Origin of the sequence: Mycolicibacterium llatzerense, from assembly GCF_000878195.1 — a bacterium.
GTDB lineage: Bacteria > Actinomycetota > Actinomycetes > Mycobacteriales > Mycobacteriaceae > Mycobacterium > Mycobacterium llatzerense.
In genome coordinates this window covers 56594-109692 of the sequence record NZ_JXST01000023.1, presented here as the reverse complement: position 1 = coordinate 109692, position 53099 = coordinate 56594, and the positions used below count along the sequence as shown (strand labels likewise).

Genomic DNA, 53099 nt, shown 5'->3' with positions numbered 1-53099 from the left:
CGCCGGTGATCTCGTAGGTGACGACCTTGGGCTTGAACGGTTTGGCGTCGTCGGCGAAGTTGCGTGGGGTGACGATGACGGGGTTTTGGCCGAAGTAGCCGCGGACGCGTTGCACGGTGAAACCGGCAACGAGGGCCACGGCGAGGATGAGCAGCGGGATCCACGCCTTCTTGAGCGCAGTGCCGATCACGCTGCGAACACCATGGTCGACTGCACTTGCTGCTCCCCGCTTCCTGACCCTGACCGAGACAGATTAGGTCATTTAAGTGTTAGATTAGACCAGTTAAGTTAATCATGGGAAACCTCCCGCTGTGGGTGGCTCGTATCACCGTAGCCGGTAGAGCGCAGCGGATCGAACCAAATACGCAGCAGTTCAATGGGATTGAACATGCGGCGACGACTGTTCAGGGAGCAGGGGCAGATGGCAACCAGCACGAATAGACTCCGTCACATGAAGGCACGCACTCTGGTCGCAGTTGCGGGCGCCGCGGCGGCAGCAATCACGATGGCCGTCCCTGCTCAGGCCGACCCCGACACCGATTTCGCCAACCAGTTGCACACCTATGGGATCTACGGTCCCAAGGACTACAACGCCTGGATCGGCAAGATCACCTGCCAGCGGCTCGACAACAACGTCGACCACAGCGCCACCGACTCGGCGGCGTTCCTGAAGAAGAACCTGCCGCGCAACAGCAGCTCGGAGCAGCAGGTCTACCAGTTCCTCAACGCCGCGTTCGACACGTATTGCCCGGAGAAGCACGACCTGCTGGTCGCGCTCGCGCACTAGCCGCCAGGGTTGCCCGGCGCCTGACGCAAGGTCAGGCCGGGCCCTTGCCGTTGTCGACGCGGTACACCGAACCGTGAATCGCGGCGGCGTCGTCGCTGGCCAGGAACGCGATGACGTTCGCCACGTCCCGCGGCTCCATGAAGCCACGCGGAGCGGCGATCCGCATGATCAGGTCCCAGTCGGCGTTCTCGGGTGCCGCGAACTCGGTGACCTGCGCGGTCAGCATGCCACCCGGACACACCGCGTTGACCCGCAGTTTTTCCTTGGTGTATTCCACGGCCAGCGCCCGCGTGAGCCCGATCAGCCCATGCTTGGCGGCGCAGTAACCGGCCGAGTAGATCTCGCCTTCGACGCCCGCGATCGAGGAGACGTTGACGATGTTGCCGCCGTTCTCCAGCAGCTGCGGCAGCGCCGCCCGGGTCAGATAGAACGGGCCGTTCAGGTTCACTGCGAGGTCGCGGTCCCAGTCGTCGTCGGTCATCGACAGGGTGTGCCGCATCACGTGGAATCCCGCGACGTTCACCAGCACGTCCAGTCGGCCGAACTTCGCGATGCAGTCCTCGACGGCCTGCCGGCAGGCGTCGGCCGTGCTGATGTCCACCGCGGAGAACGCGCCGCCGGGCTCGTCGCCGTAGGCGTCGGCGAACACCGTTGCCATCCGCTCGGCATCGCGCGCGATACCGAAGACCGAGGCGCCGCGTTCGGCGAAAACCTTGACCGTGGCGGCGCCCAAGCCGGCCGAGGCGCCCGTGATCAATGCAACTTTCCCGCTGAGTGAACTCATACGGTGACTTTCTCACGCCGCGGCCGAGTCGCCTGCGATACTCAGGCGGTGAAAATGAAACGTGTTCTAGCTATCGTTTCGAGTTTTGGTTTCGCCGCAGCGGGCGCACTCCTCTCGGCAGCTGCGCCGGCGCATGCCGACATCCGGCTGCCCGAGGGGATCTACACCTTCATCCAGGAGGGCACGCCGATCAGCGTGTGGACCATCTATCCGGTCTGTGCCCCGACCGTTGGCGATCTGCGCAACAACATGGAACTGCCAGTGGGTTGCCTCGTGCACATCGGGTCCGACCAGTACGGCGCAACCTACGGCGGCGACGCCCGGCAGACCGGCGGCGAGGGGCACTGGGCGTTCACCCAGACCGACCTCCAGGGCTTCACGTGCCCGGACGGATCCAAGTCCAAGGTCGTCGAGAACTACGAGTTCGAGGACACCAACTGGACCGGCACCCGGACCATCATGAACGCCGAACAGTGCGGCGTGCAGGCGGCCATGGTCAAGAAGTCCTTCCGATTGGAATTCCAGAAGCCGCTGCCGATTCCGGTGCAGCAGTACCCGCTGTTCTGTGACCCCAACGACGGTCTGAAGCGCTGCCGCTGACGGACGTCAGTCCGAACCCGACTCCTCGGCGACGGCGGCGGCCGCTTCGTCGATGATGGCGCGCATCGCGCGTTCGGCGCCGGCCGGGTCGCGCAGCCGCACGGCGCGGGCCACCTCGTCGTGCAGCGCGATGGCGGCCGGGTTGGGGGAGTCGGGCATCATGCCGTGATGGGTGCGTCCGGCGAGGATCTCGGAGACCACCGCGTTCAGGGCGCGGAACATCTCGTTGCCGCTGGCCTCCAGCAGGGTCTGATGAAAGATCTTGTCCGCCTGCAGATATGCGGCGAGGTCGCCGTCGCGACCGTGCACAGCCATGTCCGACACGGCGGCGGCCATGATGCGGCACTGGTGTGGATTCGCGCGCTCGGCGGCCAATGCGGCCGCCACCGGTTCGAACCCGCGGCGTAGCTCCGACAACGACACCAGTTGCGCGGCTCGATCGCCCGAATCGAGTCGCCAGCGAATCAGTCTGGGGTCGAACACATTCCAATTCGCCGCGGGCTGAATGGTGATCCCGACCCGGCGGCGCGAGGCGACCATCCCCATCGATTCGAGGACCCGGATCGCTTCCCGCACGACACTGCGGGAGACCCCGTGTTGTGCGCTCACGCCTTCGAGGGTGATGACCTCGCCGGCGGCGTAGGTACCGGATACCACCGCGGTCCCCAGCGCGCTCAGCACGTTGTCGTGCAGAGCGCTGACGTTTGAGGGCGTAGCCACGCATAACATCCTGTCATACCTATGCCCGGCTGGCTTTAAACTTATCTATTTCGATTGGGTCTTGAAATAGTCTGACTTTTGAGCCACGCTGTGTGAGTCAAACCACAGCAAGGGCGGGTGTAGTAGATGCCATCACCGATCGTCGTCATGGGCGTTTCCGGATCCGGCAAGTCGACCGTCGGCGCGGCGCTCGCGCAGCGGTTACGCGTGCCGTTCGCCGATGCGGACGACTTCCACCCCGCCGCCAACATCGAGAAGATGGCGGCCGGTCACCCGCTGAACGACGACGACCGCCGGCCCTGGCTCGAAACCATCGGGCGGTGGCTCGGGGAGCGCTGCGGCGACGGCGGCGTGATGAGCTGTTCGGCCCTCAAGTACCAGTACCGTGTCCAGCTGCGCAGCCACTGCCCGGGCACGCAGTTCCTGCACCTGTTCGGCACCCCCGAGGTCATCGGCGCCCGGCAGGCCAGCCGGCCAGGCCACTTCATGCCGGCGTCGCTGCTGGCCTCACAGTTCGAAACCCTGGAACCACTGCGAGCCGACGAGGCCGGCGTCGTCATCGACGTGGGACAGAGCATCGATTCGATTGTCGACGAATACATTTCACGCACCGGAGGCGACCACCGGGGCGAGCGCAGCGACGGGGAGAACGTCTGATGGGCACCTCATTCCTGGCTGACGCGCCCAAACTCGTCGAGCCCGTCGGCTCGGCCACCCAGCTGATCCTGGCGTTCGTCGTCGGCATCAGCGTCATCGTCGTACTCATCACGCTGGTCAAACTGCACCCGTTCCTGGCACTGATCTTCGGCGGCCTGATGGTGGGACTGACGGCCGGAGAGAACCTCACCGCTGTCCTCAAATCGTTCTCCGACGGCTTCGGCGCCACCGCGGCCGGCGTGGGCATCCTGATCGCCCTCGGCGCGATGTTCGCCAAACTGCTCGCCGACTCGGGTGGCGCCGACGAGATCGTCGACACCATCGTCGGAGCCGCCTCGCCCCGCGCCCTGCCCTGGGCGATGGCGCTGGTGGGCGCGATCATCGGGCTGCCGATGTTCTTCGAGATCGGTCTGGTGCTGCTGATGCCGGTCATCTATCTGGTGGCCCGACGCTCGCAGCAGTCGCTGATCACCATCGGCATCCCGGCGCTGGCGGGCCTGTCGGCCATGCACGGTTTCGTGCCGCCGCATCCCGGGCCGCTGACCGCTGTCGGGCTGCTGGGCGCGGACCTCGGCGTCACGCTCGGGCTCGGGGTGCTCGTCGCCGTCCCGACGATCATCGTCGCGGGCCCGCTGTTCGGCCGGCTGGCCGGCAAATGGGTCGTCGTCGCGGCGCCGGACACCTTCGACACCGATCCCGAAGCCCTTCGGGCACACGGCAAACGACCACGCTTCAGCGTCACGCTGGGCTCGGTGCTGCTGCCGGTCGCGCTGATGCTGGGCAAGGCCCTCGTCGACATCTTCATCGACGACAAGACGCAGTGGTTCCGCCGGATCTTCGACGCGGTGGGCACCCCGCTGGTCGCGCTGCTCATCGCCGTCGTGGTCGGCACCGTCACCCTCGGCCGCGGCGCGGGGATGGATCGCGCTGCGGTCACCAAGTGCATCGAGTCGAGCCTGCCCCCGGTCGCGGGCATCTTCCTGATCGTCGCCGCCGGCGGCGGATTCAAACAGGTTCTGGTGGACACCGGCATCGGCACGATGCTGGCGCGCTGGGCCGAAGGCGTGCACATCTCCGTGCTCGTGCTGGCGTGGCTGCTCGCGGTCCTGATCCGGCTGGCCACCGGGTCGGCCACCGTCGCCACCATCACGGCGTCGTCGCTGATTCTTGGCCTGGTCCAGGGGATGGATTCCGGCGAGCTGTCGTTGGTGGTGCTGGCCGTCGGTGCCGGCTCGCTGTTCTTCTCGCACGTGAACGACGCGGGCTTCTGGTTGGTCAAGGAGTACTTCAGGCTCAGCGTCGGCCAGACGATCAAGACCTGGTCGATCATGGAGACCGTGCTCTCGGTATCGGGTCTGGCCATGGTCCTGATCCTGGATATCTTCGTCTAGCTCAGCGCAGCTGTTTCTGAACGACGATGTGCGCCACGGGAATCGGCATCGGGCGCGGTGCGGCGGACAGCAGGTCGACCAGCGCGGCCTCCAGGGCATCGGAGAGCTGACATCGCCTCGCCGGGTCGGCCGGGTCCAACGCGTCCAGGAGCGTGTCGAACACCGCCGCTCTGGTGAACCCGACCCAGCTCTTCGCGAAAGCCGTTGCGTCACGGTCATTCTGGTACTGAAGCCAGAAGCGGTCCGGCTCGTCGGCAACCGTCAAATGGGTGATCTGCAGCCGCTCGAAGCGCCCCGACGGGGCGAACGGTGACCGGAAGTCGGCTTCACTGCGGCCCACGATCGGCAGCTGCATGCGCCGCAGTTCATCGTCGGTGACCAGCCGTTGCACCCGCAGCTCGGCCAGCGCATGCATGATCCCGCCGAAAAGCGGCTCGAGACCGGGGCGTCCGTCGTCGTGCTGACCCATCGTCATGATGACCAGGCGCCCGCCCGGACTCAACTCGCGGCCGCGGAACGCGATGAATTCGTGCCAGTCGTGCGCCGCCTGCCGGGCGTACGCGGCGCGCACCTGGGCGTCGGCGCTGAAGGACGCCTGGACGTGATCGGGGATGTCGGCCGGCATGCGGCTGAGCCAGTGGATGGCCCACGCCGACCATCCCACGTGCACGCCGTCCGACGGCAGAATCTGGCTGAGATACGAACGCCCCACCGCCGAGGCGTACGTGGCCCGGTCGGTGCGCAGGTAGCTGAACGGGTCGTCGCGCAGGGTCCGGAACAGGGCGCTGAAATCGTTGTCGGGGACATCGGTGTGCGTCACCACGATGGGATGCTCGGGCCGGATACGTTTGCGCAAGGCGGCGATGCCCGCGCCGATCGGCAGCAGGCCGTTGTGCGCGTTGCCCGAGCCATACTCGGCGATCACCACCGGATGCGGCGCCGCCGGGAGCGGCACCTCGGCGGCAGCCTGTTCGAAAAGCTTTGTGGCCGTGCGGAGTCCGACGGTCTGCAGGCGCGAGCTCCCGAGCGGGTCGGGCTGCACCACCACGCTGGACTCGGGCATGTCTCACGGTAGCGCCTCAACCGCGTGAGCGCGTGACAGACTGCGGGCATGAGTCGCTGGACTGCGCCGAGGGTGCTCACTGTGGCCGCCGTTACGACGATGGTCATGGCGGCCGTCGCATTCATCGTCGCGCTCATCCTCAACGCGTTCGTCTTCGACGATTTCGATGCCTACGGCGAGGTTCCGATCCCCGGTTCGGGCACGGTGCACCTGCCGGCCGGCACCGCGACCATCAGCTTGCACACGATGGTGATCGGCAGTGGCGGGGGGCTTCCCGTCCCGAAGATGTCGATCGGCATCGTGCCGCCGACCGGCGTGCCGGACCCGGCGCTGACCGAGGACATCAGCGGCAGCACGACCATCAACAACGACGCCCACGTCCGGGTCTGGTTTGCGCAGGTCGCGGCAGAGGGCGACTATGCCATCACCACCGACGGCAACGTGACCGCCTACGTCAACCCGACGCTCGCGTTCGGACACGACACCCCGTATGTGCACCTGCCGCTGGTGTTCGGCGTGACCTTCGGTGGGGCGACCGTCGTGCTGGTCCTCGCGCGGGTGTGGGCGTCGCGGACCCGACGCCCGATTCAGCGCAGCGCCTTCGAGATAGACCTCGGCTAGTGGCCGCGGGCCACCCATTCGTCGTAGTTGACCAGCTCGCCGCCGATGGTGGTGGTGTCACCGTGCCCGGTGTAGACGACGGTGTCGTCGGGCAGCTTGCCGAGCTTGTCTGAGATCGACGCCAGGATGGTCGGGAAATCCGAGTACGAGCGGCCGGTCGCGCCGGGGCCGCCATGGAACAGGGTGTCGCCGGAGATCACCGCCCCCAGTTCCGGGATGTACCAGCACACCGAGCCGGGGGAGTGCCCGGGAGTGTGGATGGCCTTGATCTCGAGGCCGCCGACGGTGAGCACCTGGTCGTCGCCCACGGTGTGAAAAGGGTTGTCCGGGTGGACGACCCGCCACAGCATCTCGTCGGCCGGATGCAGCAGCACCGGGGCGTCGAGCGCCGCCGACAGCTCCGGGGCGACGGTGATGTGGTCGTTGTGTCCGTGGGTGCAGACCACGGCCACGACGTTGCGGCCGCCGACGGCCTCGATGATCGGTTCGGCGGTGTGGGCGGCGTCGAACACCACGACGTCCGTGTCGTCGCCCACGAGCCAGATGTTGTTGTCGACGTCCCAGGTGCCGCCGTCCAGGCTGAAGGTGCCGCTGGTGACTACCCGCTGGATATTGCTCACTTCAGGACCACCACCGACCGCAGCACCTCACCGCTGTGCATCTTGTGGAAGGCATCTTCGATCTGGTCGAGCCCGATGCGCTCGCTGACGAACTTGTCCAGCGGCAGCCGGCCCTGCAGGTACAGGCTGATGAGGGTGGGGAAGTCGCGCTCGGGCAGGCAGTCGCCGTACCAGGACGACTTGAGGGCGCCGCCGTGGGAGAAGAAGTCCACCAGCGGCATCTCGAGCTTCATGTCGGGCGTCGGAACACCAACGAGCACAACGGTTCCCGCGAGGTCGCGGGCGTAGAACGCCTGCTTCCAGGTCTCGGGCCGGCCGACGGCGTCGATCACCACGTCGGCGCCGTTGCCGTCGGTCAGGTCCTTGATGGTCTCCACGGGGTCGAGGTCGCGGGCGTTGATGGTGTGCGTGGCGCCGAATTCGCGTGCCCAGTGCAGCTTCTTGTTGTCGGTGTCGACGGCGATGATCCGCTTGGCGCCGACCAGCGCCGCACCGGCGATGGCGGCGTCACCGACGCCGCCGCAGCCGATGACCGCGACGGTGTCGTCGCGGGACACGTTGCCGGTGTTGATGGCGGCGCCGATGCCGGCCATCACGCCGCAGCCCAGCAGGCCGGCGACGGCCGGATCGGCTTCGGAATCGACCTTGGTGCACTGGCGCTCATGCACGAGGGTCTTGTCGGCGAAGGCGCCGATGCCCAGGGCGGGGGTGAGCTCGGTGCCGTCGGTCAGCGTCATCTTCTGGGTGGCGTTGAACGTGTCGAAGCACAGGTGCGGGCGGCCGCGCTTGCAGGCCCGGCACTCGCCGCAGACGGCCCGCCAGTTGAGGATGACGAAGTCGCCCGGCTCGACGTGCGTGACGCCCGCGCCGACCGACTCGACGGTGCCCGCGGCCTCGTGGCCGAGCAGGAACGGGTATTCGTCGTTGATGCCGCCCTCACGGTAGGTGAGGTCGGTGTGGCACACGCCGCAAGCGATGATGTCGACGACGACCTCGCCGGGTCCGGGATCGGGGATGACGATGTCGACCAGTTCGATGGGCTGCTTCTTGGCCCGGGAAATCACACCACGCACTGTCTGACTCATGGCTATAACCTAATGCCTCGCGCAATTATTGGAATAGTGTCCAGACAAATGTCTGGTTAACGGTGCGTTGACCCTCGCCCGTGGACATTTTGTCCTATGACAGGGTCGTGATGTGACCGCACTCGAGCTACTTGATTCCTGGCCGGTACCGAGTGCCGCGGCCGCGGTCGTGTCGCCGGCGGGCGTGCTCGCCGCGCACGGACCCGTCGACCGGGCGTTCCGGCTTGCGTCGGTGACCAAGCCGCTGGTGGCCCGCGCCGCGCAGATCGCGGTCGAAGAGGGCGTCGTCGACTTGGACACCCCGGCCGGCCCACCGGGGTCGACGGTGCGGCACCTGCTCGCGCACACCTCGGGGCTGGCGATGCTGACGCCCGACGCCATTGCCACGCCCGGCTCCCGGCGCATCTACTCCAACGCCGGGTTCGCGGTCCTGGCTCACGTGCTGCAACACGAGTCGGGCATCGAATTCGGGCAGTACCTGCGTGAAGCGGTATTCGAGCCGCTAGGCATGAGTGATTCCGACCTGCCGGGCGGATCCGACACCGCGGGCTACGGCGCCTGGTCGACCGTGACCGATCTCGCGGCGTTCGCTGGTGACCTGCTGCGTCCGGCTCTGGTGTCGGCACCGATGCATGCCGACGCGATCTCGGTGCAGTTCCCCGGTCTGGACGGGGTGCTGCCGGGATTCGGATCGCAGCGGCCCAACGACTGGGGTCTGGGCTTCGAGATCCGGGACGGCAAGAGCCCGCACTGGACGGCCGCGGGCAACTCGGCGAGGACGTTCGGCCACTTCGGCCAGTCCGGCACGTTCCTCTGGGTCGATCCGGAAGTAGACCTGGCGCTGATCGTGCTGACCGACCGCGATTTCGGGGACTGGACGCACGCGGTGTGGCCCGAGGTGTCCGCCGCTGTCCTGCGCGAGTTCGCCGGCTAGGGGAGTTCGCTTAGCGGACGACGCCGATCATGCTGTCGATCCAGCCGCGCGCGAAGAACAGCAGGAACCCGGCGGCGACGATCCACAGCAGCGGGCTGATCTCCTTGATGCGGCCCGACGCCGCGCGCAGCACGGCCCAGGCGATGAAGCCGACGCCGATGCCGTTGGCGATCGAGTAGGACAGCGGCATCACGGCCACGGTCAGCACCACCGGCAGCGCCACCGAGAAGTCGGAGAAGTCGATCTCGCGCAGCACCGAGACCATCAGGGTGCCGACGATCACCAGCGCGGCGGCCGCGACCTCGGTGGGCACGATCTCCGTCAGCGGGGTCAAGAACATTGCGGCCAAGAACAATCCGCCGGTCACCAGGCTGGCCAGGCCGGTGCGGGCGCCTTCGCCGATGCCGGTGCCGGATTCGACGAACACCGTGTTGGACGACGCCGACACCGCGCCGCCGACGACCGCACCGGTGCCCTCGATCACCAGTGCCGACTGCAGGCGCGGGAAGTTGCCGTGTTCATCGGCCAGACCGGCCTGCCGCGACAGGCCCGTCATGGTGCCCATGGCGTCGAAGAAGTTGGTGAACAGCAGCGTGAACACCAGCATGAGTGCGGCGATCGCGCCGATCCGGCCGAAGCTGCCGAAGTCCACGTGACCGATCAGCGACAGGTTGGGCACCGCGAACGGGGAACCGGACAGCGTCGGCACCGACAGGCTCCAGCCGCCGGGCTTTTCGGTGGCCGAGCCAAGGTGCCAGATCGCCTCGATGACGGCGGCCAGTGCGGTACCCGAGATCAGGCCGATCAGGATGCCGCCGCGCACCTTGCGCGCCACCAGGACACCTGAGGTCAGCAGGGTGAACACGAAGACGAGGGTGGGGATCGCGCGGACCGATCCGGTGCCGCCGGCGCCCAGTCCCAGCGGCGGCGACGGATGGCCCGTCGACGCGACGAAACCGGCGTTGACCAGTCCGATGAACATGATGAACAGCCCGATGCCTGCGGTGATGGCCAGTTTCAGCGGCATGGGCACCGCGTCGAAGATCATGCGCCGCAGGCCCGTGACCGCCATCGCGACGATGATGAGGCCTTCGATCACCACCAGCCCCATGGCTTCCGGCCAGGTCAGGACGCCCACCACGGAGCTGGCCAGGAACGAGTTGATGCCCAGCCCGGCGGCGAACGCGAAGGGGAGGCGGGCGACGACGCCGAACAGGATCGTCATGGCGCCGGCCGCGAGCGACGTCACCGCGGAGACCTGGCCGAACGCGAGCTTGTGCCCGGCGATATCTGCCGTGCTCGACAGGATGATGGGGTTCAGCACGATGATGTACGCCATCGCGATGAAGGTCACCGCGCCGCCGCGCAGTTCAGCAGCGACGGTCGAGCCGCGTGCGGAGATCTCGAAGAACCGGTCCAGGGCAGTCACGGTTAGAAGATAGATGGGAGCCTGACACTCCGCTCGAGTGTTGGCTTGTGTTGAGGCCCGCCCGATTCTCCGACCACAAGTCGACACTGGGCGTCTGATTCCTGAGGCCGCGCTGAGAGATTGCGCGACAGACTAGCGCAACAGGGGTCTCACACGGCACAATAGACACGCACTAAACAACTGCAACATTTCGGCAACACCAGGTCGTTGGGGAAGACGTCCCTCGTGTAGCTGAAGGAGCAGATGATGCGTGCGTCGAACCAACTCGCCGACGCGACGACTGGCGTGGTGTACATCCACGCCTCTCCCGCGGCGGTATGCCCGCACGTTGAGTGGGCGCTGTCGTCGACCCTGTCGGCGCGGGCGAACCTGAAATGGACGCCCCAACCCGCCATGCCCGGTCAACTGCGCGCCATCACCAACTGGATGGGGCCCGTCGGCACCGGAGCCCAGCTCGCCAGCGCCCTGCGCTCGTGGACAGTGCTGCGCTTCGAGGTGACCGAGGACCCGAGCGCAGGCGTCGATGGACATCGCTGGTGCCACACCCCGACCCTGGGCCTGTGGAGCGGTTCCATGAGCGCCAACGGTGACACCATGGTCGGCGAGCAGCGCCTGCGCACGCTCATGTCGTCGGGCGCCGACACGCTCGCCGCCGAACTCGACACCGTGCTCGGCACCGCCTGGGACGAGGCCCTGGAGCCTTACCGCGGCGGCGGCGCCGAGGTCGGCGAAGTCAGCTGGCTGAACCGCGGCGTCGGCTAGCTCACGCGATAGTGCTCCGGCTGCGGCTCGGTCAGCATCTGGGTCAGCGTCCCGCGGTCGAACGGCCACAGGTCGATGGTGCCGCCCTCGCTGAAGTACCAGGAATTGCAGCCGGTGTTCCACACCGTCGGCTCCATGGCTTCGACTGCCGCGGCGTTGAATTCGTCGGTGGCCTCGTCGGTCACCTCGACCTCGTTGATCTCGCCGCGCTCGAAACGCTTGAGCCACTTCACGATGTAGCGCGCCGTCAGTTCGGCGGTGTACTGCAGTGAGATGGACCCCGTCGGCGAGTTCGGGCCGAGCACGGTGAACAGATTCGGGAAGCCCGGGATGGCGGTCATCCGGTAGGCGCGAGGGCCTTTCACCCAGGCGTCGTCCAGGGTGAGACCGTCACGGCCCACCACCTGCATCGGGCGCATGTAGTTGTGTGCCTGAAAACCGGTGGCCAGCACGGCGATATCGATCCGGTGGTGTTCGCCGTCGGTGGTGCGAATGCCGGTGGGGGTGAATTCGGCGATGCGATCGGTGACCAATTGGGCGTTGGGGGCGGTGATCGCCTGGTAGTACGTGCCCGACAGCACCTGGCGCTTGCACAGCGGCTGGTAGTCGGGGGTGAGTTTGGCACGCAGCTTCGGATCGCGGATCTGGGCCCGCAGGCTGAGGCGGGCGTACTGCTGTACCAGCTTGCGCCGCCAGGTCGGTTTGGTCACGATGTCGACGAGAACGCTGGATCCCCAGAGCGGAATGCGTTCGGCAACAGCCTGATACAGCTGAGGCATGGCGCGCAGCAGTGCGGTGACGACACCCAGCTGAGGCAGTTTCATCGGTGCCCACAGCATCCACTGCGGCGACCGGGCGAAGTGCAGCAGCTTGCCGGCCTTCGGCTGCAGTGCCGAAACCACCTGCACTCCGGTCGATCCGGTGCCGATCACGGCGATGCGCTTACCGGCGGTCTCCAGTTCGGGGTCCCACCGCGCGGTGTGCACAACAGCGCCCTCGAAGGTGTCCATGCCGGGGATGTCCGGGGTGAAGGGGTGGTGCAGCACGCCGGTGGCGCAGATGACGAAATCGGCTGTGAGCGTTTCGTTCTCGGTGGTGACGGTCCAGGTGTGCTCGTCCTGGTCGTAGTGCAAGGCCGTGACTTCGGTGTTGAGCCGCAGGTGCTCGTCGAGGCCGAACCGCGTCACGACGTCCCGGTGATACTCCTGAATCTCCTCGCCGCCGGCCCAGACGTGGCTCCAGTCGGGTTTGGGGGCGAAGGCGAACTGGTAGATGTGCGACGGCACATCACACGTCAGTCCGGGGTAGCGGTTCCAGTGCCAGACCCCGCCGACGTCGGAACCCTTCTCCAGGATGGTGAAGTTGGTGAACCCGGCTTGCTGGAAGGTGTACGCGGAGGCGATCCCGGCTACGCCGGCGCCGATGATGACGATGCGCGGATCACGTTTGCTCATCAGGACTCCCAGGCTCGACGCACCGTGTTCGGTGCGGTGGTCATGGCGGACTCGAAGGCTGCGCGCCGCCGGCTGCGCAGCATGAAGTTGGCACCCAGGCCGGCCAGATCAGTGGCGTCGGGCTGGATCAGGACGACCTCGATGCCACGGGCGCGCGCGGCGGCGATCTCGGCGTCCAGCACCGTGGACATCGGGCGGCGCAGCAATCGATGTTCGAGGATGCCGCCGAATCCCGGTGCCCGAACGCCGCTTTCGGAGGCCATCGGGGTGATGACGTAGATCAGGTCGGCTTCCTCATGGCTGATGAGGTCGACCGACGCGGTGGACGCAGCGCCGCCGTCGACGAACCTGCGGTCGCCGATGCTGACCGGGGGCATCCAGCCGGGAACTCCCCAGGACGCCCGGAGTGCTTCGCCGGCAGTTGCTTTCGGTGCGCCGGGCGCGCCGAACGCCACCCGCTCGCCGCGCTGGTAGTCGAAGGCCACCATGCGGGCCCCCGGGTGATCCACCCAACCGGAGGCATTGGCGAATCCAGCTGCCAAGCGCTGCAGCCATGTTGAGTCGCCGCGCCCGGTGGGAGCGATACCGGTCACCGCGGCCAGGCCCGATTGGCTGCGCAACAGCGCCGGGTTCAGCAGGCGAAGTGCCGGCAGGGGAGGCAGGCTCGGCGGCGTGGCGTCGATGTGCCGACTCAGGCGTTCGTCGGTGCTGGTACCTCGGTGCATCGCCACCAGGTCGTCGACGGATGCTCCGCCGCCGAGCATCGTGACGATCTCGGCACCCGCCGACGTGCCTTGCAATACGGAGGCATCGCGGGGATCCCAGCCCGTCTGCTCCTGCAGCGCGTGCAGTGCCGCGACAATCCACGCGCCGCCGATGGTTCCACCGCAGCCGATGACGAGTGCCCGTTTCACGCGTGGGCTTCCGAATCCGATGCTGAATCCGTCTCGGAGGCATGCTCTTTCGACTGCCGCTCGATCCGGTCCAGGTAGGCCGACCGGCCGACGGGATCCATTGCGGTCAAGGCCCGTCGGTCGTCCATGAGGGAGCGCGCCGCGCGTTGGACGAACTCCGGGACCAGTGCGTCGACCAACGCCCAGCCGGGTGCCACCCACTCGGGCACCGACGTGCGGGCGGCTTTGGTGCGCAACGTCTTCAGGACCGCCTGCGCCACATCCTCGGGGTCGACTGTCGGCATGCCGGCGCCGAGCTGGACGCCCGATGAGAGTTCGGTGCGCACCGCGGAGGGCAGTACCGCGCACACGGTGACGCCGGTACCGGCGTACTCGCTGCGCGCCGCCAGTGACGCGCCGACCGCGGCGAACTTGCTGGCGTTGTAGGTGACCATGCCCGGGATGGGGATCATGCCGGCCATCGAGGCGACGTTGACGACGTGGCCACTGCCGCGGGTGATCATCAACGGGACCACTGCGCGCATACCGTTCAGCACACCCCGGACGTTGACGTCGAGAATCAGGTCGGTCGTCGACTCGGCCTCGGACTCGAAGGCGCCCAGCGGCATGACGCCGGCGTTGTTCACCAGGACGTCGATGCGGCCGGACTCTTTGAGCACCTGCCCGACGAACTGGTCCCAGGAGTCGCGCCGGGTGACATCGAGGCGGGCGCTGCGACAGCGGGGGATGGTGCGGGCTGTCTGCTCGGCGATATCGGCGTCGACGTCGCCGATCCACACGTTGGCGCCGTGCTGCGAGAAGAGCTCGGCGGTCTTGGCGCCGATGCCTCTGGCGCCTCCGGTGATGACGACAGTGGCACCGCCGAGTGCGAGTGAACGTCGCGCTAGCTGCATCGATAGCCTCGAATCTGCTGGTAGGGGCCTTGCCGACCCAATGGAATACCCACGGTATCCGAATTCTCAGAGTAAAGCTAGTACTCCCGGTATCGCAAACCAGTAGTATCAACGCATGCCGCGATTGACCAGGGTGCAGCGTCAGGAACAGACGCGCGCCGAGCTGCTCGACGCGGCGAAGGCCCGGTTCCTCAAGCACGGCTATGCGTCCACCAGCCTCGACGACATCGCCGACGACGCGGGCTACAGCAAGGGCGCGGTGTACTCGAATTTCGGCAGCAAGCCCATCTTGTGCAGGGAAGTGCTCGAGGCCATCCATCGCGAGAAGTTCTCCGAGATGTCCCAGCTGGCGATGTCCGATGCCGACATCCCGAGCCGCGTCGAAGCAGTGAACGCCTGGCTGGAACGCACCGCCGGCGACGTGGGCTGGACGATGCTCGAACTCGAATTCGTGGTGCTGTCGCGCAACGATCCCGAGCTGGGACAGATGGTCACGGCGCTACGCAACGAAGCGGCCCAGATGGTCGTCGACGTATTGCGTTCTCTGGCGGTCGACTTGGGGCTCAATGAAGAGCAGCTGGTCGCTGTTGGCGTGATGGACAGCTTCGACGACATCGGCAACCTGTTCCTCAGCGCCGGCATCGGGCTGGGGATTCAGCGTGCGGTCGATCCGACGCTGCCGGCGCGACCGGTCACCGGTGCCATCACCCGGTTGATGAATCTGCTTGCGCTCCTTGCGGCTACGCGGGACTGAAAGTCGGGTTACGGCACCAGGACCCGCAACGCGTCCGGTACCGCGGACACTGTCACCGGCAGCGGGCAGACGAATTCGCCGTCGGCATAGGCGTTTATCCCGGGCACGTCGACGGTTACCGTGCGTGCGCGCCGCGTGGTCACCTCGTCGAGGTGCACGTGCGTGCCCTTGAACACCGTCGGGAACAACCGGATCAACTTGGTCCGTGAAGCCGAAGCCGCCATGGTGACGTCGAGCAGGCCGTCGTTCAGGTCGGCGCCCGGGCAGATCAGCATGCCGCCGCCGTAGCTACGGCCATTGCCGAATGTCGCCAGTGTCATCGGCATTTCGGTCTCCGGGCCGCCGTCGAAGCTCACCCGGCACGTCAGCAGCCGCAACTGCGACAGTTCGACCAGCATCGCCGCGTTGTAGCGCATCCGGCCGCGCGGCCATGTCATCCGGTTGGCTCGGTCGGTGACCAGCGAGTCGAATCCCGCCGACATCACCGTGCCGAACCACCGCAGCGTGCCGTCCGATCCCTCGATCCGGCCGAGGTCGATGGTCCGGGTCTTGCCCGTCGCGACGATGTCGGCGGCGGCTTCGGGGTCGTCCCGCGGAATCCCGAATTCGCGAGCATGATCATTGCCGGTGCCGGCGGGAATGATCCCCAGCGGCACGTCGCCCTGTGCAAGTGCTTGCAGCGCAAGCGAAATGATGCCGTCGCCGCCGGCCACCACCACCGCGTCGGTGCCATGGTCCAGTGCTTCGTCGAGCAGTTGGCGGGCGTGGGCGGCATCGGATCCGATCAACTCGACCACGTCGACGCCGCGGCGTTGCAGTCGCGCAACGGCACGCTGCGCTGCCGCGGAGCCCCGACCCTGGCCGGACGCCGGGTTGGTCAGGAGCGTGATCCTCACGGGATCAGCTTGCCAGGGTTGAGGATTCCGCCGGGATCGAGCACGTTCTTGACCGCGCGCAGCACCTCGACACCGAGCTCGCCGACCTCCGCCGTCATCCACGGTTTGTGGTCGGCGCCGACCGCGTGGTGGTGGGTGATGGTGGCGCCGCAGCGCACCATCGCCTCGGACGCAGCGGTTTTCGCCGCGCGCCACTGTTCGATGGGGTTGCCGCGCTGGCCGGCGACGACGGTGAAGTACAGCGAGGCGCCGGTGGGGTAGACGTGCGAGATGTGGCACATCACCAAAGCCGGTGTGCCGCTTTCCTGAAGCGAGGTGGTCAGCGCCTCGGTGACGGCCGCCTTGAGCGCGGGCACGTTGGACCACGTCGTCGCGGTCTCCAGGGTCTCGCACAGCGCGCCGGCGCTCAAGAGCGAGTCGCGCAGGTACGGGGCGCCGAACCGGCCGTGCTGCCAGGCGCGGGCCGGGGCCTCGCCGAGCGAGGTGCCGCCCTGGGCGGCCAGCAGCGCCCGGGTTTCGTCGTGGCGGCTTTCGGCGTGTGCGGCAGTGCCTTCGAACAGCGTGATGGCCAGGCAGCCGCCGGTGATGGTCTGCTCGCCGATGCTCTCGGTGGTCGCCAGGTTGATGCCGGTCTCGACCTCGTCGGACAGTCGGATGACGGTCGGGCCGGTGCCGGTCTGGACGACCGCCCGCAATGCCGCTGCGCCGGTGGCGAAGTCGGGGAAGGACCATGCTTCGTAGCGGGTCGTCTCGGGCACCGGATGCACGCGCACCCGCACGCGGGTGATGACGCCGAAGGTGCCCTCCGAGCCGACGATCAGCTGGCGCAAGTCGGGACCGGCCGCCGATGCGGGCGCCCGGCCCAGGTCGAGGACGCCGGCCGGGGTGACGACCGTCAGGCCGCGCACCATGTCGTCGAACCGGCTGTAGCCCGCGGAGTTCTGCCCCGACGACCGCGTCGCAGCAAACCCGCCGATGGTGGCGAATTCGAAGCTCTGCGGGAAGTGGCCGAGGGAAAAGCCTTCCGCGCCAAGGAGTTCCTCGGCTTGCGGGCCGGTGACACCGGCTTCGAGCTCGGCTTCGCCGGTCTCCTTGTCGATGGCGACCAGCCGGTCCAGGCGGCGTAGATCGAGCGAGACGACGGCGTTGAAGCCGTCGCGGATCGGGTCGACTCCGCCGACCACGCTGGTGCCGCCGCCGAACGGGACGACCGCGATGCGGTGCTCGGTGCAGTAGCCGAGGATGGCCGCGATCTGTTCTTCGTTGCCCGGCAACAGGATCGCGTCGGGTGCGTCCTGCTCGCCGGTGTCCTTGCGGCGCAGCAGGTCCAGCGTCGACTTGCCGCCGGCGCGCAGCAGGCGGTCGTGAGCATTGGTGCGGCAGAACTCGTCGCCGACGATGGCCGCGAGCGCGACGCGGTCGGCGTTGGGCAGGGCAGAGGGACGCAACGTGACCTGCTCGGCCTCGAGCTCGTCGACTGGGTTGGCGTCGATACCGAGGGCCGCGGTCAGCAGGCCGCGGATGCCGTCGGACAGTGGCTTGGCGGCAGCAGGGTCACCCCAGGCGTTCCACTTCATCGGCGGTTCGAGGTGGTCACGTGTTGCGGTCATGCGTTACAGTATTACACATGATGTCAATCAGTAACGATGAACCTCGGGATTCCCTGGATGCCCGAATCGTCGACGCTGCGGCCGACTGCGTGATCGCCTTCGGGGTGGATCGCGTGACGTTGGCCGAGATCGCGCGCCGCGCCGGGGTCAGCCGGCCGACGGTGTACCGGCGCTGGCCGGATACCCAGGCGATCCTCGCGGCGCTGCTGACGACGCGAATCACCAACTCGCTGGGCGAGGTCGCGGTCAGCGGCAATGACCGCGACGCGATCGTCAAGCGGATGGTCGGCATGGCCGAGCGGCTGCGCGACGACGAGGTCATCATGTCCGTGCTGAGCAGCGCACCTGCGCTGGCGATGGTCTACATCGCCCAGCGGATGGGCACCAGCCAGCAGATCCTGCTGGAAGTGCTGGCCGGCGCGTTGGCCACGGCGCAAGCCGACGGCAGTGTCCGCCCCGGCGACCCCAAGCAGCTCGCCGCCATGTGCCTGCTGATCGTCCAGTCGGCCATCCAGTCGGCGCAGATGGTCGCGCCGGTCCTCGACGTCGCCGCGCTGGACATCGAACTTGCTCACTCGCTGAACGGATACCTGAAGCCATGACCAGCACTCCTGATGCGGCCCGCCGCAGCTCCCTCAACGCCGCCCGGCGTACCGCCGAGCTGACCGCCCTGGCCGACGGTGACCGGGTCGACGTCGTCGTCATCGGCGGCGGCATCACCGGTGTCGGCATCGCGCTGGATGCCGCCAGCCGCGGCCTGTCGACGGTGCTGGTGGAGAAGCACGACCTCGCCTTCGGCACGAGTCGCTGGAGTTCCAAACTGGTCCACGGCGGCCTGCGCTACCTCGCCACCGGCAACGTGGGCATTGCCCGGCGCAGTGCTATCGAGCGCGGCATCCTGATGAGCCGCAACGCGCCCCATCTGGTGCACGCCATGCCGCAGCTCGTGCCGCTGTTGCCCGAGATGAACCGGGCCTCAAGGGCTTTGGTGCGCACCGGCTTCATCGCCGGCGACGGCCTGCGCCGCCTGGCCGGCACGTCGGCCTCGGTCCTGCCGCGGTCGGGCCGCGTCAACGCGACGCGTGCCGCCGAACTGGTGCCCGCGGTCCGTCGTGATGGCCTCGACGGCGCCTTGCTCGCCTATGACGGCCAGCTGATCGACGACGCCCGCCTGGTCGCCGCGGTGGCGCGGACCGCCGCCCAGCACGGTGCCCACATCCTGACCCGCGTGGCAGCATCGGACGCCACCGGGACCTCGGTGCGACTGACCGACCAGCTCACCGGCGAGTCGTTCCAGTTGGCCGCCCGCGCGGTGATCAATGCCGCCGGTGTATGGGCCGGCGAGCTCGACAGCGCGATCAAGTTGCGGCCCAGCCGGGGGACGCACCTGGTGTTCGATGCCGCGGCATTCGGCAATCCGACTGCGGCCCTGACGGTTCCGATCCCTGGTGAGCTGAACCGGTTCATCTTCGCGATGCCCGAGCAGCTCGGCCGCGTCTACCTCGGTCTCACCGACGAAGACGCACCGGGCCCCATTCCCGATGTGCCGGAACCGACTTCGGCCGAGATCACATTCCTGCTCGACACCGTCAACACCGCCCTGGAGACGAGCCTGGGGCCCGACGACGTCTTGGGCGCCTATGCCGGGCTGCGGCCGCTGATCGACACCGGCGAGGGCAACACCGCCGATGTCTCCCGTGACCATGCCGTCGTCGAATCCGCTGACGGCGTGCTCAGTGTCATCGGCGGCAAGCTGACCGAATACCGCTACATGGCCGAGGACGTGCTGGACCGGGCGGTGGCGCTGCGCGGGCTCGGTGCGGGGGAGTGCCGGACCCGGAACCTGCCGTTGGTCGGCGCCCCGGAGAACCCGGTGTCGGTGAATCATGTTGCAGCGCTGCCCGAATCGCTGGTGGCACGTTACGGCGCGGAGGCATCGAATGTCTTCGCCGCCGCCACGTGTGACCGTCCCACCGAACCGGTGGCCGACGGAATCGACGTCACCCGAGCTGAATTCGAGTACGCCGTCACCCACGAGGGCGCACTCACCGCCGACGACATCCTGGACCGTCGGACCCGCATCGGGTTGGTCGGCACCGATCGCGAACGCGTCGCTGCCGCGGCGCAGGAGTTCATCTAAGGGGCGCGCGTCTGAAGCCGGCGTACGGTCGCCGAGATTTCCGTCGGCATGGTCCCGCGCGATCAGCCGGATCGGGTGCGTTGGAATCAGCATGATTTTTGCGGATTCGGCGACACGTCCGGTGGTCAAGCCTCTCGCGGCAACTCGAGCCGATTCAGGGCCGGTATCCGGTGGCACTGCTTGCCTTTACATTTCGCAGATGGCAATCACTTTGCACTGGTTCCTGCCGACCAACGGTGACTCGCGCACGGACCTGAGCCTTGGCAACGCGGTGGGTGCGGCAGGGAGTCGGGCAGACGCCTTCGGCGCGGACCGGGCTCCCGACCTCGACTACCTGAGTCTGGTGGCCGGTGCCGCGGAGAAGCTCGGGTTCACCGGGGCGCTGACCCCAACCAGTAGCTGGTGTGAGGACGCCTGGGTGTTCACGGCGGCGCTGACCCAACGGACTGAACGCTTCAAGTACCTGGTGGCCTTCCGGCCGGGGTTGCAGGCGCCGACGTTGGTCGCCCAGGCCGCCGCCACATACCAGCGAATCTCGCGGAACCGATTGCTGCTCAACGTTGTCACCGGCGGCGACGACGTCGAGCAGCGCCGCTTCGGTGACTACCTCGGCAAGGCGGAGCGCTACGAGCGGGCCGCCGAATTCCTCACGATCCTGCGGCAGCTGTGGTCCGGCGAGCCGGTCACCTTCACCGGCAAGCACCTGTCTGTGGAGAACGCGACCATCATTCCTGCCGAGACCTGGCCAGAGATCTACCTGGGCGGCTCCTCGGCCGAGGCGCTGGAAGTGGCTGCCGAACATGCGGACGTATACCTGACCTGGGGTGAGCCACCCGCTCAGGTCGCCGAGAAGCTCGATGCGGTGCGCCACCAGGTGAAGAACCTGGGTCGAGCGCGGCTGGCGGCCGGTGAACTGCGGTTCGGGATTCGCCTGCATGTCATCAGCCGCCCCACCGAAGAGGAGGCGTGGGCGCAGGCCGACAAGTTGTTGGCGGGCCTTGATCCCGAGAGCATCAGTCGCGCCCAGCAGGTTCAGCGCAACTCACAATCTGAGGGCCAGCGGCGGATGTCTGCCCTGCACGGCGGCCGGACCGACAACCTGGAGGTGTCACCCAACTTGTGGGCCGGCATCGGACTGGTTCGTGGCGGCGCCGGCACCGCGCTGGTCGGCAGTCATGAGCAGGTCGCCGACCGCATCGCCGAGTATCACGAGCTCGGCATCGACGAGTTCATCCTGTCCGGATATCCGCATCTGGAAGAGGCCTACTCCGTCGGCGAGGGGGTCACCCCCATCCTCGCGGAGCGTGGCCTGCTCGCTGAACGGCACTCCTGAGCATGGTGCGAACCCCGGTTCCCAGGACGCACGAGCATGTCGTCGCCACCGCGGAAGAGTTCGCGGCAGCGGTGAAACCCGGTGCAGTGGAACGTGACCGGGTCGGCGCTGTGCCCCGCGCAGAAGTCGCGGAGTTCGAGAACCTGGGCCTGCCGGCCATCACGGTGCCGGTCGACGATGGCGGAGATGGGCTCGGGCCTCGGACGCTGGCAGAGGTCATCAGGATCGTCGCGGCAGCTGATCCGGCCCTTGCCCAGACTCCGCAGGGTCATTACCTCGCCGTGGACATCCTGCGCCTCCTCGGCACACCACTGCAGCGAGCCCGAATCCTGCCCGCTGTCGTCGACGGCGCGCGCATCGCCCCGGTGCTCGCCGAGCGTGGTGGCCACCATGCCCAGGATCTCAAGACTCGCCTGATCAGCGACGGCACGCGCTGGCGCGTCGATGGCACCAAGTACTACTGCACCGGTGCCATCACGGCTCGTTGGCTGGCAGTCAGCGCGCTCGATCCCGACGGTCGTCTCGTGCTGGCGTTCGTCGAACGTGACGCACCCGGTGTGGCCATCGACGAAGACTGGGCCGCCATGGGGCAGCGCTCGACCGTCAGTGGCACCACCACCTTGGATGGCGTCGCGATCGACGGCGACCTGGTGGTGCCCTACTGGTCGGCATTCGAGAAACCGCAATTGCTGGGCGCCCGCGCCCAGCTGGTCCACACCGCCATCGAAGCTGGTATCGCGGAGGGTGCCCTGGCCGATGCCGCCGAGTTCGTCCGCACCCGCAGTCGCCCGTTCTTCGAGGCGGTGCGTTACGGCGGCGCCAACGCCGCGAGCGACGATCCGCACATCCTGCTGCGATTCGGTCAACTCGCCACCCGGACCCGCGCGTCGACCCAGCTACTACGTTGGGCCGCAGGCGAACTCGAAGACATCGGGCTCGACGTCGCCGATCCCGACGCGGCCGCGCACGGCTCGATCGCGGTTGCGCAGGCCAAGGCCTTCGCCAGCGAAGTGGCCGTCGACGTCGCCAGTCAACTCTTCGCGTTGACCGGCGCGAGCGGAACCGACCGCCGCCATGACCTTGACCGGCACTGGCGTAACGCGCGGACCCACAGCGTGCACGACCCCGTCGACTGGAAGTACCACCACATCGGCGCGTGGGAACTCTCCGGCGTGGCACCGCCGAATCACGGGCAGATCTGAATGCACTTGCGATCCGGCGGATTCTGAATGTTCAGGCGCTGCCAGGTACCCGATAACGTCGCCACATGGCCGCGAATCTGGAAGAGGCACAGGTTGATTCGCCTCCGCTGAAATCGCAACCGTTCAAGCCGGCGCTGTTGGTCGCGGTGACGGCGGGACTTGGGTACGGCTTTGACTCATACGCGGTGAACATCTACGGCTTGGTCCTGCCCGAGATCAAGAAGACCCTGCAGATCACCGAAGCGCAGGCCGGTTACATCGGGTCGATCTTCCTGGTCGGCTACACCATCGGGACCATCGGATTCGGTATTGCCGCCGACCGGTGGGGACGCAAGGCCACCCTGGGCGCGTCGATCCTGCTCTACGGCATCACCACGGCATTGGCCGGCATCACCACAAACCTGGCCGCCTTCACCGGTTTGCGTTTCCTCACCGGTGTGGGCGGAGCCGGCGAGCTGGCGGTCGGCGCCCCCTACACCGCCGAGGTTTGGCCGACCAAGACGCGGGCAATCGGCGTGGGCGGGGTCATCTTCTCGCTGTTCTCGCTCGGCTACGTCCTCGCGGCGGCCGTCGCGCTGGTGCTGGTGCCGCGCTACGGCTGGCAATCGGCGTTCATCGTCGCCATCGTCCCGGCCATCATCTTGTTCCTTGTCCGCCAGGGCATTACCGAATCGCCGCGCTACACCGAGGTCAACGAGGTGCGGAAGCTGCACCGCATCCCGAGAGCAAAACTGTGGCAGCTACCCGGTGTACGCCGGCGGCTGATCGTGGGCTGGCTGATCTACACGGCCAACGCGGTCGGCTACTGGGGTTCCACCCTGTTTCTGACGACGTACATCGTCAAGAGGTTCCATGCGTCCACCACCGATGCGATTCGCTACGCCCTGGTGTTCTTCCTGCTGCAGGTCGTCTTCGTCTTCATCGGCACCGCGTTGGCCGACAGGTTTGGGCGCCGTCCTTCCGCGATTCTCGGCGCCGTCATCGAGGCTGGTTCCGCGATCCTGGCGGCCACCTCGGATTCGCTGGCCGAATACCAGGTCTACGGAGCGATCTCCATCGCCACCCTCGGCTGGCTGTGGGGAGTCGGGGATGCGTACATTTCCGAGTTGTTCCCAACAGTGCTGCGTGGCACGGGATTTGGTGTCGCCGTCGGCGGCGGGCGCATCGCGTCGATCGCCGCGCCGACCGTCGTCGGCTGGGCCATCGGTCATTACGGCGTGCAGACGCCCTATCTGGCGCTGTCGGCCATCTGGCTGCTGACCATCGTCGGCTATCTGTTCGGGCCCGAGACCAAGGGCAAGGAGCTCGACGACCTCGCCGACGAGGCTCTGGTGGCACCCATCGGTTAAACAGCGCCGAATGGCCAGTTATTGCACGGGTTTTCGAGAGATGCGTGCCGGAACTGGCCGGTGAGCTAAGGCTGCTGGGTGAGCAACAGGTCGCGAATCGGCGAATACGTGTGTCGCTGCCACATGGCCTGCACCGGTACCAGCAGCGGTGGCTGCAGGTCGACGACCGTCACCCGGCCGTCCATCACCGGCCCGACCGGATGCGTGACGAACGCCGCGGCGCCCGTCGTCAGCGGAGCGGCCACCGTCGCCGCGCCCTGGACGCGGCTGACCACGTAGTCCGGCTCGAAGCCGGCTCGTCGGCAGGCGCCGAGCAGCAGGTCGCTGTAGTAGGACGCGCCGGGCGGTGCCCAGAGCGCGATCCGTTCGTGGGCCAGGTCGGTGAGGTCGACGGCGTCGCGCTGCGCCAGCGGGTGCGAACTCAACATGGCGACGCGGACCGGGTGATAGCCCAGCACCGCGGTGGCGAGGTCGCGGTCCGGCACCACGCCGCGGCGCAGGGCGAGCTGGATCGATCCGTCGAGCAGCGCGGGGGACAGCTGATCCGGAAACATCTGGCGGAAGGTGAAGGACACGTCGTCGAAGGCGTCGATCACCGGCTCCAGCAGCGCGTACGCCTCGGTGCTGTCGAGCGCTGGGGTATGCCCGACGACGTAGTTCTCCCGCGCGGCGCTGGCCACCTGCTGCACGTGATCGGTGACGGTGTGGGCGGCAGCGAGCAGAGTGCGCGCATCGCTGTGCAGCTGGCGGCCTGCGGGCGTCAGCGTGACCCGCCGGCCGTCGCGATCGAAAAGTGTTGCACCCAGCTCTTTTTCGAGTTGTCGGATGGAGCTGCTCAGGGCCTGCTGGCTGAGGTGCAGCTGATCCGCGGCGCGGGTGAAACCGCCGGCATCGGCGACCGCGAGGAAGTGCTGCAGCCGGCGCAGATCGGGATAGGGCCTGGTCATGCCGCCACCCTATCTACAACTAATAATTGTGGATAGGTAGGAAAGATTCGTTTCTATTTGTGGTTTGGCGTGGCTAGCGTGGGCCTCATGAGCAATCTCGAAGGCAAGTCAGCAGTCGTCGCCGCCGGAGCCAAGAACCTGGGCGGTCTGATCAGCACCACGCTCGGCGCGCGCGGCGTCAATGTCGCGGTGCACTACAACAGTGCAGCCACCGAGGCCGATGCCGATCAGACCGTCGCCGCGATCGAGGGCTCCGGTGCCAAGGCCATCAAGGTCCAGGGTGACCTCACCATCCCCGGCAACGTGGAGAAGCTGTTCGACGCGGCGGCCGAAGCGTTCGGCGGCGTCGACATCGCGGTCAACACCGTCGGCAAGGTGCTGCGCAAGCCGATCGTGGAAACGACTGAGGCCGAATACGATTCGATGTTCGACATCAACGCGAAGGCCGCGTACTTCTTCCTGCAACAGGCCGGTCGCCGGCTGAACGACGGCGGATCGGTCATCACCATCGTGACGGCGCTGCTGGCGGCGTTCACCGACGGGTACAGCACCTACGCCGGCGCCAAGAGCCCTGTCGAGCACTTCACCCGCGCCGCGGCGAAAGAGTTTGCGGCGCGCGGGATCAACGTCAACAACGTCGGCCCCGGACCCATGGACACGCCGTTCTTCTACGGCCAGGAGACCCCGGAGCGTGTGGCGTTCCACAAGTCGCAGGCGATGGGCGGCCGGCTGACCCTCATCGAGGACATCGTGCCGCTGGTGGTGTTCCTCGCCGACGAAGGGCACTGGGTGACCGGCCAGACCATCTTCGCCAACGGTGGTTACACGACGCGGTAACAGCCGCCGAGCAGACGCAAAACTGTCGAAAACCACTGGTTTTCGACAGTTTTACGTCTGCTCGCGGGTGAAATTCAGCGGCGCCAGAACAAGTGGTGGATGACGCCGCTGGAGCTGGGCACCACGTCGCAGTGGTACCTGTCGAGCAGCTCGTCAGGGGACTCCCAGAGTCGTGAGCCCTCGCCGAGCGTCACGGTGGGGGACACCACGATGTGCAGGGTATCGATCAGGTCGGCGTCGAGGAACTCCCGGACAGTGGTGGCGCCGCCGCCGATGCGAATGTCTTTGCCCTGCGCTGCTTCTCGGGCCAGTTCCAGCACCTCGGCCGGCCCTGCGTCGACGAAGTGGAACGTGGTGTCCGACAAGGTGAACGACGGCCGCAGGTGGTGTGTCATCACGAACACCGGGGTGTGGAACGGCGGCTCGTCGCCCCACCAGCCCTGCCAGTCGAGATTGGCCGGCCCGCGGTAGGGGCTGAACTTGTTGGCGCCCATGATCTCTGCGCCGATGTTGTGGTGGAAGTCGCGGACCAGGAAGTCGTCCAGGCCGCGCGTGCCGCCTGGCTCGGTGCGATTGGGCCAATTGGCGGTCGCGCCGGCCCAGGCGAACATGGTGCCCGGGTCGGCGTGGCCGAAGGGCCGCTCGAAGCTCTGCCCGACACCGGCGCCGAAGCCGTCCGCCGAGACGTTGAAGTTCTGCACCTTCACCAATTGCGTCATGGTTGTACAGACTCCTACCGCCGGCAGAACTCATCGCCCATCAACGGCGAATGGCCAGTTATGGCACGAAATTCGGAAGAATGCGTGCAATAACTGGCCACTCGGCGCCGGGAAAAACCCTAGAGTGCGATGTTCTTGTGGCGACCGCGGCGGGCCGGGGCCTCGGCGAGGGCCTGGGTGATCTTCGAGCGGGTGTGGGCCGGATCGATCTTCTCGTCGACCACGCCGATGTCGATGGCGGAGTCGACACCACCGGCGATGCGCTCGTGCTCGAGGGCCAGCTCTTCGTGCAGCGCCTCGCGCTCGGCAGCGTCCTCGACAGCGGCCAGCTTGCGCTTGTGCAGGATGCCGACGGCGGCCTTGGCGCCCATGACGGCGACCTCCGCGTCGGGCCAGGCGAACACCTTCGACGCACCGAGCGATCGCGAGTTCATGGCGATGTAGGCGCCGCCGTAGATCTTGCGGGTCACCAGTGTGACGCGGGGGACCTCGGCCTCACCGAACGCGTGCAGCAGCTTCGCGCCGCGGCGCACCACGCCGCCCCACTCCTGGTCCACGCCGGGCAGGTAGCCGGGGACGTCGACCAGCACGACCAGCGGGATGCCGAAGGCGTCGCAGAGGCGCACGAAACGTGCGGCCTTCTCGGCGCTTTCGGAGTTCAGGCAGCCGCCCAGGCGCAGCGGGTTGTTGGCGATGACGCCGACGGAGCGGCCGGCGAGGCGGCCAAGGCCGACCACGATGGACGGCGCCCACTTGGACTGGAACTCTTCGAACGGGACGCCCTCGTCGAGCAGGGCCTCGACGATCGGGTGCACGTCGTAGGCGCGCCGGGCCGACTCGGGCATGAGGGCGCGGATGTCGGTGTCGCCGGCCTCGGCCTTGTTGCGGTCGAAGTGGCCCTGCTGGCTGAACAAGCCGACCAGGCGCTGGCCGCGCGCGTAGCAGTCGAGTTCGTCGTCGGCGACGATGTGGCACACGCCGGACTTCTTGTGGTGGGTGTCGGGTCCACCGAGGGAGACCATGTCGACGTCCTCACCGGTGACGCTGCGGACGACGTCCGGGCCGGTGACGAAGACGCGGCCCTCAGGGGCCATGACGATGACGTCGGTCAGCGCGGGGCCGTAGGCGGCACCACCGGCGGCGAAGCCGACGACGAGCGAGATCTGGGGGATGTAGCCGGAGGCCCGGATCATGGCCTCGAAGACCTGGCCGACCGCGTGCAGCGCGCGCACACCTTCGGCCAGACGGGCGCCACCGGAGTGCCAGATGCCCACGATGGGGGCCTGCTCGTCGATGGCGGTGTCGTAGGCGCGGACGATGTGCGCGCAGCCGTCGACGCCCATGGCGCCACCCATCACGGTGCCGTCGGTGGCGAACGCGATGGTGTGCACGCCGTTGACGGTGCCGGAGGCGGCCAGGACGCCCGACTTGTCGCGCTCGTGCAGCGGCTTGACGCTGCCCGGGTCGAAGAAGGTCGAGAGCCGCAGCAGCGGGTCGCGAGGATCAAGTGATTCGGCGGCCGTCGCCTCAGGTGCCAGGGTCGTCATTTTCCAGTCTCCTTGATCTCGCGGTCTGCGCTGCGTTGCTCAGTACCGGCCGAAGGCGAGCGCGACGTTGTGACCGCCGAACCCGAACGAATTGTTGATTGCGTACTTGTAGTCGCCCTGTCGCGGAGCCTTGGAGACCACGTCCAGATCGATCTCCGGATCCAGGTTCTCCAGGTTCAGTGTGGGCGGAACCACGCCGTCTCGCAGCGCGAGCACGGTGAGGATGGACTCCACCGCGCCGACGGCACCCACCGAGTGGCCCAGCGCCGACTTGGGGGCGTAGACCGCGGGCCGGTGGCCCTTCATGGCCTTGTTGATGGCCACGCCCTCGGCGACGTCGCCGACGCTGGTGCCGGTGGCGTGCGCGTTGATGTGGTCGATGTCAGAAGGAACGAGCCCCGCCAGTTCGATGGCCCGGCTCATGGCATAACCGGCCTGTTCGCCGTTGGGGTCCGGGGCCACGATGTGGTAGCCGTCCGAGGTCACGCTGGCACCCATCAGGCGAGCCAGGATGTTGGCGCCGCGGGCCTTGGCGTGTTCCTCGGTTTCCAGCACCAGCATGGCGCCACCCTCACCGAACACGAAGCCGTTGCGGTCGCGGTCGAATGGGCGGCAGGCACCCTGCGGGTTGTCATTGCTGTTGGACAGCACGATGCGCATCTGGGCGAACCCGGCGATCGGCACTGCCTCGATCTTGGTTTCGACGCCGCCGCAGATGGCGACGTCAGCCTCGCCCAGCACCAGTTGGCGCCAGGCGTTGGCGATGGCTTCCGAACCGGAGGCACACGCCGAGATCAGGGTGCTCACCCCGGCCTTGGCCTTGCGATCCAGTCCGACGGCAGCTGCCGCGCCGTTCGGCATGAACATCTGGACGACCAGCGGCGACACCGCGCGCAGGCCGCGTTCCCGCATGCCGTCGTAAGCGAATACCAGCTCCTCGGCGGAACCGATACCGGTGCCGATCGACACCATGAGCCGACGCGGATCAACGTCCGGCGAGCCTGCGTTTTCCCAGACTCGCCGGCCGATGACCGTCGACATTTTTTGCAGATATGACAGGCGACGCAGCTCGATGCGCGTCAGTTCGCTTTCGAAGTCCTCGAGGAGGTGCCCGCCGATTCGGACGGGGAGGTCGTACTCCTCAATGAACGAGTCGTTGAGGAGACGAATCCCGCTCTCTCCTGCGAGGAGCTTCTGCCACGTGGTTTCAGCATCGGTTGCCAGCGCAGTCGACATGGCTATGCCAGTGACGACGACGTTGGGGAGACCATTCCCCGTAGACAACCTGTTAGCGGTTACCCCTGCCATTACAGCTCCAATGTCCCTTCGACTTAATAGCGCCCAAAGGCCAGGGCGACATTGTGTCCACCGAAACCGAACGAGTTGTTGATGGCGTACTTGTAGTCGCCATAACGAGGCTCGCCCGCAACCACATCGAGATCGATGGCCGGATCCGGGGTTTCGTAGTTCAGCGTCGGGGGGATGACCCCGTCGCGCAACGCGAGGACGGTCAACACCGACTCGAGCGCACCGACCGCACCGATGGAGTGGCCGAGCGACGACTTGGGTGCGTACACCGCGGCGTTCTGGCATCCGGCAACGCGGATGGCATTGGCCTCGGCGGTGTCACCGATCGGGGTGGCCGTGCCGTGGGCATTGATGTGGTCAATGTCCTTGGCGTCCAGCCCGGCGGTCTCCAGTGCACGCTTCATCGCGGCACCGGCCCGCAGACCGTTGTCGGCCGGAGCCACCATGTGGAACGCATCCGAGGTGATACCGGCACCCATCAGGCGGGCGATCGGCTTGGCGCCACGGGCCAGGGCGTGCTCTTCGGTCTCGATGATCATCATCGCGCCGGCCTCGCCGAACACGAAGCCGTCACGATCCTTGTCGAACGGCCGCGACGCAGCCGCGGGATCGTCGTTGCGGGTCGACATGGCACGCATCATCGAGAACGCCGCGATGGGCAGTGCTTCGATGGCGCCTTCGACACCACCGACGACGGCGAAGTCCGCGTCGCCCATGACGATCTGACGCCAGCCATGGGCGATGGCCTCAGAACCCGACGAACACGCCGACACCGGGGTGATGACCCCGGCGCGGGCGCCCAGCTCCAAGCCGGCGACCGCAGCCGCACCGTTGGGCATGATCATCTGAACGGCGAGCGGGCTGACCTTGCGGATGCCGCCCTCGTTCATCGCGTCGTAGGTTTCGACGATCTTCTCGCCGCCACCCAGACCGGTGCCGATCACGACTGCGAAACGATCGGGATCGACCTCGGGCGCACCCGCGTTCTTCCACAACCGTCGCGCCAGTACGAGCGACATGCGCTGCACGTAGGAGTTGCGACGCAGCTCGACGCGGGTCAGCTGGCTTTCCAGGTCATCGACCAGGTGGCCGCCGATACGCACCGGCAGGTCCCACTTCGCGACCCAGTCGTCCTCGAGAGTGCGGATGCCGCTCTCGCCTGCCAGGAGGCCCTTCCACGTGCTCTCGATGTCAGCAGCGAGCGCCGTGGTTGCCTCCACGGCGGTCACCACTACGTTCGGGAAGCCTCCGTTAGCAGTGGAAGGCCTGGTCACTTCGTGAACTTATCGCGCAGCGCGGCAGCAGCCTCGGGGTTCTCTTCCTCGAGCTTCTGGATGTAGGCGACGACGTCACCGACGGTGCGCAGGCCAGCCAGGTCCTCATCCGGGATCTTCACGCCGTACTTGTCCTCGGTCTGAACGGCGATCTCAACCATCGACAGCGAGTCGATGTCCAGGTCGTCGACGAAGGACTTCTCGGGGGTGACCTCAGACGGCTCGATACCGGTGACCTCTTCGATGATCTCGGCGAGGCCGGCGATGATTTCTTCTTGGTTGGCAGCCACGATGGCTCCTTCTTTTTGTTGTGTCGGCACACCGGATTTGGTGTGCCGGGTTGGTTGTTTCGGCAAGCAGCCCTGTCAGAACTCGGTGAGTCCGTCCAGGTCTGCGGGTGTCTTGATGGGATGCGTGGGCACGCCCTTGACTTCGCGTTTGGCGATCCCGGTGAGGGTGCCGGCCGGCGGGAATTCGATGATGCCGGTGATTTCCTGACCGTCGAAGCGCTCGCGCAGCGTGGCCGAGCACAGGTCCCAGCGGACCGGACGGGTCATCTGGGCGACCAGCTTGGCCATGGCGTCTGCCGCATCGGCGACCGGCTGGCCATCGGCGTTGGACAGCAGGGTGGTGGTCGGCTCGCTGGGGGTCACGGTCGCCGCGGCGGCCGCGTACGGCTCCTGCGCCGAGCCCATGAAGTGCGTGTGGAAGGCGCCGGCGGTGGCGAGCACCCGGACCCGGGCCTTGGCCGGCGGATCCTCGGCCAGCTTCTCCAGCGCCGCGACAGCACCCGCGGCGACGATCTGCCCCGCCGCGTTGCGGTTGGCCGGGACCAGCTCCAGGGCTTCGAGACGAGCCAATACCTCGGCCTCGTCGCCACCGAGCACCGCGGCCATACCGGTGGGCTCCAGCGCACAGGCCTTGGCCATCTCCGCGCCGCGGGTGGCCGCGAGCTTGATGGCCTCGTCGGCGGAGATGACGCCGGCGATGGCGTAGGCGGCGATCTCGCCGACAGAGTGGCCGGCAACGATCGTGGTGGCACCGGCCAGCAGGCCGCGCTTGGTCAGCTCTTCGTGTGCGAGCAGTGTGGCCGCAACGACCAGAGGCTGGGTCACCGCGGTGTCGGTGATCTCCTCAGCGGTCGCCGTGGTGCCCAGCTGGGCCAGATCCAGGCCGCTGATCTCCGACCAGGTGGCCAGACGGTCAGCAGCGCCGGGCAGCTCCAACCAAGCGGTGAGCATGCCGGGCGTCTGAGATCCCTGCCCGGGGGCAAGCAGCGCAAGCACAGGTGTTTGAGGCACGGATTAAGAAAACACTGTGAAGCGGGTTTTATGCCGTGTAAGAGATTATGAACCTCGTCTTAAAGTTTTGTGGAATGTCTACAAAAACGCACGTTATGCAACGTTGGTGAGACCTCGCTGCGATGTGGATCACCCCGCGGAGTCACTTATTACCGCCCAGTAGGCCACGGTCGGGTGCTCTGATCAGGCGATTTGTGGGTTGGTTTGGGGCGCCTGACGGCTCAATCGGCCCACTGTGGACGCCACACGGAGCACATACGCATCCCTGGGCACCATCGGATCGCGCCCGGTGAAGTCCGCGATCCGGCGCAACCGGTACCGGACGGTGTTTGGATGAACGAACAATTTGCGGGCGCACGCTTCTATGGCGCCGCCCGCGTCGAGGTAGGCATCGAGCGTCTCTGTCAGGGCCGGACCGGCGTCTGCCAGCGGCCGGACCACCTCGAGTTCCAGGGCGGCCATGGCCGACCGGTCGCCCAATAGGGCCCGTTCGGGCAGCAGTTCACGGGCTGGCACCGGGCGGGGTGCGCCCGTCCAGCCGCTCACCGCGTTCATCCCGGCGATGGCCTCTGTGGCGCTGTAATGCGCCGCCGCCAGCGTGGCGGCCGTCGGCCCGATCACCACCGGGGCGTCGGCGAACACGGCCATCAGTTCACCCAGGAACCGGTCGGTGGGGGAGATCTGTCCGGACACGATGGCCACCAGCCAGGTGCCGTGGACGTCGGACAGTGCGACGCGGCCGTGGCGGGTGACGACGTCGTGCACGTCCTCGCTGGCCAGATCGGCCCGGTCGGGTCGGGGGAAACCCACCACGACGGTCGCGGGCGCGGTGGCGTCCCAGTTCAGCGCCGCGGCTTGGGACTGCAGTCCAGGGCCGACGTCGCCGCGTACGACGGCGTCCACGACGTTGGCTTCCATTCGGGTGTCCCAGGCGCCGCGGGCCTCGGCCTGGTCGGCATAGGCGCTGGCGGCCGCGAAGGCGAGGTCACGGCTGTACCGCAGAATGCCGGCGGTCAGCGCGGTCAGTTGCTCCTCGGTGCGGGCCAGCAGTGGCACCACTTCCTCGAAGAACTCCATGGTGGTCCGCACCATCTCCACCGACTGCCGCAGCGCGATCCGGCGCCGCAGATCCTGGGGCACGACCTCGAAGGCCTCTGCGGTGTAGCTGACGTCGCTGTTCGGATCGCGCATCCACTCGACGAAGTTGACCACCGCGGTCTGCACCACCAGATGCACGCTGGCGCGCTGGGAGGCCTCTAGCTCGGCGAAGAACGGCAGCCGCTCTTCGAGGGCATGCACCGCCTGGGTCGCCAATGTGCCGGAGTACTGCTTGAGGCGACGCAGCACCGTCTCCGGCACGTTCTCGAGCACTTCGAGCGTCGACTTGGGCGGAACGAACCGATTGCCGGCCGTGTTGTCGGGCATAGCTAAAAGCTACGCCTGATTTCTGGAGATTTCCGCCAATCCAGCTACGCCGAGATGACGGTTTCTGACGTATATCGGGCGATTTTCGTCAGAAACCGTCATGTCGGCGCAATAGGGCTACGCGCTGCCGGTGTCCGCGTACGACACCTCGGCCGCGGAGACGTCGTCGATCCGGTACTGCTTGGCGGCAGCGACGGCCACCGACGGATCGATCTCGCCGTCGCGGGCGAGCGCCTCCAGCACCGCCACCACGACCGACTCGGCGTCGGTGTTGAAGTAGCGGCGGGCCGCCGGACGGGTGTCGGAGAAGCCGAAACCGTCGGTGCCGAGGGTGACGTAGGTGTTCGGCACCCAGGGACGGATCTGCTCGGGCACCGCGCGCATCCAGTCCGACACCGCGACCACGGGGCCCGCGGTGTTCGCGAGCTTGGCGGTCACGTACGGCACCGGCGCCTGCTGGTCCGGGTGCCGCAGCGCGTGCCGGTCGATGGACACGCCGTCGCGGTTCAGCTCGCCCCAGCTGGTCACCGACCACACGTCGGCCGCCACATCCCAGTTGGCGGACAGCATGTCCGCGGCGCGCAGCGCCTCGGGCATCGAGACACCGGACGCCAGGATCTGCGCCGTGCTCGAGCGCTTCTCCGGCGCGGCGCGGAACCGGTACATGCCGCGCAGGACGCCCTCGGGATCGAAGTTCTCGGGCTCGGCCGGCTGCTGGTACGGCTCGTTGTAGATGGTGATGTAGAAGTAGACGTTCTCCGAGTTCTCGCCGTACATGCGCTCGAGACCGTTCTCGATGATGTACGCGATCTCGTACGCGAACGCCGGGTCGTACGCCACCACCGCGGGGTTGGTCGACGCCAGCAGCAGCGAATGTCCGTCCGCGTGCTGCAGGCCCTCGCCGGTGAGCGTGGTGCGCCCGGCGGTGGCGCCCAGCACGAAGCCGCGGCCCATCTGGTCGGCTGCCGCCCAGAACCCGTCGCCGGTGCGCTGGAACCCGAACATCGAATAGAAGATGTAGATCGGGATCATCGGCAGGTCGTGCGTGGCGTACGACGTCGACACGGCGGTGAACGACGCCGTCGACCCGGCTTCGTTGATGCCCTCGTGCAGGATCTGGCCGATCTCACTTTCCTTGTACGCCAACATCAAATCGGCGTCCACGGCGGTGTAGAGCTGGCCGTTGCGGTTGTAGATCTTCAGGCTCGGGAACCACGAGTCCATGCCGAACGTGCGGGCCTCGTCGGGGATGATCGGCACGATGCGCGGCCCGATGTTCTTGTCCCGCAACAGTTCTTTGAAGGTACGCACCGTCGCCATGGTGGTGGCCACGGCCTGGTTGCCCGAGCCCTTCTTCAGCGACTTGTAGACCTCGCGGCCCGGCAGCGGCAGCGGCTTGGACTTGGTGCGCCGCTCCGGCAGGAAGCCGCCGAGCGTCCGGCGCCGGTCGAGCATGTAGCGCAGCTCCGGCGACTCGGACCCGGGGTGGTAGTACGGCGGCAGATACGGGTTCTCTTCGAGCTGGGCGTCGGTGATCGGCACCCGCGTCGCGTCACGGAACTTCTTGAGGTCGTCGAGCGCCAGCTTCTTCATCTGGTGCGTCGCGTTGCGGCCCTCGAAGTGGCTGCCCAGGGTGTAGCCCTTGATGGTCTTGGCCAGGATGACCGTCGGCTGCCCCTTGTGCTCCATGGCGGCGCGGTAGGCCGCATACAGCTTGCGGTAGTCGTGGCCGCCGCGCTTGAGGTTCCAGATCTCCTGGTCGGTCATGGGGTCGACCAGCGCCTTGGTGCGGGGGTCGCGCCCGAAGAAGTGGTCGCGCACGTACGCGCCGTCGTTGGCCTTGTAGGTCTGGTAGTCACCGTCGGGCGTGACGTTCATCAGGTTGACCAGCGCGCCGTCCTTGTCGGCGTGCAGCAGGGCGTCCCATTCGCGGCCCCACACCACCTTGATGACGTTCCAGCCGGCGCCGCGGAAGAACGACTCCAGTTCCTGGATGATCTTGCCGTTGCCACGGACCGGGCCGTCGAGGCGCTGCAGGTTGCAGTTGACGACGAACGTCAGGTTGTCGAGCGCCTCGTTGGCGGCGACCTGGATCAGGCCGCGGCTCTCGGGCTCGTCCATCTCGCCGTCGCCGAGGAACGCCCACACATGTTGGTCGCTGGTGTCCTTGAGTCCGCGGTCGTGCAGGTAGTGGTTGAAGCGCGCCTGATAGATGGCGTTCATCGGGCCCAAACCCATTGACACCGTGGGGAATTCCCAGAAATCGGGCATCAGGCGGGGGTGCGGGTACGACGGCAGGCCGCCGCCGGGGTGGCTGTGCTCCTGCCGGAAACCGTCCAGCTGGTCGGTCGACAGGCGGCCCTCGAGGAAGGCGCGGGCATAGATGCCGGGGGAGGCGTGGCCCTGGATGAAGATCTGGTCGCCGCCGCCGGGGTGGTTCTTGCCGCGGAAGAAGTGGTTGAAGCCGACCTCGTACAGCGACGCCGACGATGCGTACGTCGAAATATGGCCGCCCACACCAACGCCGGGGCGCTGCGCGCGGTGCACCATGATGGCGGCGTTCCAGCGGATCCAGCGGCGGAAGCGGCGCTCGACCTCTTCGTCACCGGGGAACCACGGCTCGAGATCGGTCGGGATGGTGTTGACGTAGTCGGTGGACGTCAGCGCGGGGATGGACACGCGCATCTCGCGCGAACGCTCCAACAGCCGAAGCATCAGGTAGCGGGCACGCGCTGGGCCGGAACGGCCCAGCAGGTCGTCGAACGATTCCAGCCATTCGGCGGTCTCGTCGGGGTCGATGTCGGGTAGGTATGACGCGACACCGTCACGAATCACCCGGACCCGGTCGGGTTCGGCTGAAGTACTGGAGTTTTGAGCCAGGTCTTGGCGCACGAACTCAGTGGTCAACTGCCACTCCTTGCTATTCGATTTTGGCGGTGCTTTTGGCACTGCCAATCGTCCACCTATCGTGCCGCAGGATAGGCGGCGGGGTGGGCTACCGGCGAGTACGCGTTGTGATGACGATGATTGGCGGAATCACCCTGTACGGTCAGCTGATGGTGACGAGCGCGGTAGGTGTCTCGCGGCTTCGCGCAGCCGCTCTGGCGTCCGGAGGCCTGGCGGTATCCGCCATGGTGATCGTCGGTTGCAGTAAGTCCGTAGAAGGCAGCTCCACGGTCGACCAGCCTGGCGCAGCGGCGTACCGAACTTCGGTGTCGTTGTCGGCAGCGGCGTCGGCCAGTTCGAGTTCGTCGAGTGCCTCGGTCGCGGCGACCCAGGCAGCGTGCCAGGTCTTCGTCGACACCGGTAAACCGGCGATGCAGGCGGTCAACGCCTACGTCGATGCCGAGAACGCCGGTGGCACCGATGCCGCCAAGTTGCAGGCCGCGGTTGACGCGCTGCACCACGCGGCCGACTCGGTGACCAAGAGTGCGACGACAGTGCAGTCGGGCACTCTCAAAGCCGCGCTGGCCGGCTGGGCCGCAGCGGCCCAGACGCTGGCCACGGCGATCAGTACCAATGCGTCGACCTCTGATTTCAATGCGGCGGTCGACTCGTTCAATGAAGCCAAGTCGTCGACCGAGACGGCGTGCGGGTAAATCTCGCGCTTATCTCGGCGAACAAAGATGTGTCTTGCGTCGAATGAATCGTCGTCGCATGCGACTATTGGGTTCCACACACACAGACTGCATATCAGCAGGTAAGAGGAGGACACCGGTGGCCGCGGCGGACGCGCCGAACTACGCCCAGAGACTGGGCATTCAAAAAAATCAGATCGTCCAAGAGCTCGGCTGGGACGAGGACACCGACGACGACATCCGTCTCGACATCGAAGATGCGTGCGGTGCAGAGCTTCTCGACGAGGATTCCGACGAAGTCGTGGACGTCGTGCTGCTGTGGTGGCGCGATGACGACGGCGACCTGGTGGACCGTCTCATGGACGCCATCACCCCGCTGGCCGAGGACGGTGTGATCTGGGTGGTCACCCCGAAGACCGGCAAGAGTGGTCACGTCCAGCCTGCCGAGATCGCCGAGTCGGCGCCGACGGCGGGCCTGGTGGTCACCTCGTCGGCCAACCTCGGGGACTGGATCGCCAGTCGCCTGGTGCAGCCCAAGTCGAAGGCCGCGGGCCGGCACTAGTGCGGTTGGGTTTGCTCCCGCAGGTTTCCTGTGGCGCGAGCCTGACCGGGTGGCGGAATTTCGAACCCCATTTCGCCCTGTGGTCAGGCTCGCGACCGTGATCGGCGTCGGGTCCGTCGCACCGGACTTCACCCTGAAAGACCAGCACGGCCGCGCGGTGACGCTATCGGCGCTGCGCGGCCGGTCTGTGCTGCTGGTGTTCTTCCCGCTGGCGTTCACCCCGGTGTGTGCGGGAGAGCTCGGTGAGATCCAGGAGAACCTGGCCCGGTATCGCAGTGACTCGGTGGAAACGCTGACCATCTCGGTCGGCCCGCCGGCCACCCACAAGGTCTGGGCCCGTGAATCGGGCTTCGAGTTCCCGATCCTGTCCGATTTCTGGCCGCACGGCGCGGTGTCCCAGCTCTACGGGGTGTTCAACGCCGATGCGGGCTATCCGGACCGGGGGACGTTCCTCGTGGATCGGGACGGCGTGGTGCGGTTCGCCGAGTGCACATCGCCGGGCGAGGCGCGCGACCAGTCGGTCTGGGTCGACGCCCTGGCCGCCCTCGACTGATTTTCCCTTGGCACGTCATCCCGTGTAGCGTGCCCGAGGCGGGGCGCGTAGCTCAGTGGTAGAGCTCTGGTTTTACACACCAGCGGTCGGCGGTTCGATACCGTCCGCGCCCACCAAATTCCCCTGGTAGCGGCTTCGTCGGCCAGTGGGGCTGTTTCTAGTCGACCGGGCTCATGTCGTCGGCGCTCCACCGGACCGCCGTGACAGCCGGCGCCTTGATGACGTCTGCCAGCGCGGCCTCGATGCGGTGGTCGTCGCGTTCGTCGGCGATGACGGTGGCGGTGATGCGCACCCCCTCGTCGTCAGGCAGATCGACCGCGGAGATGGATCGCACCGTGAGGTTGGGGTGCGAGATCGCGTCGAAGATGAGGCTGCGGATGTGGAGTTCCGCGCTGGTCGCGCACCGCACCTCGAACCGGTATTCGGCGGAGGACTCTTCGGCGCCGGGGCGGCGGTGCCGGTCCAGCGTGCGTCCGACGGGTCGCAGGAAGATGTTGGCGGCGATGACCGCGCAACTTCCGATCACGGCGGGCACCATCAGTCCGCCGCCGGCCAGGGCGCCGATGGCGGCCGACGCCCATAGGGTGGCCGCGGTGTTGAGCCCGGAGATCGTGGCGCCTTGTTGCATGATCACGCCGGCACCGAGGAAGCCGATACCGGATGCGACCTGGGCGGCGACCCGGGTGGGGTCGGCGTGTTCCCCGGCGAAGGTGTAGCCGCCCATGATCACGAACAGCGTTGACCCCAGGCTGACCAGAGCGGCGGTGCGCAATCCGGCGTTGCGGGAGCGCCATTGTCGCTCCAGCCCGATCGCCGCGCCGAGGCCCAGGCCGGCGCCGATCCGCAGCGCGATATCCAGTGTGTCGATCACCTTGTGCTCCTGTTGCTTTCGAGTTGACGGACGCGCTCTCAGCGCGTCCATCGGCTGCGACGGCAGTAGGGGCGGATGGTAGGGACAGACTGCGAACTCAAAGTGAACAGTGGCCGACTCGCAGTGAGACGCGGATACCGTTGATGCTCGACCTCAGGCGGCGGCCTGCGACGTCGCGGCGGCCTTCGTGCTCTGGGTCTTCTTGCCGGACTTCGACTTCGGCTTCTTGGTGCTCGTCTTCTTCTCGGTCTTGCTGCCGGTGTCCGACGTGCCCGAATTGGCGTTCGAAGTGGTTCCGGCCCCGGTGGCGTCCGGCTTGGTCCCGTTGTCAGCGCCGGTGGTGTCCGGCTTGGTGGCGTCCTTGGTATCTGTCGGGTCCTTGGTGTCCGTCGGGGTGGTCGCCGCGGGCTTGGCTGCTGTGGGCACGGGCTTCAGTGCAGGCTTGACCTTCGGCGCCGCAATCTTCGGCACTGCGGTGATCGCGACCCCGGCTGCCGGCGTGGGCGTCACGGCCGCGATCGGTGCCGGTTGAGTGGCCAGCGCGTGGGCGATGGTCTGCTGCGCGAAGGCGATCCCGTCGACGATCTTGCCGGCGCCGGTGCCGAGTCCCTGGACGACGAGCTTGACGCCGTCGACCACGGCGGTGACGAGATTGCCGATGTTGATGGGCAGGAGGGCGGCCACGACGTTCTGACCGGCGATGATCGCGGAGGTCGCGAAGTCGTTGAAGCCGCCGAGCAGGCCGGCGCCGAGTCCGATGAGCGCCGCGGGCACCGCTTGTTGCAGGGCCTGGTCGACCGCCAGTTGGCGCTGGTTGCGCTCGATGACGGAGACCAGGATCGGCCCGCCGATGACGGTCACCGCGCCGATCAGTCCCGCCTCGACGGTGCCGAGTGCCCCGACCAGGTCCCGGGCGAGGATCTGCTGGGCGACGGTGACCACGAGCCCTGGGATGGCATTGATCGTTTGTCCGACGCCCTGGCCCGCTTTGGCGAGGCCGACGCCGATCGTCAGGGCGTCATCGACCTGATTGATCACCCACTGCCTGAACGCGGGGAATTGCAGGATGTCGGCGATCGTGGCGGTGAGCTGGATATCCGGCAGCTGCACGCTGTGGATCGCCGGTGCCGGTAGGGCGGTCAACGCCGGTGGTGGAGAGGCGGTGACGATGACGCCGGCGGCCATGACGGCGGCGGCGGTGGGCAGGCTCAAACGAGTTGTGAGTGTATGCATTTGAAAGCTCCTGACCGAGGGTGTGGAACTCAAGCAATATTGACGGTATCGACAAAATTGCCTCGGTGCTGAGCTATTTGCAATGTTTGTGGGGCGACGCCTTTCGGCCGCGCCTAGTGCTGCGGCCGATGCCCATCGGGGTGGAAGTTTCCGGGCGCCATTTTCGGGGCTTCGGGATCGGATGCCAGAGTGCGGCGCAGGCGCTGACCCAACTCGTGGTTCTGCACCGGCTTACCGACGTGTGGCGCGAGCGCTCGCGCAATGGCCTGCAGTACGGGCTCCCGCGGCGGGATCGGATAGAAGTGATCGCCGATTACCAGCCAGCCGTTCCCGCCCGCGGCAGCGCCACCAATCAGCTTGCCGACCAGATCCGGCAGGTCGATGCCCCCGGGGAGGGTGTGCAATTGCGCGATCACCGACACCGTGTTGTTGAAGCGGTTGGTGACGTAGATCCGCGAGCCATTGGGCGAAACAGCAACGGCCCCTGCGTAATTACCGACGTTTACGGTATCAGTCACGGCCATGGTGGCGGTGTCGATCCGGCTCACATCGCCGGTCAGCTGGGTGGCGTAGAGCGCCGAACCATCGGGTGCGACAGCAATGTCGTTGAGCTCCTGGCCGAGCGGGAAGGTGACGCCGGTGGTGACCGCACCGGTGCCGACATCGACCATGGTCACGTTGCTGGTGGTGACACCGAACTTGACCGCGCCCATCACATAGATGCGGCTGTTGTCGGGGCTGACGACGAGCCCGCTGATCGGCTTGCCGAGAGTGATCGTCTTGACGACGCTGTGGGTGGCGGTGTCGATGGCCCAGATTGGGTCGCCGCCGTAGCCCGCGACGTAGAGCCGGGTGCCGTCGGGGCTGACGGCCAGGTAGTACGCCTCGTCGACCTTTATGGTTCCGGTCACGGTGTTGGTGGCGGCGTCGATCAGCATGACCTTCGGGTCGGAGGTGCCGTCGATGTCACCGCCCGAGGCAAGGTAGACGGTGGAGCCGTCGGGGTGGACCGCCACCTGGCCCGCCCAGCCGGACAGCACCACGGCCACAACGGATTTGGTGCTGACGTCCATCACCGACAGCCCACCGAGGTTGTTGCAGTACAGCCGAGTGCCGTCTGGATGCACGACCAACTGCTGGGCGCCCTGCAATCCGACGCCGGGTCCGATGGCGTCGACCACGGCGTTGGAGGCCGTGGCGATCACGGAGACCGTCGAGCTACCGCTGTTCCCGACGTAGAGGCGATCGCCACCCGGACTCGGCACCGCCGATATGGGGCCGCCGCTGTCGGGGATCGTTGCGATGACTGCGAGCATGGCGACGGCTCCTTCGGGTTACAGGGATTCGATGACCCGAGTCGCGGTGGGCAGGTCGACTCCGGCCTCATCGCGGTAAGCCTTGACGGCGGCAATCTTGTTGCCGGAGGCCAGCAGTTCCAGCACTCGGTCCGACACTTGTGATTGCGCCATCGACCGCACGTCGGGCACGGGGATCCCGGTCTGCGCGTAGAGATGTCGAACCAATTGCTCCAGCGCGCCGAGCCGCTCGTAGATATCGTTCGTCGTCACGTCGCCAGTGTGGCACCTATGCGCCGGCTGTGGACCGAAAGTGACATCAGGTATCGGCGGACTCCGGGCCGAATTCATCGGCAGGTGGTCGTCCGGCTCCATCTGTCTCGGCAGCCCATTCCTGCGTGACGCGCTGTTTCTGCTCGGCTGCAACCCGACTCAGGTGTGCAGCTTTCGGCCAACCGTAGTGCGCGGCGAAATGCAGTATCAGTTCTTCCATCTCTCCGAACGACAGGTCACGGCTCTTCAACGCGGCGTAGACGTGGCTGATGATCGGGAACGGTGCGTCCTGAAAGGCGACACAGGCCACGGTGATCAGCCGCCGCTCTTTCCTGGCCAGCCCAGGCCGCAGCCACATCTCGCCGAAAACGAAGTTCAGGATGCCGGCACCCTGGAATGGGTTGTCCTGGTTGGGTGCGAACGGCAGGCAGTTGATGTCCTTGAAGCACGCCGCTCCGACCGCCAGCCGTTCTTCGGGGTCGCTGGGGGTTGAGAGCGGCAACAACGGTTCGGGCTCCGGGACCGGCAGGCCGCGCTCCTGATGGATTCGGCTCCACTCCTGGTCGACGATCATGTTGAACCGAGAAGCCTTCGGCCAGCCGGCGTACACCGCGAAATGCAGCACGGTTTCCCGGATTTCGAGGATGGTGATGTCACCACTGTTCAATGCCGCATAGACGTGCGCGCGTAACGGGTCTTCGGCATCGGCGTCCGCGACGCAGGGGAGGGTGATGAATCGTCGTTCCCGCCGGGTCAGCCCCGGACGCTGCCACACGTCGGCGAAGACGAAATCCCGTAAGTGGTCGTCCACCGGTGTGGATTCCGGTGGTGCGGGAACGGTCATTACGTCGGCGTACGCCAGCTTGCCGCGCTCCATACGGTCGGTGTCGAGTCTGGTCATGCTCGTCCTATCTGACTCACCGAATGGTGACGCCGGCATCGACCTTGAATTCAAGGCCTGTGACATATCGGGATTCGTCGGACATCAGGTACAGCACCGCGTTGCTGATGTCGATGGCTTCAGCCATGACGATCGGTAGTGCATTGGCGAAAAGCGGTGCCAGATCGGGCCGTTTGTCCCGAAGCAGGCCATGTAGGGACGCCGGCTGCATTCCGGTCGCCACCCCTGTCGGATGCACGGTGTTCACGCGAACGCTCTGCGCGGCAAGCTCATTGGCCAAACTCTTGCTGAGCCCCACGATCCCGTGCTTGGAGGCCGTGTAGGGATGGTGAAGGGGGGTTCCTTTGGTGCCGGCGGCTGAGCTGATGTTGACCAGGCTGCCACCGCGGTCGACCAGGTGGGGCAGCGCCGCCGAGCACGTGTTCCACGTCCCGATCAGGTTCACATCGACGACGGTGCGCCATTGTTCGGCGGTGGAGGTATCCCACGTTCCCGCAGTGAGCACACCGGCATTGGCGACGGCCCCGTCGAGGCCGCCCAACTGCTCGACGCCGTCATCGACCGCGGCTCTCAATGCGTCGGCATCGCGAACGTCGACGACGAACGTCACGGCGCGGCGGCCGTATTTCCTGACGAGCCTGGCAGTTTCGTCGAGGTCCTCGCGGGTGGCCAGTGGGTACTCGAGGACGGAGAGGGACTGGCAGATGTCCACGAGGATGAGGTCTGCCCCCTCCTCTGCCAGACGTATGGCGTGGCTGCGGCCCATCCCGCGTGCTGCGCCCGTGATGAGGACTCTCTTGCCGGCTACGCGTCCGGTTGCCGCGCTCATAGCTTGTTGCAGAAGCCGGCGTCGACCGGGAGGGTGACTCCGGTGATGTACTGCGCAGCATCGGAGACCAGGAAGGCTACGGCGTGACTGATGTCTTCCGGCTCGAGTAACCCGACCGGCATGGGGTTCTTTAAGTGTGGTCCGCCACCGGGATAGTTCTCCAGGAACGCCGTCATCGCCGGGTTGACCGCCATCATGGTGTTGACCGCGGTCGGGTGCACGGTGTTCACCCGGATACTTTGTGGGGCAAGCGCATTGGCCAACGTCCGCATGAGTCCGACGATGCCGTGCTTGGACGCCGCATAACCCAGACCGCCGGCCTGCGAACCACCGAAGCCCTTCAATCCCGCAGTGGAGCTGGTGAAGACAATGGACCCGCCGCGTCCGCCGGCGACGATATGGGGGATCGCCGCCTTGGCGGTGTGCAGTGCCCCGGTCAGATTGACGTCGATGACGTCGGTCCACATTTCGAGCTCTTCTTCGATCGTCAGTTCGCGGAACGCCATCGTGGCGATACCGGCGTTCGCACAAACGATGTCGAGGCGGCCGAACTGCTCGACGCCGGCATCCAGTGCTGATTTGAGTCCGGCGAAATCACGGACGTCAGCGACGGCGGTGACGATCTTGCCGCCCACCGATTCGACGAGGGTCGCGGTCTCGGCGAGTTCGTCGCGGCTCGCCATGGGATAACCGTTCGATGCGATGTCGGCGCAGATGTCGACCGCGATGATGCAGGCGCCCTCTTTCGCCAGATGCACGGCGTGACTACGCCCTTGCCCACGGGCCGCTCCGGTGATGAAAGCGACCTTCCCGTCCAACAATCCCATCTGAACTCCTTGCTCGTCATGCACTCAAAGTTGGGCGTAAACCGTCTTGGTCTTCAGGAAGCTCTCGATGCCGTCGCGTCCCCACTCATGGCCCCAGCCGGACTGCTTGTAGCCACCGAAGGGCATCGAATGGTCGAACACCATCTGGCAGTTGAGGGTTACGGTGCCGGCGTCGAGCCGCTTCGCCAGCCGGTGCGCGCGGCTGATGTCCTTGGTCCAGGCGGTCGCAGCCAGCCCGTACTCGGAATCGTTGGCGAGGGCGACGACTTCGTCGTCGTCATCGAACGGCAGGATCGCGACCACTGGCCCGAAGATCTCCTGCTGGTACAGGCGAGCGGTGGGAGCGACATCGGTGAGAACGGTTGGGTGCACGAAGAATCCACTGCGATCCAGCCGGTTTCCGCCGGTGACCACCTCGACCCCGTCCCGGCGGCCCCCTTCGATGAAGCCCAGCACCTGGTCGAGTTGTTTGGCGCTGATGATCGGGCCGATCAGGACGCCGTCCTCTGCCGGTGCGCCGAGCTTCACCGAGTTCGCGATGTTCGCGACGCCCTCGACCACCTTGTCGTACACGTTGCGCTGGGCGAAGATTCGCGATCCGCTGATGCAGCCCTGCCCGGAATGGATGAAGATGCCCATCGCGGCCATCGTGATGGCGGTGTCCAGGTCAGCGTCGTCGTAGATCAAGACCGGTGACTTGCCGCCCAATTCGAGCGCGACCCGCTTGAGGTTGCCGCTGCCGGCGGCCTGCACGATCTGCTTACCCACCACGGTGGAGCCGGTGAACGCGACCTTGTCGACGCCGGGATGCGCGGTGATCGCGGCCCCGACTGTGTGGCCGTATCCGGTGACGAGGTTGACCACGCCGTCCGGCACCCCGGCTTCGGCCAGGATCCGCTCCAGCAGCAGGGCCGAAAGTGGCGTTTCTTCAGCAGGTTTGACGATACAGCTGCACCCCGCGGCGAGGGCGGGCGCGAGCTTGGTGCAGGCGTTGAACACCGGCCCGTTCCACGGGAAGATCAGCCCGACGACGCCGTAGGGCTCCTTGAGCGTGTACGCGTGCATGTTGGTGAACGCGCCGGTGATGCCGCCGGTCTGTTGTACGTCGTGAGCGATGCCGTTGAGCTTGGTGCACCAGCCCGCGTAGTAGCGGAAGGATTCGGCGCACGTCGACATGATCATGAACGCCTGGAAGTGCGGCATTCCGGTATTCAGCGAATCAATCTGGGCGAGTTCGTCGGCGTGCTGGTCGATCAGATCGGCCACCCGCCACAGCACTTTGGCGCGCTCGCTACCGGGCAGTCCACTCCACACTCCGGACGTGAAACTCTCGCGCGCACGGGCCACGGCTGCGTCGACGGCTTCGGCGCCGCCGTCCCGGAACTCGGCCAGCACTTCCTCGGTGGCGGGGTTGATGATCGGGATGACGTCGCCGGCTCCGGGCCGACTCGCGATGGCGTCCAGGACCGACTGCACCGTCATCGCGGCACCTCGGTGAACTCGATGTGCAACTCGGTGAGGCCGCGCAGCAGGAAGGTCGGCTCGTAGCCGTAGCTGCGGTTGTTCGGGCCGCCGTGCTTGGCCTCGCTGATGCGGATGTCGCGCGTGCGGTCGAGCAGTCGGCTGATGGTGACGCGGCCCTCGACCCGGGCCAGGGGAGCGCCGGCACACGTGTGGATGCCACGCCCGAAGGCGATGTGCTCGCGTACGTTCTTGCGATCGAGATGGAAGTTGTTGGGGTCCTCGAACTTTCGGGGATCACGGTTGGCTGCGCCGAGGCACAGCATCAGGACCGTGCCGGCTTTGATCGGCACGCCACCGAGAGTGGTGGACTTGCGGCAGAGCCGGAAGTCCACCTTGGTGGGGCTCTCGAGGCGCAGCGCTTCCTCGATGAACGGGGAGATCAGATCACGGTTTTCCCGGAGGTGGTGCTGCAGCTCCGGCTGGTCGCCGAGCACCTTCACCGCGGAGCTGAGCAGCTTCGTGACTGTTTCCTGCCCGGCGGCGAAGAGGAACGTGGCCGGACGTACCACCTCCAGCAGCGGCGGGACGGAGCCGTCGGGATAGGTGGCGGTGGCCAGCCCGGTCAGCACATCCTCGCGCGGGTTCGCCCGGCGGTCGGCGATGTACCCGCTGAACAGATCATCAAGGTACTGAAGAGGATTGGAGCCCACGGGCTCGTGGTCGAGGGCGCCGACCCGGGAGCCCGGGGCGTTGCCGGCCCCGAGGTTGCGCCGGATTTCCGGACGGTCCTCTTCCGGAACCCCGAGCAGATCCGCGATGGCCAGGGTGGCGAAAGGCTTGCCGTATTCGCCGAGGAACTCGCACTGGCCGTTCGCGATGAACTCATCGAACTGGCGGTCGGCGAGGTGCCAGATGTAGTCCGCGTTCTCCTGCAGGCGGCGCGGCGTCAACAGCCGGCTCAGCAGGGATCGGGCATTTTCATGCTGGGGTGGGTCCATCACCACCATGTGTTCGAAAATCGGGAACTCGTGACGGTGCGCCTCGATGAGCTCGCTGATGTCGTCCCCGTCCGGGGTGAAGGGGAGCGGTGGGAACGGGCCGCCGATGGCGTTGACGGCGGAAAACGAATCGACATCCTTGAACGCCGCCTGGACTTCCTGGTACCCCGTCACCGCGACCACGCCGTAGTGCGGTTCGCGCACGACGGGTCCCTGCTGGCGTAGGTGGTCCCAGTACGCGTACGGGTCCTGGGCGATCTCGGGGTTCGTGAAGTAGTCGACGTCGGCGATGTCGGTCACGGTGGACTTGGGCTGCATGACAGCAACTCCTGATCGATCGATCAAATGTTAGACTGCCGTATGCCTATCACGCGCCGCGAGCGCCGGTCAAGCATTTCGGGGCGGACTCGTTGATGACTCAGGGGCGCAAATCGAAGGCCGATGACGGCGGTGCCCGGCAGCGCCTGATCGAGGCGACGGTGCAGATCATGCATGACGAGGGGTATGCCGCGGCCACCTCGCGGCGGGTCGCGGCCCTGGCCGGCGTCAAGCAGGCGCTGGTCTATTACTACTTTCCGACCATGGACGACCTGTTCGTCGAGGCCCTGCGCGCCGGTGGGGAAGTAGCGCTGGAACGGCTGCGGGAGGTGTTGCTCGACGAGGATCCGCTGCGTGCGTTGTGGCGTATCAACAGCGACCCGCGGCAGACCGTGTTGAGCACGGAATTCATGGCATTGGCCAACCACCGCAAGGCCGTTGGCGCCGAATTGAAGGCGTATTCGGAGCGCGTACGCGACATCGAAACCGCGGCGGTGACGCTGGTTTTGCGGGCGGGCGGCGTGGATTTGAACGCCTACCCGCCGGTGGTGATGTCGATGATCGTCGCCCAAATCGCGCGCAGTGTCGGCAATGAGGCTGCGGTCGGTGTGACCCGGGGGCATGAGGAGCTCCGCGCGTTCATCGACCGGCAGATCGATCTGCTGTCGAAACCTTCGGAAGTCGTGCGCGACTGATCGTCGGGCGGTTTGCTCGGCGCCCGCCCGTTCGGCGATCCGGTGATCTTCCTCGTATCTCGTCATTGACAGTGCGCTGCATCGCATGTCATGGTTCCTGATCGATCGACCAAATTGTGAGTCGACGAGCCGAACCGTCCTTTCCGCGGCGGTGGCGACAACCAGACAGTGAGGTGGACTCATGGTGGGACGGGTAGCAGGCAAGGTCGCGTTCATCACCGGCGCGGCACGCGGTCAGGGGCGCAGTCACGCCGTGCGGCTCGCCGAAGAAGGCGCCGACATCATCGCCATCGACATCTGTGGACCGGTCAGCAGCAATCCGCAGATCGCACCGGCGACCCCAGACGACCTCGCCGAGACGGCGGACCTGGTCAAACAGCTGAACCGGCGCATCGTCACCGCCGAGGTGGACGTGCGCGACTACGCCGCGGTGAAGGCGGCCGTCGACAGCGGGGTCGAACAGCTTGGCAGGCTGGACATCATCTGCGCCAACGCCGGTATCGGCAACGGCGGCCAGACGCTGGACCACACCAGCGAAGAAGACTGGACCGACATGATCGACGTCAACCTATCGGGCGTCTGGAAGTCGGTCAAAGCCGCAGTGCCACATCTCATCTCGCAGGGCCAGGGCGGCTCGATCATTCTGACCAGCTCAGTGGGTGGCCTGAAGGCATACCCGCACACGGGTCACTACATCGCCGCCAAGCACGGCGTGGTCGGACTGATGCGGACCTTCGCAGTGGAGCTGGGGCACCACTCGATCCGGGTGAACTCGGTGCACCCCACGAACGTGAACACCCCGCTGTTCATGAACGAGGGCACCATGAAGCTGTTCCGTCCGGATCTGGAGAGCCCGGGTCCCGACGACATGAAGGTCGTCGCGCAGATGATGCACGTGCTGCCGGTGGGCTGGGTCGAGCCGGTGGACATCAGCAATGCCGTGCTGTTCCTGGCGTCGGACGAATCCCGTTACGTGACAGGCCTTCCCATGACCGTCGACGCTGGAAGCATGCTCAAGTAACCCTCTCGCGCCACCGGCCAGCAACCAACTGAATAGGAATCAACCCAACGGCAACGGAGCCAAAGCCCATGGCCAGTAACAGTTCTCGTGTCAACCCCCTGTTCGCTGCAGGCGCACCCGACGTGCCTGCCCACCACTCATCTCAGCGAGCCGCGAAGATCAGCGGTTATGGCGGCCTGGCGGTCGCGGCCTGGCTGGTCACCGCGGTGGCGACGGGCCACGGGGTCGCCGTCGCGGATACCGCCGGCGGATCGGCGAGTTCGTCGTCATCGAGTTCGTCGAGTTCGTCGAGTGGTTCGACGTCCTCGGGTTCTCCTAGTTCGTCCGGCGGGACATCGGGTGCCGCGAGCGGTGCGGCGTCCGGGTCGACGGCAACCACGGGTGCAACCGGCACGGCGGGGACCACGGGAACGACCGGTGCTACGAAAGCGACGGGCGCCACGGGCAGCTCCGGGACCAGCGGGTCGTCATCGACATCCGCGACATCGGGATCGACCTCGTCGAGCACCGACGTGGCCTCGGGGGTGATCGTCAGCAGCAGTGGCGGAGCCCATACCGGCAGTTCGTCCACGACTCCGAAAGGCGGCGCCCACGAAACCGCCAGTGGCAGTGAGACATCCGGATCGACCAAGGCGAGCGCGACTGCCAAGCCCTCGTCCAAGTCGAGTATGAGCCCCAAGTCCTCGGCCAAGCCGACGCATGCGGAGACCACCAGCGCCGCCCCGAAGACCTCGGCGCAGACGACGGTGAGCGCCGCAGCCGTCAGCACGAATGTGACCGCAAAGACCTCCGCGGTGACCGCGGCGGCCGTGGCTCCCACGGCACAGCCGATGCAGGTGGCCGCGACGACGGCCGCGCCGGCCGCCGTCGCAGTACCGGCCGCCGTGACTGCTCAGGTTGTCGCTCCGGCAACAGGTTTGGTGGGCTTCCTCAATAATGTGGTGACCAACCTCCTCAATCCGTTCCTCAAGCCAGCACCCAACACGCCGGACCCGTTCGCCCCCGCCGTGTGGGCGGTGCTGTCCTGGGTGCGACGCAACGTCTTCAACCAGGCGCCGACCATCGCCTACAACCCGGCCACCACCGTCCAGACCGGGCAGACGGTGACCGGCAACGTCGGAGCGTCCGACGCCGAGGGTGACGCCTTGAGCTACAAGGTCACTCAGGGACCGAAGTACGGCACACTGACCATCGATCAGGCCACCGGCAACTTCACCTACACCCCGAACGACATCAATTACACCGAGGTGCAGACCGATTCGTTCTCGGTGTCGGTGAGCGACGGCAAGTTCAACCTGCTGGGCCTGTTCAGTCCGCACAGCGCCAAGGCAAACATCGGAGTGTCGGTGCTCAACCCCGACGTTCAGCGAGTGATCCTGAATCTGCCCAATACCGTTGTCAGCCCAGCCAATCCGCGTTACTCGGCCGACGGCAAATCCATCTTCTTCGCCGGCCAGCCAACTGCCGGGGGCCGCTCGGAGATTTACCAGATCAAGACCGACGGTACCGCCCTGCAATGTGTGACCTGCGGCGTCACTGTCAGCGAAACCGGAAATCTGGCCAAACCCGTTCCCGTCGACGATGGTTCGGGCCGAGTGCTGGTGCTGGTGAACGTCGCCGGGCAGTCGCCGCGGTACTCCATGCTGGAAACCGGAATCAACGGGGCCCAACTGGTGCCGATCACCACGCCGGCCGGCGGTGGATACGCCATCGACCCGCAGCGCGAGATGCGGGTGTCGCCGGACGGTACACACGTGCTGTACACCCGAATCGTGATCGGGCCCAACAACCTTCTGCAGGCCCTGCCGATCGTCGGCACGCTCACCCGCACCGACACCGGCTACTCCGTCACCGATGCCCGGGTTGTGTACCCCACCGGCGAAGGCAAGCAGTGGACACCGGACGGCAAGGGTGTGGTGATCCTCGGCGGTCAGTTCGATGCGGGCAATGTCGACGATATCGAGGTCGACCTCGCCACCGGCAAGGTGACCAGGGTGACGGCCAGCCTCGACTACGACGAGGACATGGACTACTCGCCCAATATGCAGTGGATTGCGATCGGCAGCACCCGCGGGCTGAATGCGCTGACTCCGATGACGCGGATCATCCGGCAGAACTTCCTGCCGGTGTACGTCGGCGCACCGGTGTACCTGGAGTGGGCCGCCCCGATCAACGTCTCCAATCAGGAATGGATCGTCGCCGTCGGCGATGAGCTCAACCGGGAGAACGGTATTCCGCTGTTCGACACCGGCGACGGGTACGCGGCCCGCAGTATGCCGAGCTGGAATCCCGATGGCACCGCCGTCACGTTCTGGGAGTCCAGCGTCACCGATCCGACGGTGTCCCGATTGGTCATCGCGAACCTGAAGTACACCACCAGCGTCGGCCCGGTGGCGACGGACCGGTCGACCCCGAGCTCAGCTTCGTGGGCCCCGGCCCTCGGCAGCTACGTCGCCGCAACGACACCGCTGCCGGCCACCGGAACCTATTCGGGCGTGGGTGGTGGCACCGCGGTGGTGACCGAGGCGCCGGACCAGAACGATGCCACGCGCACCGTCCGCACCGTCACCTACACCAACTACGTGAACGAACTTGGTGAGATTCTCAACGGCAGCGAATCGGCCGACTACAACTCCAGCCAGACGACGGTCCACTACCTGGCCGATATCACGGTCACCGGAGCCCACACGGGCTATCTGACTGCTGACGCGAACATCAACGCGTTCCAGCAGTCGTTGACCGGCACCATCACCTCCAGTGTCGACGGCGATGTGCAGTCATTGCCGGACCCGGACGCGGCGCACCAAGCGCAGCAGGACGCCTAGCAGCCGCATCCCGGCGAATGAAAGGACCGCATCATCGGAACCGGCAGCGAATTACCCAGTGGTGCACTGCTTCTGGGTGAAGACCGGGTCACGGGCTCCTCCGGCGGATTGCACCACCACGTCTATCCCGGTACCGGTCGCGTGAACGCCATCGTCGAGATGGCTGGAGCCGCTGAGGTCGACAGAGCGGTTGGCATAGCCACGCAGGCTCAGCGGAGGTGGATGTCGTACCCGCCCGACCGGCGCCGCGACATCCTGTTCGGTCTGGCGGATCTCATCAGCGAGCACCACACCGAATTCGCCCGGATCAACACCAACGACTACGGTGTGCCGACGGCGTTGGCCGCGACGTCGGTGCTGACCGAGCGATTCCTCCGTTTCTACGCCGGGTACGTCGATAAGGCCGATGGCGCAAGCACTCCCGTGATGGGTGGCTTCGACCTCAACTTGGTGGAGCATGAACCGTACGGCGTCGTGGGCGTGATCGCGCCGTGGAATGGCGCCCTCGTGGTGATCGGGCTGGCGGTCGCTCCCGCTCTGGCCGCGGGCAATGCCGTCATCGTGAAGCCGTCGGAACTTGCGCCGCTGGCGGCACTTCGGTTCGGCGAGCTGTGCCTGGAGGCCGGCTTGCCTGCCGGGCTCGTCAATGTGCTCCCCGCGGGAGCGGACGGCGGCGAAGCTCTCGTGCGGCACCCTGGAGTGGGCAAGATTCATTTCACCGGAGGCACTGCCACTGCCCGGCGAGTGTTGACCGCTGCCGCGCAGAACATCACCCCGGTGGTCGCCGAACTCGGGGGCACTGCCGCCGCCGTCATCTTCGACGATGCCGATCTGGATGCGGCCGCGAGTCTGTCCGCGCACCAGGGCCCGATCATGCAGGCCGGCCAGAGTTGTGCCTGTAGCAGCCGAATCTTTGTCCACGACAACGTATATGACGCATTCATGGAGAAGTTTCTCGCTGCCGTGACACGCGCCCCGATCGGCGACCCGCTGCGCTCCGATGTGCTCTTCGGCCCGGTGATCCACCAGGCCGCCGTCGACCGCATCCTCACGACCGTCGAGCTGGCGGTCACCGAAGGGGCCGGCGATCTCGTGCTCGGTGGCAATCGGATCGGCGGCGAGCTGGCCTCGGGGTTCTACGTCGAGCCGACGGTGTTCGCGGAGGTTGACAACCGGTCACCACTGGCCCAACAGGAGACGTTCGGGCCGGTCGTATCGGTGATGCGGTTCAGCGACGATGCCCAGGCCGTGGATCTGGCCAATGACACCCGGTACGGGCTCAACGCTTTCGTTCACACGACGAATCTCCAACGCGCCCATGCCGTGTCACGGCAGCTTCAGGCCGGGTCGATCTGGGTGAACAGTCGAAGCGACATCCAGCCCCAAGGTCCCTATGGCGGATACAAGCACAGTGGTATCGGCCGGTCGGGAGGAACCGAGGGCCTTCGCGAGTTCCGGCAGACCAAGAACATCCGGATCAAGTTGTCCTGATCAGCGTGT

At 66.6% G+C, this 53099-nt stretch carries 53 protein-coding genes and 1 tRNA gene (1 of these 54 cut by a window edge); 22 read left to right on the top strand and 32 right to left on the bottom strand.

The genetic code is table 11. The annotated features are described in order from the left end of the window. On the bottom strand, window positions 1-190 hold a 190-nt coding region (locus TL10_RS17265), incomplete at its 3' end, for an MmpS family transport accessory protein (RefSeq protein ID WP_043986555.1). A gap of 261 nt (window positions 191-451) precedes the next feature. On the opposite strand from TL10_RS17265, the gene TL10_RS17260 reads away from it, so the two are divergent. Next, the gene (locus tag TL10_RS17260; protein ID WP_043400571.1) at window positions 452-787 is read left to right on the top strand and encodes a DUF732 domain-containing protein; all 336 of its coding nucleotides are present in this window, start codon (window positions 452-454) and stop codon (window positions 785-787) included. A gap of 31 nt (window positions 788-818) precedes the next feature. Here the strand turns inward: TL10_RS17260 and TL10_RS17255 are convergent, their stop codons facing one another. Then, a complete protein-coding gene (locus TL10_RS17255; protein ID WP_043986553.1) occupies window positions 819-1571 on the bottom strand; it encodes an SDR family NAD(P)-dependent oxidoreductase in 753 nt (250 codons plus the stop codon). Between the two features lie 54 nt (window positions 1572-1625). Between TL10_RS17255 and TL10_RS17250 the strand changes: the two genes are divergently transcribed. Then, window positions 1626-2171: a hypothetical protein gene (locus TL10_RS17250; protein ID WP_043986551.1), complete on the top strand. Its 546-nt coding sequence runs from the start codon at window positions 1626-1628 to the stop codon at window positions 2169-2171. Between the two features lie 6 nt (window positions 2172-2177). On the opposite strand, the gene TL10_RS17245 is transcribed toward TL10_RS17250, so the two are convergent. Next, window positions 2178-2900, bottom strand: coding sequence for a FadR/GntR family transcriptional regulator (locus TL10_RS17245; protein ID WP_043986550.1), 723 nt, complete (start codon window positions 2898-2900; stop codon window positions 2178-2180). A 117-nt stretch (window positions 2901-3017) separates the two neighbouring features. Between TL10_RS17245 and TL10_RS17240 the strand changes: the two genes are divergently transcribed. Beyond that, a complete protein-coding gene (locus tag TL10_RS17240; protein WP_043986549.1) occupies window positions 3018-3548 on the top strand; it encodes a gluconokinase in 531 nt (176 codons plus the stop codon). After that, window positions 3548-4939 carry a GntP family permease gene (locus tag TL10_RS17235; protein ID WP_043986548.1) on the top strand — a complete coding sequence of 464 codons (1392 nt, stop codon included), beginning with the start codon at window positions 3548-3550 and terminating at the stop codon, window positions 4937-4939. The genes TL10_RS17240 and TL10_RS17235 overlap by 1 nt, the downstream gene beginning before the upstream one ends. 1 nt (window position 4940) lies before the next feature. On the opposite strand, the gene TL10_RS17230 is transcribed toward TL10_RS17235, so the two are convergent. Beyond that, a complete protein-coding gene (locus TL10_RS17230; RefSeq protein ID WP_043986547.1) occupies window positions 4941-6002 on the bottom strand; it encodes a class I SAM-dependent methyltransferase in 1062 nt (353 codons plus the stop codon). Between the two features lie 48 nt (window positions 6003-6050). On the opposite strand from TL10_RS17230, the gene TL10_RS17225 reads away from it, so the two are divergent. After that, window positions 6051-6623 (top strand): SHOCT domain-containing protein, encoded by a 573-nt coding sequence (locus tag TL10_RS17225; protein WP_131630757.1) that lies wholly within the window; start codon window positions 6051-6053, stop codon window positions 6621-6623. On the opposite strand, the gene TL10_RS17220 is transcribed toward TL10_RS17225, so the two are convergent. Beyond that, the gene (locus TL10_RS17220; RefSeq protein ID WP_043986546.1) at window positions 6620-7243 is read right to left on the bottom strand and encodes an MBL fold metallo-hydrolase; all 624 of its coding nucleotides are present in this window, start codon (window positions 7241-7243) and stop codon (window positions 6620-6622) included. The two genes, TL10_RS17225 and TL10_RS17220, sit on opposite strands and share 4 nt — an antisense overlap. Continuing rightward, window positions 7240-8328 carry an S-(hydroxymethyl)mycothiol dehydrogenase gene (locus TL10_RS17215; RefSeq protein WP_043986544.1) on the bottom strand — a complete coding sequence of 363 codons (1089 nt, stop codon included), beginning with the start codon at window positions 8326-8328 and terminating at the stop codon, window positions 7240-7242. The genes TL10_RS17220 and TL10_RS17215 overlap by 4 nt, the downstream gene beginning before the upstream one ends. A gap of 112 nt (window positions 8329-8440) precedes the next feature. On the opposite strand from TL10_RS17215, the gene TL10_RS17210 reads away from it, so the two are divergent. Next, a complete protein-coding gene (locus tag TL10_RS17210; RefSeq protein WP_043986543.1) occupies window positions 8441-9262 on the top strand; it encodes a serine hydrolase domain-containing protein in 822 nt (273 codons plus the stop codon). A gap of 10 nt (window positions 9263-9272) precedes the next feature. On the opposite strand, the gene TL10_RS17205 is transcribed toward TL10_RS17210, so the two are convergent. Then, entirely contained in the window at window positions 9273-10691 is a 1419-nt protein-coding gene (locus TL10_RS17205) for an NCS2 family permease (RefSeq protein ID WP_043986541.1), read from the bottom strand. A 246-nt stretch (window positions 10692-10937) separates the two neighbouring features. On the opposite strand from TL10_RS17205, the gene TL10_RS17200 reads away from it, so the two are divergent. Beyond that, complete coding sequence (locus tag TL10_RS17200) at window positions 10938-11453, top strand: DUF3145 domain-containing protein (protein ID WP_043986570.1); 516 nt, start codon at window positions 10938-10940, stop codon at window positions 11451-11453. On the opposite strand, the gene TL10_RS17195 is transcribed toward TL10_RS17200, so the two are convergent. The 3 genes from TL10_RS17195 to TL10_RS17185 are packed head-to-tail and all read right to left on the bottom strand — an operon-like array spanning window position 11450 to window position 14714. Further along, window positions 11450-12907 carry a flavin-containing monooxygenase gene (locus TL10_RS17195; RefSeq protein WP_043986540.1) on the bottom strand — a complete coding sequence of 486 codons (1458 nt, stop codon included), beginning with the start codon at window positions 12905-12907 and terminating at the stop codon, window positions 11450-11452. The genes TL10_RS17200 and TL10_RS17195 overlap by 4 nt on opposite strands. Next, the gene (locus tag TL10_RS17190; protein ID WP_043986539.1) at window positions 12907-13821 is read right to left on the bottom strand and encodes a patatin-like phospholipase family protein; all 915 of its coding nucleotides are present in this window, start codon (window positions 13819-13821) and stop codon (window positions 12907-12909) included. Before TL10_RS17190 ends, TL10_RS17195 begins: the two co-directional genes overlap by 1 nt. Beyond that, entirely contained in the window at window positions 13818-14714 is an 897-nt protein-coding gene (locus TL10_RS17185; RefSeq protein ID WP_043400541.1) for an SDR family oxidoreductase, read from the bottom strand. The genes TL10_RS17190 and TL10_RS17185 overlap by 4 nt, the downstream gene beginning before the upstream one ends. A gap of 115 nt (window positions 14715-14829) precedes the next feature. Here TL10_RS17185 and TL10_RS17180 point away from each other — a divergent pair, with 115 nt between their 5' ends. Then, a complete protein-coding gene (locus TL10_RS17180; RefSeq protein ID WP_043986537.1) occupies window positions 14830-15468 on the top strand; it encodes a TetR/AcrR family transcriptional regulator in 639 nt (212 codons plus the stop codon). An 8-nt stretch (window positions 15469-15476) separates the two neighbouring features. Here the strand turns inward: TL10_RS17180 and TL10_RS17175 are convergent, their stop codons facing one another. Next, a complete protein-coding gene (locus TL10_RS17175) occupies window positions 15477-16364 on the bottom strand; it encodes a diacylglycerol kinase (protein ID WP_192830254.1) in 888 nt (295 codons plus the stop codon). Next, window positions 16361-17941, bottom strand: a complete 1581-nt coding sequence (locus TL10_RS17170) for an FAD-binding oxidoreductase (protein WP_110789115.1) — start codon at window positions 17939-17941, stop codon at window positions 16361-16363. Before TL10_RS17170 ends, TL10_RS17175 begins: the two co-directional genes overlap by 4 nt. A gap of 50 nt (window positions 17942-17991) precedes the next feature. Between TL10_RS17170 and TL10_RS17165 the strand changes: the two genes are divergently transcribed. The 5 genes from TL10_RS17165 to TL10_RS17145 all read left to right on the top strand — a co-directional run bounded on the left by TL10_RS17165 (window position 17992) and on the right by TL10_RS17145 (window position 23998). Continuing rightward, window positions 17992-18576, top strand: a complete 585-nt coding sequence (locus TL10_RS17165; protein ID WP_043986535.1) for a TetR/AcrR family transcriptional regulator — start codon at window positions 17992-17994, stop codon at window positions 18574-18576. Then, the gene (locus tag TL10_RS17160; RefSeq protein WP_043986534.1) at window positions 18573-20114 is read left to right on the top strand and encodes a glycerol-3-phosphate dehydrogenase/oxidase; all 1542 of its coding nucleotides are present in this window, start codon (window positions 18573-18575) and stop codon (window positions 20112-20114) included. Before TL10_RS17165 ends, TL10_RS17160 begins: the two co-directional genes overlap by 4 nt. A gap of 199 nt (window positions 20115-20313) precedes the next feature. After that, entirely contained in the window at window positions 20314-21447 is a 1134-nt protein-coding gene (locus tag TL10_RS17155; protein WP_043986533.1) for an LLM class flavin-dependent oxidoreductase, read from the top strand. A gap of 2 nt (window positions 21448-21449) precedes the next feature. Then, entirely contained in the window at window positions 21450-22649 is a 1200-nt protein-coding gene (locus TL10_RS17150) for an acyl-CoA dehydrogenase family protein (protein ID WP_043986532.1), read from the top strand. Window positions 22650-22714: 65 nt separating this feature from the next. Continuing rightward, window positions 22715-23998 (top strand): MFS transporter, encoded by a 1284-nt coding sequence (locus TL10_RS17145; RefSeq protein WP_043986531.1) that lies wholly within the window; start codon window positions 22715-22717, stop codon window positions 23996-23998. Between the two features lie 65 nt (window positions 23999-24063). On the opposite strand, the gene TL10_RS17140 is transcribed toward TL10_RS17145, so the two are convergent. Beyond that, complete coding sequence (locus TL10_RS17140) at window positions 24064-24945, bottom strand: LysR family transcriptional regulator (protein WP_043986530.1); 882 nt, start codon at window positions 24943-24945, stop codon at window positions 24064-24066. 87 nt (window positions 24946-25032) lie between these two features. On the opposite strand from TL10_RS17140, the gene TL10_RS17135 reads away from it, so the two are divergent. Then, window positions 25033-25782 (top strand): SDR family oxidoreductase, encoded by a 750-nt coding sequence (locus tag TL10_RS17135; protein WP_043400520.1) that lies wholly within the window; start codon window positions 25033-25035, stop codon window positions 25780-25782. A gap of 74 nt (window positions 25783-25856) precedes the next feature. Here TL10_RS17135 and TL10_RS17130 read toward each other — a convergent pair whose 3' ends face one another. From TL10_RS17130 to aceE, 8 genes are all read right to left on the bottom strand, one after another. Further along, entirely contained in the window at window positions 25857-26501 is a 645-nt protein-coding gene (locus TL10_RS17130) for a dihydrofolate reductase family protein (RefSeq protein ID WP_043986529.1), read from the bottom strand. A 119-nt stretch (window positions 26502-26620) separates the two neighbouring features. After that, the gene (locus TL10_RS17125; protein WP_043986527.1) at window positions 26621-28048 is read right to left on the bottom strand and encodes an acyl-CoA carboxylase subunit beta; all 1428 of its coding nucleotides are present in this window, start codon (window positions 28046-28048) and stop codon (window positions 26621-26623) included. 39 nt (window positions 28049-28087) lie between these two features. Beyond that, a complete protein-coding gene (gene kasB / locus TL10_RS17120; protein WP_043986526.1) occupies window positions 28088-29356 on the bottom strand; it encodes a 3-oxoacyl-ACP synthase KasB in 1269 nt (422 codons plus the stop codon). 23 nt (window positions 29357-29379) lie between these two features. Further along, window positions 29380-30630: a 3-oxoacyl-ACP synthase KasA gene (kasA, locus tag TL10_RS17115; protein ID WP_043986525.1), complete on the bottom strand. Its 1251-nt coding sequence runs from the start codon at window positions 30628-30630 to the stop codon at window positions 29380-29382. Continuing rightward, window positions 30627-30920, bottom strand: coding sequence for a meromycolate extension acyl carrier protein AcpM (gene acpM / locus TL10_RS17110; protein ID WP_043400507.1), 294 nt, complete (start codon window positions 30918-30920; stop codon window positions 30627-30629). The genes kasA and acpM overlap by 4 nt, the downstream gene beginning before the upstream one ends. A gap of 75 nt (window positions 30921-30995) precedes the next feature. Next, entirely contained in the window at window positions 30996-31916 is a 921-nt protein-coding gene (locus TL10_RS17105) for an ACP S-malonyltransferase (RefSeq protein ID WP_192830256.1), read from the bottom strand. A 198-nt stretch (window positions 31917-32114) separates the two neighbouring features. After that, on the bottom strand, window positions 32115-33356 hold the full coding sequence (locus TL10_RS17100; protein WP_043986523.1) for a PucR family transcriptional regulator: 1242 nt from the start codon (window positions 33354-33356) through the stop codon (window positions 32115-32117). A 117-nt stretch (window positions 33357-33473) separates the two neighbouring features. Then, complete coding sequence (aceE, locus tag TL10_RS17095; protein WP_043986521.1) at window positions 33474-36263, bottom strand: pyruvate dehydrogenase (acetyl-transferring), homodimeric type; 2790 nt, start codon at window positions 36261-36263, stop codon at window positions 33474-33476. Between the two features lie 149 nt (window positions 36264-36412). Between aceE and TL10_RS30985 the strand changes: the two genes are divergently transcribed. The 4 genes from TL10_RS30985 (at window position 36413) to TL10_RS17075 (ending at window position 38165) form a co-directional block, all read left to right on the top strand. Further along, complete coding sequence (locus TL10_RS30985; protein WP_131630756.1) at window positions 36413-36955, top strand: Rv2240c family protein; 543 nt, start codon at window positions 36413-36415, stop codon at window positions 36953-36955. 58 nt (window positions 36956-37013) lie between these two features. Then, window positions 37014-37496, top strand: coding sequence for a DUF3052 domain-containing protein (locus TL10_RS17085; protein WP_043986520.1), 483 nt, complete (start codon window positions 37014-37016; stop codon window positions 37494-37496). Window positions 37497-37593: 97 nt separating this feature from the next. Beyond that, window positions 37594-38049, top strand: a complete 456-nt coding sequence (locus tag TL10_RS17080) for a peroxiredoxin (protein WP_043986567.1) — start codon at window positions 37594-37596, stop codon at window positions 38047-38049. A gap of 41 nt (window positions 38050-38090) precedes the next feature. Continuing rightward, window positions 38091-38165 (top strand) — tRNA-Val (locus TL10_RS17075). A 41-nt stretch (window positions 38166-38206) separates the two neighbouring features. On the opposite strand, the gene TL10_RS17070 is transcribed toward TL10_RS17075, so the two are convergent. The 9 genes from TL10_RS17070 to TL10_RS17030 all read right to left on the bottom strand — a co-directional run bounded on the left by TL10_RS17070 (window position 38207) and on the right by TL10_RS17030 (window position 47040). Continuing rightward, entirely contained in the window at window positions 38207-38917 is a 711-nt protein-coding gene (locus TL10_RS17070; RefSeq protein WP_043400659.1) for an MgtC/SapB family protein, read from the bottom strand. A gap of 156 nt (window positions 38918-39073) precedes the next feature. After that, window positions 39074-40153: a hypothetical protein gene (locus TL10_RS17065; RefSeq protein WP_131630755.1), complete on the bottom strand. Its 1080-nt coding sequence runs from the start codon at window positions 40151-40153 to the stop codon at window positions 39074-39076. A gap of 113 nt (window positions 40154-40266) precedes the next feature. Then, complete coding sequence (locus tag TL10_RS17060) at window positions 40267-41469, bottom strand: beta-propeller fold lactonase family protein (RefSeq protein WP_052506445.1); 1203 nt, start codon at window positions 41467-41469, stop codon at window positions 40267-40269. Between the two features lie 18 nt (window positions 41470-41487). Beyond that, window positions 41488-41721, bottom strand: a complete 234-nt coding sequence (locus TL10_RS17055; protein ID WP_043986517.1) for a hypothetical protein — start codon at window positions 41719-41721, stop codon at window positions 41488-41490. 46 nt (window positions 41722-41767) lie between these two features. Then, window positions 41768-42622 carry a carboxymuconolactone decarboxylase family protein gene (locus TL10_RS17050; protein ID WP_043400607.1) on the bottom strand — a complete coding sequence of 285 codons (855 nt, stop codon included), beginning with the start codon at window positions 42620-42622 and terminating at the stop codon, window positions 41768-41770. A gap of 16 nt (window positions 42623-42638) precedes the next feature. After that, complete coding sequence (locus tag TL10_RS17045; protein ID WP_043400610.1) at window positions 42639-43451, bottom strand: mycofactocin-coupled SDR family oxidoreductase; 813 nt, start codon at window positions 43449-43451, stop codon at window positions 42639-42641. Further along, a complete protein-coding gene (locus TL10_RS17040) occupies window positions 43448-44278 on the bottom strand; it encodes a mycofactocin-coupled SDR family oxidoreductase (RefSeq protein WP_043986516.1) in 831 nt (276 codons plus the stop codon). The genes TL10_RS17045 and TL10_RS17040 overlap by 4 nt, the downstream gene beginning before the upstream one ends. 24 nt (window positions 44279-44302) lie before the next feature. Beyond that, a complete protein-coding gene (locus tag TL10_RS17035) occupies window positions 44303-45760 on the bottom strand; it encodes an aldehyde dehydrogenase family protein (RefSeq protein ID WP_043400615.1) in 1458 nt (485 codons plus the stop codon). Then, window positions 45757-47040 carry a cytochrome P450 gene (locus tag TL10_RS17030; protein ID WP_043986563.1) on the bottom strand — a complete coding sequence of 428 codons (1284 nt, stop codon included), beginning with the start codon at window positions 47038-47040 and terminating at the stop codon, window positions 45757-45759. Before TL10_RS17030 ends, TL10_RS17035 begins: the two co-directional genes overlap by 4 nt. A gap of 113 nt (window positions 47041-47153) precedes the next feature. Between TL10_RS17030 and TL10_RS17025 the strand changes: the two genes are divergently transcribed. Together TL10_RS17025 and TL10_RS17020 are read left to right on the top strand one after the other, a co-directional pair. Further along, window positions 47154-47753, top strand: a complete 600-nt coding sequence (locus tag TL10_RS17025) for a TetR/AcrR family transcriptional regulator (protein ID WP_043400618.1) — start codon at window positions 47154-47156, stop codon at window positions 47751-47753. Window positions 47754-47934: 181 nt separating this feature from the next. Beyond that, window positions 47935-48774 carry a mycofactocin-coupled SDR family oxidoreductase gene (locus TL10_RS17020; RefSeq protein WP_043986515.1) on the top strand — a complete coding sequence of 280 codons (840 nt, stop codon included), beginning with the start codon at window positions 47935-47937 and terminating at the stop codon, window positions 48772-48774. 166 nt (window positions 48775-48940) lie between these two features. Here the strand turns inward: TL10_RS17020 and TL10_RS29685 are convergent, their stop codons facing one another. Further along, on the bottom strand, window positions 48941-49543 hold the full coding sequence (locus TL10_RS29685) for a hypothetical protein (RefSeq protein WP_131630754.1): 603 nt from the start codon (window positions 49541-49543) through the stop codon (window positions 48941-48943). On the opposite strand from TL10_RS29685, the gene TL10_RS17010 reads away from it, so the two are divergent. Next, window positions 49521-51599: a cadherin-like domain-containing protein gene (locus TL10_RS17010; RefSeq protein WP_234711471.1), complete on the top strand. Its 2079-nt coding sequence runs from the start codon at window positions 49521-49523 to the stop codon at window positions 51597-51599. The genes TL10_RS29685 and TL10_RS17010 overlap by 23 nt on opposite strands. 30 nt (window positions 51600-51629) lie before the next feature. Then, complete coding sequence (locus TL10_RS17005) at window positions 51630-53090, top strand: aldehyde dehydrogenase family protein (protein ID WP_043986514.1); 1461 nt, start codon at window positions 51630-51632, stop codon at window positions 53088-53090. A gap of 8 nt (window positions 53091-53098) precedes the next feature. On the opposite strand, the gene TL10_RS17000 is transcribed toward TL10_RS17005, so the two are convergent. Beyond that, a protein-coding gene (locus TL10_RS17000) for a thiocyanate hydrolase (RefSeq protein ID WP_043986513.1) crosses the window boundary here: on the bottom strand, window position 53099 shows a 1-nt sliver of it. The gene runs 338 nt beyond the window's last position; only 1 of the gene's 339 nt is visible here; its start codon lies beyond the right edge, outside the window; its stop codon straddles the right edge of the window (only 1 of its three bases is visible, at window position 53099).

What these genes read in the sequence shown, in the direction of transcription:
- TL10_RS17150 (WP_043986532.1), top strand. Translation starts at nt 21,450, where the DNA reads ATGGTGCGAACCCCGGTTCCCAGGACGCACGAGCATGTCGTCGCCACC.
- TL10_RS17245 (WP_043986550.1), bottom strand. Translation starts at nt 2,900, where the DNA reads ATGTTATGCGTGGCTACGCCCTCAAACGTCAGCGCTCTGCACGACAAC.
- TL10_RS17200 (WP_043986570.1), top strand. Translation starts at nt 10,938, where the DNA reads ATGCGTGCGTCGAACCAACTCGCCGACGCGACGACTGGCGTGGTGTAC.
- TL10_RS17025 (WP_043400618.1), top strand. Translation starts at nt 47,154, where the DNA reads ATGACTCAGGGGCGCAAATCGAAGGCCGATGACGGCGGTGCCCGGCAG.
- TL10_RS17125 (WP_043986527.1), bottom strand. Translation starts at nt 28,048, where the DNA reads ATGACGACCCTGGCACCTGAGGCGACGGCCGCCGAATCACTTGATCCT.
- TL10_RS17225 (WP_131630757.1), top strand. Translation starts at nt 6,051, where the DNA reads ATGAGTCGCTGGACTGCGCCGAGGGTGCTCACTGTGGCCGCCGTTACG.
- TL10_RS17065 (WP_131630755.1), bottom strand. Translation starts at nt 40,153, where the DNA reads ATGCATACACTCACAACTCGTTTGAGCCTGCCCACCGCCGCCGCCGTC.
- TL10_RS17035 (WP_043400615.1), bottom strand. Translation starts at nt 45,760, where the DNA reads ATGACGGTGCAGTCGGTCCTGGACGCCATCGCGAGTCGGCCCGGAGCC.
- TL10_RS17260 (WP_043400571.1), top strand. Translation starts at nt 452, where the DNA reads ATGAAGGCACGCACTCTGGTCGCAGTTGCGGGCGCCGCGGCGGCAGCA.
- TL10_RS17160 (WP_043986534.1), top strand. Translation starts at nt 18,573, where the DNA reads ATGACCAGCACTCCTGATGCGGCCCGCCGCAGCTCCCTCAACGCCGCC.
- TL10_RS17255 (WP_043986553.1), bottom strand. Translation starts at nt 1,571, where the DNA reads ATGAGTTCACTCAGCGGGAAAGTTGCATTGATCACGGGCGCCTCGGCC.
- TL10_RS17170 (WP_110789115.1), bottom strand. Translation starts at nt 17,941, where the DNA reads ATGAAGTGGAACGCCTGGGGTGACCCTGCTGCCGCCAAGCCACTGTCC.
- TL10_RS30985 (WP_131630756.1), top strand. Translation starts at nt 36,413, where the DNA reads ATGGTGACGAGCGCGGTAGGTGTCTCGCGGCTTCGCGCAGCCGCTCTG.
- TL10_RS17215 (WP_043986544.1), bottom strand. Translation starts at nt 8,328, where the DNA reads ATGAGTCAGACAGTGCGTGGTGTGATTTCCCGGGCCAAGAAGCAGCCC.
- TL10_RS17050 (WP_043400607.1), bottom strand. Translation starts at nt 42,622, where the DNA reads ATGACCAGACTCGACACCGACCGTATGGAGCGCGGCAAGCTGGCGTAC.
- TL10_RS17155 (WP_043986533.1), top strand. Translation starts at nt 20,314, where the DNA reads ATGGCAATCACTTTGCACTGGTTCCTGCCGACCAACGGTGACTCGCGC.
- TL10_RS17240 (WP_043986549.1), top strand. Translation starts at nt 3,018, where the DNA reads ATGCCATCACCGATCGTCGTCATGGGCGTTTCCGGATCCGGCAAGTCG.
- TL10_RS17060 (WP_052506445.1), bottom strand. Translation starts at nt 41,469, where the DNA reads ATGCTCGCAGTCATCGCAACGATCCCCGACAGCGGCGGCCCCATATCG.
- TL10_RS17100 (WP_043986523.1), bottom strand. Translation starts at nt 33,356, where the DNA reads ATGCCCGACAACACGGCCGGCAATCGGTTCGTTCCGCCCAAGTCGACG.
- TL10_RS17165 (WP_043986535.1), top strand. Translation starts at nt 17,992, where the DNA reads ATGATGTCAATCAGTAACGATGAACCTCGGGATTCCCTGGATGCCCGA.
- TL10_RS17130 (WP_043986529.1), bottom strand. Translation starts at nt 26,501, where the DNA reads ATGACGCAATTGGTGAAGGTGCAGAACTTCAACGTCTCGGCGGACGGC.
- TL10_RS17085 (WP_043986520.1), top strand. Translation starts at nt 37,014, where the DNA reads ATGCGACTATTGGGTTCCACACACACAGACTGCATATCAGCAGGTAAG.
- TL10_RS17140 (WP_043986530.1), bottom strand. Translation starts at nt 24,945, where the DNA reads ATGACCAGGCCCTATCCCGATCTGCGCCGGCTGCAGCACTTCCTCGCG.
- kasB (WP_043986526.1), bottom strand. Translation starts at nt 29,356, where the DNA reads ATGGCAGGGGTAACCGCTAACAGGTTGTCTACGGGGAATGGTCTCCCC.
- TL10_RS17040 (WP_043986516.1), bottom strand. Translation starts at nt 44,278, where the DNA reads ATGGGATTGTTGGACGGGAAGGTCGCTTTCATCACCGGAGCGGCCCGT.
- TL10_RS17195 (WP_043986540.1), bottom strand. Translation starts at nt 12,907, where the DNA reads ATGAGCAAACGTGATCCGCGCATCGTCATCATCGGCGCCGGCGTAGCC.
- TL10_RS17145 (WP_043986531.1), top strand. Translation starts at nt 22,715, where the DNA reads ATGGCCGCGAATCTGGAAGAGGCACAGGTTGATTCGCCTCCGCTGAAA.
- TL10_RS17250 (WP_043986551.1), top strand. Translation starts at nt 1,626, where the DNA reads ATGAAACGTGTTCTAGCTATCGTTTCGAGTTTTGGTTTCGCCGCAGCG.
- TL10_RS17235 (WP_043986548.1), top strand. Translation starts at nt 3,548, where the DNA reads ATGGGCACCTCATTCCTGGCTGACGCGCCCAAACTCGTCGAGCCCGTC.
- TL10_RS17020 (WP_043986515.1), top strand. Translation starts at nt 47,935, where the DNA reads ATGGTGGGACGGGTAGCAGGCAAGGTCGCGTTCATCACCGGCGCGGCA.
- TL10_RS17180 (WP_043986537.1), top strand. Translation starts at nt 14,830, where the DNA reads ATGCCGCGATTGACCAGGGTGCAGCGTCAGGAACAGACGCGCGCCGAG.
- TL10_RS17185 (WP_043400541.1), bottom strand. Translation starts at nt 14,714, where the DNA reads ATGCAGCTAGCGCGACGTTCACTCGCACTCGGCGGTGCCACTGTCGTC.
- TL10_RS17045 (WP_043400610.1), bottom strand. Translation starts at nt 43,451, where the DNA reads ATGAGCGCGGCAACCGGACGCGTAGCCGGCAAGAGAGTCCTCATCACG.
- TL10_RS17230 (WP_043986547.1), bottom strand. Translation starts at nt 6,002, where the DNA reads ATGCCCGAGTCCAGCGTGGTGGTGCAGCCCGACCCGCTCGGGAGCTCG.
- TL10_RS17135 (WP_043400520.1), top strand. Translation starts at nt 25,033, where the DNA reads ATGAGCAATCTCGAAGGCAAGTCAGCAGTCGTCGCCGCCGGAGCCAAG.